Below are 56113 nucleotides of genomic sequence, written 5' to 3' on the forward strand. Positions count from 1 at the left end.
TCTTGCCGCGGTAGTAGGTGGCGACCTGGGTGACGTGGTTGAGCATGGCGTTGCGCAGGGCGCTGCCGCTCATGTTCTGCATCCAGCCCGGCTGCTGGGAGTGCCAGGCCAGGGTGTGGCCGCGGATCTTCTTGCCCTGGTTGCGGGCGTGGTTGACGATGCGGTCGGCGTTGCCGTAGCTGAACTGGCCCTGCTGGGGCTCCAGGGCGTCGATCTTCATCTCGTTCTCGGCGGTGACCATGTCGAACTCGCGGTTCAGGATCCCGACGTAGGTCGAATCGCCCAGCTTGTTCGCGGCCACCGCCGTGCCGAAGTAACGACCGCTCTCCGCGGCGGACGCGCCCAGCGTGGTGCCGGCGCTGGCCACGTTCGGCAGCACCACGGCCATCGCGCCCAGCAGCGCGGCCGCGCCCGTCACCACCGCGACGCGTCGCGGCCCTCCTCGTGCCACCGGCCTGCCGGCAGCGGTGACAGCAGTTCTGGACATCACTTCCTCCAAGGGGTTCGGCGCGGGGGCGGCGGTGCCGGTGCCTGCTCCCGCGGGGGAGGCCGCCCGCGTCGAGGGGCGGTCGGAGTTGCCGAGGCGCTGTGGTCTCCCGCACCGCCGGGCACGCACATCAGGGTCGAAACTTTCGGTAAATCAGGTAGGACTTTCGTAAAGTAAAGTGTGGATTGTGGTGAGTCAAGAACCATGTGTGACCTATAGAGACGCAAGAGGGCAGGCAGAGGTGCACTACCTTCGGGATCGCTACCTTCCGCGGCTTACGAAAGTATCGGCCAGGGTGCTCGGGTATCGGAAAGCGAGTTCACGAGCGCAGTAGGGTGTCCGGGATGCCGGGACCCTCGCACTTCGACGACCACGCCGAGGCCTACGAGCGCGGCAGGCCGCCTTACCCGGACGGGTTGTGGGCGCGGTTGGGGGAGCTGGGGTTGCTCCGGAGCGGCACGCGGGTGGTGGAGCTGGGGGCCGGCGCCGGGTTGGCGACCGGGCCGGTGCTGCGGGCCGGGGCCTCCGTGACGGCGGTCGAGCCGGGGCGCGCCCTGGCGGCGCGCTTGCGGCGGCGTTGCCCCGAGGCGACCGTGCACGAAGGGACCGCGGAGTCCACGCCGTTGCCGGAGGCGGCTTTCGACCTCGCCGTGGCGGCCACGGCGGTGCACTGGTTCGACCTCGAAGTGGTGTTGCCGAAGCTCCACCGCGCGGTGGCGCCCGGCGGGCACTTCGCGGTGTGGCGGAACGCCTTCGGCGACCCCTCGGCGGCGGTCACGCCGTTCCGGGAGCGGGTCGCGGGGATCGTGGCGCGCCGCGACGGGGAGGCGAGGCGGGGTGGGGCCGGTGAACTCGACACGGACGAGTGGGTGAACCGGCTGGGCGGCGGCGGGTACTTCGCCGCCACCCACGTCGAGGAGTTCCGGTGGTCGGTCGAGCTGCGGACCGACCAGGTCCGGGACCTGTTCACCACGTTCAGCGACTGGAGCGCCGCCGAGGCCGAAGAGGCGGCTCGGGCCGCGCACGACCTCGGCGGCCGGGTGTTGGAGCACTACGTCACGCCGTTGGTGGTGCTGGAGCGTCAGCCGTCGAGGCCGTAGAAGTGCACCGGCGAGTTCGGCGTGAAGCCGATCCTCGGGTACACGGGCGCGCCGGCCGCGGTCGCGTGCAGGGTGGCGCGGGTCAGGCCGGTCGCCCGGTGGCCCTCGTGCAGCGCCTTCCGCGTCACCGCCTCGCCGTAGCCCTTGCGCTGGTGCTCCGGGTCGGTGGCGACGAGCGCGACGAAGAGGCGCCCCTCCGCCTCGACGGTCGCCGCGCACGTCACCGGGACGCCCTCGCGCAGGCCCAGGTAGGCGTGCACCTCGTCCTTCCACAGCGCGGACCCGGCGAGCCCGTCGCGGCCGTCCTCCAGGGGGAACCCGTAGGCGCGCGAGTTGAGGTCCGCGTAAGCCAGCAGCTGCTCGTCGGTCGTCACCCGCGCGAACGTCAGGTCCGGGTGGGTCGGCTCGGGGAGGGGCAGCAGGTCGCCCGCCATGCCCACGCCGGAGAAGGCGCGCCGGAGACCCGCCCGCTCGGCCAGTTCGCCGAGCGCGGCCCGCGCGTCCTCCGCCAGCAGGTCCTCGAAGAGCCACAGGAAGCCGGGGCGCCGCTTCGCGCGCATGACGCCCGCGACCTCGACGAGGAGCCGCCCGGTCGTCCCCGCGTCCGCGCCGACCTCGGTGAGGGTGGCGCAGTTCCAGAACGCGAACCGGCAGTCCGCCCAGCGGACGGCGATGCCCGGCAGGTCGCGCACGTCGGCGTCCGGGTTCCGGTCGAGGGCCATGCCGCGCCAGACCAGGGCCAGCTGCTCCACCGACTCGACCGACTCCGCGAGCTCCGCCATCAGCACTCCTCAACGATGATCAAGTTCGCGAAGCCTACCGAGCGACCCCGTCCCGCGATGCGCCGTCGCCGCGGTCGGATCCGAAATTCCGGCTCCCGCCCCGGCGACCCGGTCGTGCCGTCCGGCCAGGTCTGGTGGAGGGCCGGTCGACAGGGCTCCCGGGCCACGGCGGGCGGTGGCCGCGGACACCTCCAGTTCGGCGGCGAGGTCCGCCGCCGTCACACGTTGGCGTGATTGCAGGAGCAGGAGGGCCACCACGAGGCGATCGGCGCGCATGGTTGTCCATGGCCCCCGACGAAGTGCCCGGTTGATGAGCACTCCAGGTCGGACGACGGTCCCGGGCGCCCACCGGAGGAAGGAACCACCCGTGTTGCGAGGTCTCACCACCATCAACCGCTACGCCGACGACGTGGCCGCCGCGCGGACCTGGTACGCGGAGATGCTCGGGGTCGGTGCGCACTTCGCGCGCCAGGACGACGACCGCCCCTCCTGCGTCGAGTTCCGCACCGGCGGCTTCGAGCACGAGTTCGGCATCGTCGACAGCCGGTTCGCGCCGCACGACACGGCCGCCGAGCGGGGCGACCCCACCACCTACCGGGCGGTGGACGACCTGGACGGCAACCTCCGGCGCCTGGCGTCCCCCGGCGCCGAGGTGCACCGCGAACCGGCCGAGCACGGGCCGGGCTTCGTCACCGCCTCCGTGACCGACCGGTTCGGCAACGTCCTCGGCCTGAGGTACAACGAGCGCTACCTGCGGGTCGCGAACGAGAGGGCCTGACCGCCCGCCTTCCCTCCCACGGTCGCCTGCGCCGCACCACCGGCGATGAAGGTCGAACCCCCTGATCGAACCCCGAGAGCCCAGGCGCTCGCGCCGCGGTCGAGCCGGCAGGCGATGACGTGGCGAGCGTGCCACATGCCGTTTCCCGGCTTCGACATCGAGGAAACGGGAAACGACACCGACGGCAGTCCTGTGAGTAGATGGGTGCCGGTGCGGGCTCGCACCACGTGATCGGGTTGCTGTCCCAGGGGGAGACGATGATCCACGAGCCGATACGGGCGTCGGCCTTCGGCCCGGAGTTGCGGCGGCTGCGCACGGCGGCCGGTCTGTCGACGCACGGGCTCGGCCGGCTGATCCACTTCAGCAAGGGGCACATCAGCAAGGTGGAGAACGGTCTGAAGTCGCCCAGCGCGCAGTTCGTCCGGGCGGCCGATGCCGTCCTCGCGGCAGAGGGCCGGCTGAGCGCGTTGGCGGACACGGGGGAGAGGACGCGTCCGGGCACCGTCCACCGCCGCGCCGGTTCAGCGTCCCCCGACCCCGAGTTCGCGGTCCGGGAAGACCTCACTCCGGCGGGCCCGGTCGAGGAAGCCGAGGTCGAGTACTCGCTCGAGGCCTTCGGGGGGCTCCTGAGGCACTTGCGGGACCTGGGGCAGACCTTGGACCCGTCCACCGCGGTCGCCATGGTCAAGCCGCCCTTCTTCGCGCTGCGCGCCCTGACCGCCCCGCTGAGCGGCCCGTTGGCCGACGAAGCGTTGACGCTGGCCGCGCGTTTCGCGGACTTCGCCGGCTGGATGACCCAGGAGACCGGTGACGACGTCAGCGCGCTGCGCTGGGTGGACATCAGCGCGGCCCTGGCCCGGGAGGCGAACGACGACGACATCATCGCCCACACCCACGTGCGCCGGGCGAACATCGCTCTGTACCAGCAGGACGCTCACGGGACGATCGCCTTCGCCGGGCTGGCGCAAGAAGTAGGGCGCGCTCCGAGGGTGAAGGGCCTGGCCGCCTTGCGCGAGGCCCAGGGGCACGCCCTGGCGGGATCCCACGAGGAGTTCAAGGCCTGCCTGGACCGCGCTGTCGCCCTGTTCGCGGGCGGCGAGCCGGAACGGCCGCACCGCAGCCCGCCGCTGGGGCCGACGAAGATCGCCGACCCGATCGCCTTGGCCGAGGGGTGGTCGCTGCACGACCTGGGCAGGAGCGCCGAAGCCGTCGAGGTCCTCGAACCGTTGTTGGCGGCAACGCCGAGGACGCGCGCCAGGGCTTGGGCCAGGACCGCGTCTCGCCTGGCGCTGGCGCTGGCCGGCCTCCGCGAGGTCGACCGGGCGTGCGATCTCACGGGCGACATCCTCACGCTCCCCCTGGTCGCCCGGTCGGCGACCATCCGGAGCGACTTGCGCCAGTTGTCCAGGACCCTCAACAGGTGGAGTTCCGATCCGGTGGTGAGGAGAACGGTGCCGCGCCTGTCCGCCGCGCTGCTGCCGATGTCGGACCGCCGCCCGACCCCGTCGGCCCCCCTCCCGGGAGAAGAGCGGTGACGAAGATCTTCCTCTCCTACCGCTCCGAGGAAGACGCGTACGCGGCGGTGCTGCTCGACGAGAAGCTGTCCGAGGTGGTGGGGCGGGAGAACGTCTTCCGAGCCAGCCGGTCCGTCGCACCGGGTGAGAGCTACGCGGAAGCGATCATGGAGGCGCTCCGGCTCTGCGACACCGTGCTGGTGATCATCGGCAGGACCTGGCAGGGGCGCATCGAGGAGAACGGCGACCGCGCGTCCCCCGATGAGGACGACTGGGTGCGCGTCGAGGTCGCCACGGCACTGCGCCACGGCAAGCGGGTCATCCCCCTGCTGCTGAGCCGCACGTCGCGGCTCAGCGCGCACGACCTGCCCGACGACATCTCGGAGTTGGCGTTCAAGCAGTACCTCAAGTTCGAGCACCGCACCACCGACGTGGACCTGGCCCTCCTGCTGAAGGCGCTGGGACTGCCGACTCCGCTGGTCGGCGAACCGCAACCGCCCCCTCCCGCGTCGAACCCCGTCCCAGGCTTCTCGATCCGGCGGGAGGTCGGGTGGGACGGGAACGTGGAGGTGGACGTGGTGCGGCGAGGTCGTGACGGTGCCGTCCTGGGCCGGCTGTCCGGCCACGCCGGTACCGCGGACCTGGCCCGGATGGCGGCGATGATCGCCCAACCCCTGCCGGGGGAGGTCGAGACCGGGCACGATCCGTGATCGCCCGGGCGTCGTTCCCGCGCCGGCGACCCCGCCGGCGTCACCCGCGTTCGGCGTCGATCTCGCGCTGGTCGGCGACCCGTTCGCGGGCGGTGACCTCGTCCTCCCGCTCGTCGATCCGCCGTGACCGGTCGGTGGCGACGCCCTCCTGGCGCCGGAGCCGGTCGATCCGCGCGTCCTGGACGGCCTCCCGCCGGTCGAGTTCCCACTCCCGCCGGTCCTGCCGGTGCTCGCGCCGGTCCTGCTCGTGCTCTCGCCGGTCCTGCGCCGACCGCCGCATCTCCTCGGCCGAGACCGCCACCTCGGTGTCGATCTCTTCCTGCTGGTGCTCGCGGTCGTGGTCCACCCGGACACTGTCCCACCCGCGCGCCGCCGGGGACACCCGTCCGACCAGTCGGCGGGACGGGGGCCGCTCGGCCTCCGCCAGGGCGAGCACGTCGCCGGGTCCCTCCCGCCGGGACTACGGGTCGTGCCGTTCGACCGCGGCCAGCCGGCGGCGCAGGAGGGCGCGCTCCGGTTCGGTGCCCGCCAGGTCCAGCGCCTCGCGGTAGGCCGCGGCGGCCTCGGTGCGCCTGCCCAGCACGCGCAGCAGGTCGGCGCGGGCGGCCGGGTAGGGGTGGTGGCCGCGCAGCAGCGGTTCGCCCGCCAGACCGTCGAGCAGCTCCAGGCCCGCGCGCGGGCCGTCGCGCATCGCCACGGCCACGGCCCGGTTCAGCGCCACCACCGGCGACGGGGCGAGCGCCATCAGCACGTCGTAGAGCGCCACGACCTGCGGCCAGTCGGTGGCGGCCAGGTCGTCGGCCTCGTCGTGCAGGGCGGCGATCGCGGCCTGCACCCCGTACGGGCCGGCCGGGCCGCCGGTCAGCGCCGCGGTCGCCAGGTCGCGGCCCTCCTCGATCATCGGGCGGTCCCAGCGGCCGCGGTCCTGCTCCTCCAGCAGCACCGGCTCGCCGCCCGGACCGGTGCGGGCGTCACGCCGGGCGTGCACCAGCAGCACCAGCCCGAGCAGCCCGGCGACCTCCCGCTCGTCGGGCAGCAGCCGGCGCAGGATCCGGGCCAGCCGGATGGCCTCCTCGGCCAGGTCGAGCCGCTGGAGGTGCGGGCCGGAGCTGGCCGCGTACCCCTCGGTGAAGACCGAGTACACGACCTGGAGCACGCCGGGCAGCCGCTCGGGCAGCTCGTCCGCGCCGGGCACGCGGAACGGGATGCGGGCCTCGCGGATCTTCTTCTTGGCGCGCGTGATCCGCTTGGCCATCGTCGCCGGCGGCACCAGGAAGGCCCGCGCCACCTCGGGCGTGGTCAACCCGGCCAGGCAGTGCAGGGTGAGCGCGGCGCGGTCCTCGGCCGCGAGCGCCGGGTGGGCGCAGGTGAAGAACAGCTGCAACCGCTCGTCCGGCAGGTCGCCGCCGGGCTCCGCGGCGGGCACGGGACCCGCCCGGTCCGCCTCCACCTGGAGGACGGCCAGCCGCGCCGCGAACGCCTGGTCGCGGCGCAGCCGGTCGACGGCCCGGCGGCGCGCCGTGGTCATCAGCCACGCGCCGGGCTTGGGCGGGACGCCGTCGACCGGCCACCGCGCCAACGCCGCCTCGATCGCCTCGGAGGTGACCTCCTCGGCCAGGTCGAGGTCGCCGAACCGGCGGACGAGGGCCGCCAGCAGCCGACCGCGCTCCTCGCGGAACACCGCCTCCACGGACGCCACCGGCGAGCCCACCGCCCTCAGCCCCCGAAGTCGGCGACCGGCCGGACCACGACCGCGCCGTCCCGCGAGCCGGGGCAGCGGGCGGCCCAGTCGAGCGCGGCGTCCAGGTCGGGCACGTCGATCACGTAGAAGCCGCCCAGCAGCTCCCGGCTCTCGGCGAAGGGCCCGTCGGTCACGGTCCGCCTGCCGTCCCGGTCCACCCGCACCGTGGTGGCGGTGACCAGGTCGGCCAGCGACTCGCCGGAGACGAAGATCCCCGCCCCCTTCACCTCCTCGTCGTAGGCCACCCAGTCCTCGACGGTGCACCCGGCCGCCCCGCCGTTCTCGTCGGCGGCGCCGGCCATGATCAACATCAGGTACTTCACGGTCCCGACTCCTCTGGATCCCGTGCGGCAGGGCCGCCGCACGACACCACTACGAACGGAACCCGGTCAAATGGACAGCACCTCGAAAAAACCTTCCGCGCCGACATCCGCCCTGCTCCCGCACGTGCCGACCGCCCGCCACGGTGTGACGCCGACGTCCCGTCAGCGGTTGGACGAGGGGAACCGGCCGTCGCTGCTGCCGAGCGCGATCAGGTCGGTGTACTGGTCCTGCCAGGACCGCTCGGTGGCCAGCAGGTCGGCCAGCCGCTGCACCCACTCCACGCCGACCGGCGGTGTCGCACCGTTCGCCAGGTGCTGCTCGGTCTCCTCGCGGGCCTTGCGCCACTCGGCCAGGGTGGGACTGAGCACGGGACCACCGGCGTGTTCCGACATGCGCCGAACAGTACTGCGCCACGACCGCCCGTGCTGCGGTACAGTCGTCCGGGTTGGGGCACCAGGTTGCCGGCACCCCGCCGTCGCAATCCCCCCGACCCAGTCCGGTCCGGTGGTAATCCGGCCGGGGACGGGAGCACCGGCTTGCCGCCGGATCACCAGTTCGCAGGAGCACTTCTCCCGATCTCGCCCCCCGAGCGCCCCGCGCGCCGGGATGAGCCCTCAGCGGAACGGGGGCCGGCATGACGTGGACCGGCCGACCCGCCCGGAACCGGGGCGCGGAGATCAACTTCAACGAGGCGCGGGCCGAGGGCGACAAGGCCGCGGCCAGGCAGCAGATCCAGGCCGCCCGCACGGTGGCGCAGCACTCGCTCGACGTGGGCGACTGCCGCGAGTTGCTGTCCATGCTGGGCCTGTCCGGCCGGCGGTCGGGCACGGCGACGCAGCACGACGTGCCCACCTGCGCGGTGCAGGACCAGCACGCGGACCGCCTTTACCGGGATGCTCCCGATTCCCGGGCGACCGAAGGAGCACGTCGATGACCCAGGGCACCGTCAAGTGGTTCAACGGCAGCAAGGGATTCGGCTTCATCACGCCCTCGGGTGGCGGCGCCGACCTGTTCGTGCACCACTCCGAGATCCAGGGCTACGACTTCCACGGCATCCCGGACGACCAGCCGGTGGAGTTCGAGGTCGGCGAGGGCCGCAAGGGACCGCAAGCCCTCGCGGTCCGCGTCCTCTGACGCGAGGCTGACGGTGGGGGGCCGACCAGGCCCCCCACGTCACCCGGCCGATCAGGCGCCGGTGAAGACCGGCAGCCCCTCGAAGCGCGGCAACTGCACGCCGTCGCGCAGCCGCCGGGGAACGACCTGCCCCTCGACGGAGGGATGGCTGAACACGACCGGGTGGACCGTGCTCGGGATGTCGGTGTTCGCCTGGTTCTTCTTCAAAGTCATGGGATTCCCTGTGGTTCGGGTGGTTGTTCAGGACGCCGAGGCGCGCAGTTCCATGCGCTCGGCCAAGTCGGACCAGTCCGCGTAAGGCGGGAGGATCACCGGGCGCAGCCCCGATCCGCGCCGCGTGACGGATTCCGCGACGAACCGCGCCACCGCCTCCGGCGCCGGGACGAGGTCGCCGGTGGACCGCGAGAGCACGATCGGCGGCTCGCCGGGAGAGGTCTCGATGGAGACCACCCACCCCTGTGACGCGCTCCAGACCAGCATCACGTCGCGGTCCGGGTGCTCGGTGGAGCGGCAGCCCAGGGCGAGGTAGGCGGTGGCCGTGTCCGTGACCTCGCACGTGGTGCCCTCACGGGGCACCCCGACCGCCTCGGCCACCGTCCGCACGTAGGCGCCGAGCGCCCGGGCCAAGCCGTGCGCGACGTCGGCGGGCGCAGCCCTTCGACGAGGCGCCACGACACCGCGGTGCGAAGAGGTCGGCAGTCGCCGACCGAACTCGTCACCGCCCCGGGTGAGGAGGGCGACACCGTTGGTGCGGCAGGGATCGAGTGGTTCGGTCCGTGTCATGTGGACTCCGTCTGCCCGGCGTTCGTGCACCGGGCGTGTCGGTGGCGTCACGCGGGAAGCGGACGTGGCGAGCCCTCGTCCACCGGGTCCCGTGGTCACCGGGGTGACGGCTGTCGCGGGCGAGCGGCCCGAAGGCCGTGGAGGTGGCGAAGTCGAACGGGTGGCCCCCGGTGTCGCCGACCTGCTCCGCCGTGCGGAGGGCTGGATCGGGTGAAGCGGGAGCGCTCCTGCGGGACGCAGGCAGCGTTATCGTCCTGTTGCTGTCCAGAGTACCCCATTGGCCTGGAATGTGCTGGTGATCGGCCGCGCGAACGGCGACGGGAGGGACCGAGGACCGGGCAGCGCCGGTTCGGGGCTCGGACCAGGGTTCCGGCTCGGCGCGTCGGCGCGTCGGTGATCGAGAAAGTCGAAAGGGGAAGCAGGAGAAGACCGCCTGCTTCCCGGTTGCGGAATGGCGAGCATCAAGCGGCGCAAGGAGAAGAGGCCACGACCGCCACCGCCTGCCGCTCACACCACGAGATCGCCTGGACCGACCTGGCCGGGCGGCTGACCGGTGACGAGCTCCGCAGGTCGTGCACCCGCCCCGAATCCCAGTTGGACACCCGGCGGGTTGCTCCTCAGGAGAGACGTCTACCGCCTGTTCGACCGAGGCAGCCCGGCCGTGTGCGGGCGCAAGGCCGTCATGGACCCGATCGGCGACGACCCGCGCGGCACGTCCGGCGGCGGTGCTCAGGCATCGGTCACGTCGTCCCGGCTGGACGAACCCGACGCCTGGTCCACGATCCACGCCGTCCGGCCGTCGCGGACGCGGGCGCAGGTCACCACCTCGCCGATCCGGCGCAGGAAGAGATCCGGCGATGTCCGGATTCGTTCGGAACAAGGTTCCCGATCAGCCATGGTCATCGACGACCTTCCCGCTCGCTGCACCACCACCGGCGTGAGTTCCGGGAGGAAGCATGTCAGCGTTCCTTTCGAAGGGCATTGCCCCGATGTGGTGGTCCGGCGGGAAACTTGGCCGCTGGTCCGAGGCGGGCGCCGCCGAGCTGAACGGCCGGATCGCGGTGACGCCACTAGTGAGTGCCGGATGGCGAGGCTGCGGCCCTGTTCGACGACCCGGCCGCCCGCCACCACCGCGCCGAGGTCGACCGCACTCCGCCGAAGAGGCGAAGGAGGCCCCCACGCCTTGAACAACGTGCCCCACTCGCTGGTCAGGTCGCGCGACGTGCCGGGATCACGTGGCCGAGCTTGAGCAGGGCCTTGCGGAACTTCAGCTCCTGGTCCGGCCGCACGGCGAGGTGGCGGTCGCCGATGGGTCGGCACAGCGCGCGCAGGGCGCGGTCACGGGTGATCAGCGCGGCGAGCGCGGGATCGGCGCACTCGATCACGCGGACGTGGCCGAGGTCGGTCAGCTGCGAGCTCCGCCGCTCGACGTCCTCGACCAGCACGCGCACCGCGTCGGGCAGGTCCGGCGCGCTCCGCTCGGTGAGGAAGTCGACGAACTCGCCGAGGTCGCGGCCGGTGTCGAGCGCGGCGAGCAGGGTGGCGGCCGACACCGCCCAGACGCGGTCGGCGGTCTGCCCCGCGTAGGCGGACAGGACGAGCCGGTCCGCGGCGCCGACCTCGCCGGTGGCGACGACGTCGAGGTTGGGCAGCACCTTCAGCGGCCGGGCTCCGGTGGCGACCGGCCCCGGCGGTTGGTAGGCGTCGGTCAGGCCGAGGGCGTGGGCGCCCAGCGCGGTGAGCCTGATCGCCACCAGCCCGTCATAGCGGCTCAACGCGTCCAGGTCGTCGCCGCCCCAGTTGTCGACGTAGTCGTCGCGCGCGCCGCGCGGGTCGACGTAGTCGAGGTCGACCAGCCCCAGCGTGCCCGCGTACTCGAACAGCACGGCCAGGGTGTAGCGGCCTTCGAGGAGTTCCCAGTCGTGGTGCCCGGCGTAGCCGAGGCTGCCGTACTCGGGGTCGACGAGGTAGAGCTTCCACAGCGCCACGTCGTTGCGGGCGATGGTGGGGTTCATCCCGCGCCGCCGCATGGTGGCGAACAGGGAGTCCACGTCGACCCACCTGTCCACCGGGCAGGTGGACAGGGCCTCGGCGACCACCCGCCGACGCGGCTTGGCCGCGGTGAGGACGTTGCGGATCCGCTGGCCCTTGACCTCCTCGACCCGGCTGAACTCGTCGATCACCGCGTGGGTGAGCCAGCGCTGCCACAACCCCCGGATCGTGTCGGCGGGCGGCTTCCCGAGCGCCGCGCGCCCCTTGGGCGTCAACCGGAGGCGGGCGCCGTCGAGCGCCGCCAGGCCGCCGGCCTGGAGCAGCAGCGGCCACGCGAACGCGGCGATGGGCTCGTCGGCGTAGAAGTCACCGTTCGCGAGGTGCTCGCCGATGGCGCGGGTGGTCGCGGCGGACGGCCGGCTGGTCTTGTCGCTGCACCTCAGCTCACCGGCCGCGCACAGTTCCAGCACGGTGCGCAGGTTGGCGAGGGCTTCCCGCTCGGTGAGCCGCACCTGCTCCGGCGAGGAGTCCACCTGGTTCACGTTCCCCCACTCGGCGGCGCGGCTCGTCGTAGGTCGGGTCCACTCCTGTTCCGCCACCTCCACGCCCGGCGCCGGGCACGACCCGCTTCGAACGACTTCCGCGGTCAGGCTCCCACACCCGGGAACGGCGGCCTGACGGGCGCGTCGTCCTGCCCCGTGCTCCCCGGCCGGGGATCCGTCAGTCGACTGGGGTCGGCCCGCGAGGGGCGGGTGCGGCGAATCGGCGTGTACGGGACGACCGTGACCGGCACCCGCGTCTACCGCGTGCGCCTGGAAGTGACCCGACGCGGTCCGGCCGGGCAGTGCTCCTGCCCGTGGGGCTCCGAGGGGTTCTTCCGCAAGCACTGCGTGGCGACGTCGCCGGCGTGGCCGGCCCGTGGCGACCCGGCCGCTCGACCCCGGTCGAGATCCTCCTCGACGGGGTCGACACCCAAGCCGCCTGGCAGGCCGCCGAGGACGGGGGCCGCGCGGCGGAACCGCACCTCCGCCGAGCCCGAGCCCGAGCCGCCACCCACCCGGCCGACGCGATCCCCGGCCCGCCTCCTGTCCGAGGCCAAGCGCCTGTTCACCCGCTGCGACCGCGACGACGACTTCCACCACCACATCACGACCCTGCGCCACACCCGCCGCACCCAGTGGGCCCTGCGCCGGGAACTCGGACCAGTCCGGCCTGCGCTGACGGCGAGAGAACCCGCGTCGCAGGTGGGTGAGCACTGCCCAGGTCGTCCGGCTGCGTTCGGGGGCCTCCGCGTCGTTCTGACCAGCAAGACCGGCCTCAACAGCACGAAAGGCCGCCAGCGAAGCGCTGACGACCTCAAGTGGGCGAACCTGCGATGTGCCCCCGGCAGGATTCGAACCTGCGCTCCCGCCTCCGGAGGGCGGTGCGACTCCCCGTTGCGCCGAGCGCTCTACCAGCATAAACAGTGAAGTGATCTTGTTCTTAAGAGCTGCTTTGGCCCGTATTTGGCACAGGTCGGCGTCGTGCCGACCGTTGGGTGCCGGTCAGCCAAGCGCAAGCGGCTGTAACAGCCGGGGGACACGGTGACGTGGTGACCAACGCTTGCTGTGCTCCGAGGAGTATCAACCCGTCAACCGCAGCACGTGCACCGCTCTGCGGCCGTCTCCAGTACTACGCGTAGAGCCCCGTGCGGAGATCGGTCCGCCCGCTGCTGTGAACGCCAGGGTCGAGCGCAGGCAAGCGTGGTAGAGCCAAGAGCAGCTTCACCCCGACTGTTGCAGCGTTCCGAGGTCAGCACGGTGGAGCGGGACAGGTGGGACAGTAGTTCTGCGGGCTGTCCCACCTCAGAACTGCTGGTCAGGGGGTATAGCGAGACAGGTGGGACAGGCGGGACAGCATCCCTTGCCGGGGGAGGCTCTCCGGTCGCGGTGCCCTTTGGTGATGCTGGCTGTTGAGGCCATTCGGGGGACATTGACAAGGGTGTGTGTCGTCTACGCGGGCTGGCTCGATACTTCCGGTGTCGTAGTCGGATGACAGTGGGGGATGCCAGGTGATCGAGTCGGTGGACTTTGTGATGGCGGCTGTGGCAGCCGGTGCCGCCGCTGGGTTGACGGACACCGCGTCTGCGGCGGTGAGAGATTCCTACTCTGCGCTCAAGAGGTTGGTGGTGAAGGGGGCGCGGCGCGAGGGTGTCGAGCCGGTGACCGAGGAACAGGTTGAGGATCCGGGAGAGCATGTTCGGGTGCGTGAGGCGCTGGAAGCCGCCGGGGTGGCGGCCGACTCCGAGTTGGTCGCCGCGGCACGCCGGGTACTAGAGGCGGCCGACCCGCAGGGTGCGCATCAGGGGAAATACACCGTCGATCTGCGGGACAGCAAGGCCGTGCAAGTAGGCGACCACAACACGATGAACGTTACTTTTTAGTACGGGATAGGTGTAGTGGTGACCGGTCACAAGGGCGTGCAAGAACCAAGGTTCGACGTCGATCTGCGCGGTGCCAGGGCGGTACAGGTGGGAGACCACAACCGGATGTCGCTGTATCCGGATCGGGAGGTGGCGTGGCCGGTTCGGGTCGGATCAGTGCCGTTGACGGCGGACTGCTATCAGAACCGGGCCGCCGAGCAGCGCATGCGGGATGCGTTAACGTCGGATGGGGTCGCGGTGCTGACTCCGGCCGTTACAACGGTGCTGCGCGGATTGGGCGGAGTCGGCAAGACGCAGATCGCCGCACGGCACGCCCGTCGCCTGTGGTCAGACTCTTCGGTCGATGTGGCAGTGTGGATCACTGCCACATCGCGTGACGCGGTGCTGACCGGTTACGCCGACACCGCCCGACGCCTGCTGCTGGTCGAAAGCGATGTCGAACCCGAGCGCGCGGCACTCGCGTTGCTGGAGTGGTTGACGGCGACCGATCGCTGCTGGCTGATCGTTCTTGACGACCTCATCAGACCGGCGGACCTGAGTGACCTGTTGCCACCGCACGACCGCACCGGTCAACTTCTGGTCACCACCCGCCGCCAGGACGCGGCCTTGACCAGACACGACTGGGAAGTGGTCGAGGTCGGCGTGTTCAGTCCTGCCGAATCACTCGCCTACTTGCAAGACCGTCTCCCCGACGTCGTCACCGACGAGGAGACAGAACAACTGCGGAGGCTAGCCGAGGAGCTGGGACACCTGCCATTGGCGCTGGCTCAGGCCGCTGCGTTCATCGCAGACAGACCACTGCTGACCCCGGCTACCTATCGGGCGCGCTTGGCCGACCGCCGCCGCACACTGGCTGAGGTGATGCCCGACAACCAGAGCCTGCCCACCGGCCACCGCGCGGCCGTGGCCGCGACATGGTCGTTGTCGGTTGATCTCGCCAACGAGCTGCACCCGCCCGGTCTTGCACGCCCGTTGCTGGAAATCGCCGCCCTGCTCGACCCCGCTGGCATCCCAATCGATGCGCTTATCGGTGAGACAGTGTGCAAGTACCTGGCCGACCAGGCCGGCTGGCCGGTGGACTCCGAGGCGGTGAGCGACGCCCTGGGGTGCCTCAAACGGTTGAGCCTGATCACTCTGGATCTCACCCAACCGGCACGGGTGGTTCGGGTCCATGCCCTCGTTCAGTGGGCCACCCGCGACGCGGTCTCTGCTGACCGCATGTCCAAGTTGGCATGGGTGGCCGGTGACGCACTGTTGGAAGTCTGGCCTCAGATCGAGCACGATCAAACGACGGCTGCGGGTTTGCGATCGAATGCCACGTCGTTGTGGAGCACGGCAGAAGAGTGCCTAATTGGTCCTCGTGGGTCAGGTAACGTCCATTACCTGTTGTTCCTTGCTGGCCACAGTCTGGGAAGTGTAGGACTACCCGTTCAGGCGGTCGAATACTTCGATCGACTTTACGCCGCTATCCATCGTCTCTTGCAAACCGGCCATCCCGATGCCCTGACAGCGCGCGTCCACCTTGCTCTTTGGCGTGGGGAGGCTGGTGATGCGGCTGGGGCGGGCGAGGCGCTCGCCGAGATTCTTACTGACGAACTGCGAGTTCTCGACCACGGTCATCCTCTTATTCTGGCGACTCGGCATAACGTTGCTAGATGGCGTGGGGTAGCCGGTGATGCGGCTGGGGCGGCTGAGGCGTTCGCTGAGCTGCTTATCGATCAGCTACGGGTTTCAGGACCTGACCATCCCAGTACTCTGAAGGCCCGTAGTAACCTCGCTTATTGGCGTGGAGAGGCCGGTGATGCGGCTGGGGCGGCTGAGGCGTTCGCCGAGCTGCTTGTTGATCGACTTCGCGTGCTAGGGCCCGACCATCCCGATACTTTGACGGCCCGTGGCCATCTTGCTTATTGGCGCGGGGAGGCTGGTGATCTGGCTGGCGCGGTTGAAGCCTTCGCCGAGCTGCTTGCCGATGATCTACGAGTCTTGGGCCCTGACCACCCGAAAACCTTAGGCACTCGTAGCTATCTTGCTCATTTTCGTGGGGTATCCGGTGATGCGGCTGGGGCGGCTGAGGCGTTCGCCGAGCTGCTTGTTGATCGACTTCGAGTGCTAGGGCCCGACCACCCAGGCACCCTGGTCACTCGCGGCGATTACGCATACTGGAAAAGTAAAGCTGGCGGTGACCTGGTCGAGGTGGCTAAAGCGTATTTTGAGTTGATCAACGATCAAATCCGTGTGCTAGGTCCAGATCACCCGGACACCTTGAAAACTCGTAGCATTCTCGGCTTTTGACACGAATTTCAGTGGAGGTCATACCTCAAGGGTTCAGTGCGGCAATTACATCGTTGAAATTTCCTTGAGGCAGTACATCTCGAGAAAGCGGGTGTTGCGGCAGCGTAGGACAGTGAGACAGCGGTTTGCGGGTATTCCACCTTGAAACCGCGGGTCAGGTGATGCGGTGGGGCAGGCGGGACATGGCAGCACTCGCCTCGGGAGGGCGGTTGCTGCGGCCTGGCGGTGCAGCTGGACGGTTGAAGCGGCGGGCATCGCGAAGGGGTGAGACAGGTGGGACAGCCGTTCCCTGGGCTGTCCCACCTCGGAATAGCAGGCCAACCATGGTGGCGAGACAGGTAAGACAGGTGGGACAGCACCACCTCGGGAGGTGTGCGGTCGGCTGCTGATGACCGGGGATGCTTACTGCTCACGGGGGATGAACGTTCGCCAGTCCGCCTGGCCTCTGATCCTGGCGACCGTGTCCAGTACAAGGTCATGACAGCCTTCGCCCGCGTCGTGCATGACTTGGTCCATGAAGGCGTTCGCGCCGGCTGTGTCGCCGCCGCGCAGGTGGCTCTCGACCTCGTTGACGCAGTGCGCGAGGTAGGTCCATAGCTGGGCCACCTGGTCCTCGGTCAGCGTGATCTGGAAGCTCACGACCCCTCCAAATGATGCAAACGATGCACACGAGTCCAATGAGGATACTCGATGCATCTAGTGACAAGCGCGTCACCTGAGGTGTTTCGAGGCGATTGGTCCGTCAGAGTGAACCTGTGCCACCCCGCCCGAAGCTCGTCTCGACCGGCGTCGCAGCTGCCGAACTCGGCATCGACCGTGTGACGTTGGCGCGCTGGTGGCGCGCCGGCCTCGTTGAGCCCGAGTTCGTGACGGCGGGCGGACATGCCCGCTGGGACATGGACAAGTTGCGCCAGAGCTTGCGCGAACGTGCGCGTCGCGAGGAGGGCTGAAGCTCTTAACGCCACACTACGATCGTTTTGTCGTCATGCAGCTTTGCGCGTGGAAGTAGCGACGCCGTCTGGTCCTCTGTCTCTTCCCAGTGGTGCAGTCTTCCAAGTAGGTCCTCCAACTCGGGGGTGGACATGTATGCGACCCTGCTCCACTCAATGCCCAGATGGTCTATTGGTCGTTGAGCGCCATCCGTAGTGAGGACAAACCACTCGACTTCCGTAAGAGGAAAACTGCATTGCACGGCTTCGGCCGCAGCTTCTGGGGCGTACTCTGCAATCCAGTATCCGTCAGGGCGGTTACGCCTCTTTAGTTCTTCTTCTTGAAGGGCGCGAAGAATTCTTTTGTGCGTTTCGTCGTACCCGCTCCCGGAGATGAGACGACTGCGATACTCCTTTCGATGTTCGGTGCCTACGGTCGACAGTCGATCATCTGTAATCCGGTGAATCTGACCGTCTTTCATGCAGACAATGGCCGTACTGTCACCTAGGGTTAGAACTTTGAGTGAGTTAGCGTCGACCTGCGCTATCAGGACTGTAGAAGATGGTCTGCCTCGGGCAGGTAGTTCCAAATCTTCAGCGGATCGCCGGATGCTACTGGAAAGAACATTAACCAGGCTGGTATAGTCTTTTCTAAGGCTTTGGGTAATGTGTATCAGTAGATTGTCCACATAGTTCTGTGCATCAACCAGCGCAGGTGTGAAGCTCGAAGCGCCATCCAGCACCACGGCAGCGTTCCCGACCTCTCTCCAGCGGTCCTGGCCTGGTCCGTTGCCACCGGGAAGCATCGCACCTTGAAACATAACTAGGACCACACCCTTGGGGGAACTAGAACGCTGGTCGATTTTGGTGTCAGTCCATCAAAAGCTGTTGTGACGGCCATGCTGAACTCCTGATTGCCGTACTGTGCATATAGTTCGGGGAGTGACTGCATAAGATAATGTGCGGCACCCGCCGAGCCCAAGGCGTGGAGTCCTGCGATATGTACAACGATATGAGATCCCAGTTTGCGGCGCGCGATGTATGCGTGATCGGCTCTTGTGGGATGTGCTTCATCCATTGGCGAGAGGAAGCGATCTCCTGTTTTCTGATCCACTATGTACCACTGGACGTTATCGCCCAAGGTCATCGTCAAAAAGGGGTCGCTCGACATCAGTTTGTTTCCGATATGGGCAGATGCGGGGCCGCACACGACCACGGCGTCACCTTTAGGTTCCCACTCGTCACGAGGATCGATGACCACGCGATGAGGTACGACGAAAGCCAGTTTTTCTAGCTCACTTGCAAGGTGTGATCCTGCTGCGTCGTCCTCCGAGGCGATGACTACATCACTGCGTTCCCTTAGCAGTCGACCGGGTAGTGCCACTTCTACGGGACCAATGCCGAAGAACGCGCGTTCAGGTGCAGGTGCGGTGTTACGGATCTGAGTTACGCGACCTTTGGTGATACCAAGCGCGGTAGCGATTTCAGTGAAACTCATGTCGGTTGATCGACGCGCGTCCTCAATAGCTTCCCTGCGAAGGCGCGCCAGCTCTGTGGCCCGCTGCTGGTAGACGGTGATCAGCTCCCCTGCGCGCTTGCCGCGTCGGATGGGGTCGGGGTCCGCCCGAACGGACTCGAACTCGTCTGGCGCTGAGGTCGTCATGCTCATGGAGTTTAGACCCCCTTGACAGGTGTCGCACCGCAGTCTTACGGTGTGTTTACTCCCCCTCGACAAGGGGTGGCGCTGGCCAGGAGAGTTTAGACCCCCTACACGATGGAGGACCTGATGAGCACCACGAAGACCTACCCGGACGGGCTGACCCCGGTGACGTTGGCGCTGTTGGACGCGCAGGTGTCGGTGGAGATCGCGTTGGGTGAGCCGACGTCGGGGTTGTTGGACGGGTCGGCGCGGGAGCGTCGTAACCGGCGGATCGTGGCCCGCGCGTTGGCGGGGATCACGCCGAAGTACGGCAGTGTCGGCGTCGCCCAGGCCGCGGCCGAGCTGGAGGACGCGGAGCGGTCGGCGGGGTCGGTGGCGATCGCCACGGCGTTGCCGATGCCGGTGTTCGGCAAGGGCAAGGGCAAGGGTCGCAAGGCGCGTCGCAACGCCGCCCGCAACGCCGCGCTGCGTGCCGCCAAGCAGGCCGCGTCGACCTCGGGCCGGGTGGCGTGATGGCGTCGCGGGTGGAGTTGGCGCACGCGGACGCGGCGGCGCAGATCGGTCGGGCGGACAGCAAGGCGGGGATGTTGTTGCCGCTGTTCGGTGGGGTGTTGGCGGGTGTGGTGGCGTTGTCCACGCGTCCGTTGCCGCCGGTGGCGGGGGTGTTGTTGTGGTTGGCGGCGGTGCCGGCGTTGGCCGCGGTGCTGTTGCTGTTGTCGGTGGTGCGTCCGCGGTTCAGCCGTGACGACGACTACGGGATCGGGTTCCTGGCGGGGTTCGCGGACCGGCCTTCGCAGGTGTTGGCCGCGTTGGCCGAGCCGCCGGGGGAGGTCGCGCAGGCGGTGGACACGGTCCGGCTGTCGGTGAACGCCCGGGGGAAGTACCGGCGGGTGCAGGTCGCGGTGGACGCGTTGATGGTGGCGCTGCTGCTGGTCGCCTCCGCGCTGGTCGTGGTGGCGGTGTCGTGATGATCCAGGGCTACCTGACCGAGGGCTACTTCACCGACAGGGAGCGCGAGGTGCGGCGGGAGTGGACGCCGGAGGAGCACCGCGCGATGGCGCGGCGACTGCTGGCTCCCCGCTACGGCTCGCCGTCCACCGACGAGCTGAGGGCGGCGCAGGTGCACGCGACGTTGGCGCTGTCGCTGGAGACGGCCAGGACGGTGGGGGTGGTCCCGGCGCACACGCACGGGCCGTTCCCCAAGGCCGTTCGCGGTCCGAGGGCCGGTGGTCGGCGGGAAGCCGGCTGACATGGTGCGCCGTTTCTCGTGGGTGTGGGTGGAGTCGGTGCCCTGGGCCACCGGCCGCCAGCTGGTCCGCGGCACGCATGACGGGTTGCCGCTGCTGACCTGGGGCCGCGCCCCGCGAGAGAAGCTCGCGACCCGTCGACAGCTTCGGGCGCGGGGGTTGCGGCCCGGCGGGGCGGACCCGGTGGCGGTGCTCTACGTGAAGCACCGGGCCAGCGGTCGCCGCAACTTCGCCAACCTCTACCTGGTCAGCGCCGCGAAGCCGGTGCGACCGATGACCCCTGCCAAGCAGGCCGCGCTGGACAAAGCCAACCGGGCGCGTGCACGCCGTGTCGCACAGCGCCGGTGGAGTGCCGCGTACGCGGCCTGACGGTCCACACGCGGTGGACCGGCGGGGCAAAGCCCTTGCAGGAATGCACTTTCAGGGACTCGCGGGCTCCACATGCCCGGTCCCGAGATCGCCGATCATCCACAGAAAGCGAGATCCGCTGTGAATACCAACAACGCCTCCATCACCACCGATGTGCTGCTGTTCGCCCCCGACGACACCGGGGCGTGGCGGGTGTTGCTGATCGAGCGTGGCCATGAGCCGTTCGCGGGTCGGTGGGCGCTGCCCGGCGGCTACGTCGACCCGCACGAGACCTTCGTCGCCGCCGCCGTGCGCGAGCTGGCCGAGGAGACCGGCGTGGCGTTCGAGGAATGGAACCTGGACCAGGTCGGCGTCTACGACACCCCTGACCGCGACCCGCGTGGCCGCGTCGTGAGCGTGGCGTTCGCCGCGGTGCTGGACCACATGCCCGCCGCCGTAGGCGGCGACGACGCCCGCCAGGCCCGCTGGTGGCCGGTGGCCGAGGTCATGTCCCTGGTGTTCGGGCCGCTGGCCTTCGACCACGACCAGGTCCTGTCCGACGCCATGGACCTGTTCCTGGTCCAGGGCATCACCCTCGCGCACTGACCCGCCGACGGCAAACGGTCGGCACACATCCCGCAAGGAGACAGTCATGGGCTTCATCAACAGCAAGGTCAAGCAGGCCATGGACGCCAGCGCCCGGGGCGACGCCAAGGGAGTCGAGCAGGCGTTCAACGAGCTGCTGGCCGAGAACGACAAGACGCCGCGCGAGACGTTGCGGCAGGTCCACGACCTGGTCATGCGCGACGACAAGAAGTGACTTCGCCCGGACCGGCGGCCCATCCCGGCCAAGAACCGCGCCGCCGGTCCGGCCCATCACCCCCACCCCCGCGCCACCCCGCGAGAGGAGCGCCGATGCTGCGCGACCTGCTCACCAGGACCTCGGACACCCACTGCACCGCCCCGACCGGCCGCAACGGCGGTCACTGCGGCAAGCGGCGGCTCACCGGCCGCCTGGCCGACGGCACCACCTGCGGCAGCCCGGCGTGCGCGCTCTGGCACGCCGACCGCCGGACCTGACCACCTACCACCGCACCCCCGGGAAGGACCCGACATGGGCGGCAAGATCAACGACGACGACAAGTGCATCCCCGCCTGGGAAGAGCACCAGGGCTACACCGACACCGGCAGGCGCGGCACCAACGAGCTGACCGGCAGCACCTACCACGTCTACCGGTGCCAGTGCGGCGCGAAGACCCTCGACGTCTTCCCCCACCTCAAGAACAACTAGCCCGCCCGGACCGGCGGCCCATCCCGGCCAAGGAACCGCCGCCGGTCCGGCCCATCACCCCATCCCGCACGACTTCGCGAGACAGGAATCCCCAGCATGTCGAACAACGCCCACCAGCGCGACCTGATCGACGACCGCACCGGCGACACCTTCCACCAGCCCGCCCCGTTCGGCCTGGTCACCCCTGTGGCGTGCGCCGACGGCACCGCGCCGTCCTCGCAGCGCGGTCGCACCTGGCAGGACCTGACCGCCTCCGGCCGCGTGCTGCGCCCCGCCGGCGGTGCCCGGTGACCGCCGTCCCCACCCCCGTCCTGCTGCTGACCGCCGCGCTCGCCGTGGTCGCGGTGATCGCCCTGTGGAAACTGCTCATGGTCGCCGGGTTGATCGGCCTGGCCCAGTGGGCGGTGATCACCCAAGCCGAGGACCCCACCGCCGTCCTGGTCGTGATCGGCGTGCCCGCCCTGGCCCTGGTGGCGCTGGCCCGCCGCGCACGCCGCCCCTCGTTGTCCCGTCCCCCGCTGTACCTGCGCCGACAGGAGGTGTCCCGATGAGCACGACCGTCCTTCCGCTGCCCGGTCCCGACGAGTCCGACCCGTTCGCCGCGACCGTGGTGGAGTTGGAGCGCTACGTGGCCGCCGCCGCCCCGGCCATCCCCCGGCAGGCCACCGCCCCGGCCGTGTCCGTCGACCACGACCGGGACCGGGCCGACGACGAGGACCAGGGCGCGGGGGAGACCCGGCGGGTGCGGCGGCTGTCCGACGAGGTGGCCGAGGCGCATCGGCTGCTGGCGTTGCAGGGCGACACCGCGCCGCTGCTGGTGGACACCACGCGGGTGCGCCGCGCGCTCAAGCGCTCGCACGAGGCCGCCCGCCTGCACACCCTCGGGCAGAACCCGATGGCACGCGCGTGGCAGGCCGCCAGGGTGCGCCTGGTCCTCACCGTGGTGGCCCTGTTTTCCCTGGTCGGGGCGTTGGGCTGGTCGACCACTGGGGTGCACCACACCCTGACCCTCGGCGTGCCGGAGTTCACCGCGGCGTGGTGGGCCGCGTGGGCGGTGGAACCGGTCATCTCCGCGGTGCTGCTGGTCGTGGTCGGGGCGAAGGCGTTCCTGACCACCCGCGGCACCGCCCTGCACCACCCGCACCTGACCGCGGTGGAGTTCGGCGCGCTCGGGGTGACCCTGACGCTCAACGTCTGGCCCTACCTGCCGGGCGTGGCCGGCGACTTCCGCCCCATGACCCTGCTCGCCCACGCCATCGGCCCCCTGGTCGCCGTCGGCGCGGTCACCGTCATGCCGATCATCTGGGACGGCTTCGCCCGCCTGGACCACACCGCCGACACCCGCCCCGACACCCCGGCTACAGCCGACCGGACCCCCGACCGGGCGGTGTCCGCCGCGCCCGCCGACACCCCGCCCACCCCTGTGCCGGTGATCGCCGACACCACCCCCGACACCCCGATCGTTCAGGCACAACTGTCCGCACGAGCCGTCGAACTGCTGCCCCGACTGCGCGCCGCCGTCGCCGCCGGTGACCTGCCGCCCACCGCATCGGCCAGCGCCATCCGCGCCCACCTGCGCTGCGGCAGCGAGTACGCCCGCGAACTGCGCAACGCCCTCACCAACCCCCACCCGACCGACCCGACCGGAAGCGAGGTGACCCGATGAGCACCACCGCCCACGACCACCACCACGACGACGAGAACCACGAGCGGACCAACGTGGTGCGCCTGCCCGTGCGCCGCGCCGACACCACCCCGGACACGGACGGGCTGGAGCCGGGCGGGGCGGTGGTGGGGGAGCTGCTGACCGAGCGGGAGTCGGCGGAGCTGGACCGGCGCATGGCCGCGCAGCGGGCGCGGGACGCGGTGGGCGCGGTGGTGCGGGTGGTGCGTCACGAGCGCACCCGCACCGTCGGCCGCGCCGTGCTGCGCAACGCCGGGTACGCGGTGGCCGGCGCGCGGATCCGCCGCCAGGAGCGTCGCGCCCGCCGTCTGCACCTGGACCTTGAGCAGGCCATCACCACCCTGCGCGTCAATGCCAAGAGTGCCGAGGACTTCCGGGTGCTGCGGGAGTTGGAGGAGGCGTTGGAGCGCCGCCGCACCGGCGCGGCACAGCGCGGCCGTGAACGGCGCATCGAAATCCTGCGCTGGTCGGGTGGCGTGGTGGTGCTGCTGGCCGGCGGTCACGTGCTGTTCCTCGGGTTCGCCGCCGCGCAGGCCGTGGTGGGCGCCGGGTCGCTGACCGACCGGTGGAACGACGTCGTCGGGTTCTGGACCACCGTGGCGGAGCTGTCCCCGGCAGGCGGCTACTGGTGGGCGTGGGCGATCGTCGGGGCCGGCACGTGGGCGGCGCGGACCATTCCGGTGGGCCGGTCGCGGGGCACGCTGCCGTTGTGGGCCGGTGACGACCAGGCCGTCCCGGCGGACGGGCGCAACGTCGTGGTGGACGAGGCCGCGGTGCTCTCCGCGCTGCGCCACCTCGGTGGGCTGCCGCTGCTCAAGCAGGCGTTCAAGCAGGGCTGGGGCAGCAGCATCACCCCGACCTGGGTGCAGGTGCCGCACCGCGACGGCAACGGCGTGCGGATGCAGCTCGTGCTGCCGCAGGGCGTGCCGGTGGAGGAGATCGTCAAGCGCAAGACCGTGCTGGCCCACAACCTCGTGCGCCTGCCGGTGGAGGTGTGGCCCTCGGAGCCCAAGGACCGGGCCGGGGTGCTGGACCTGTGGGTGGCCGACCCCGGCGCGCTCTCCGGCCCGGTGGACCCGTGGCCGCTGCTGGACACCGACGGGCCGACGGACTACTTCACCGCCGTCCCCGTGGGGGTCAACATCCGCGGCGAGGTCGTGCGGGCACAGCTGTTCGAGAAGAACTACGCCGCCTCCGGGGTCATGGGCTCGGGCAAGTCCAGCCTGTTCATCACCCTGGTCGCCGGGGCGGTGCTGGACCCGCTGGTGGAGGTGGACGTGTTCGTGCTGGCGGAAAACTTCGACTACGAACCGCTCAAGCCGCGGCTGCGCACCCTGCGCACCGGGGCCGACGCCGACACCGTCAAGGCCTGCCTGGCCACCCTGCGCGAGCTGTACGCGGAGTTGGACGTGCGCGGCAAGGCGCTGCGCGAACACCAGGAACGCAAGGTCAACCGCACGGTCGCAGCGAAGGACGCCCGACTGCGCCCGCGGGTGGTGGTCATCGACGAGTGCCAGGCGCTGTTCATGCACGAGGAGCACGGAGAGGAGGCCGCCGACGTGGTCACCAAGCTCATCAGCGCCGCCCGCAAGTACGCCGTCACCCTGCTCTTCGCCACCCCGGAAGCCTCCACCGCCTCGCTGCCGCGCAAGGTCACGGCCGTGACCTCGTGCAAGGCCTGCTTCGCCATCGGCGACCAGCAGTCCAACGACGCCATCCTCGGCACCGGCAGCTACAAGGCTGGCATCTCCGCGGTGTCGTTGGAGCCGGCCACCGACGACGGCCCCGGCGACATCGGCACCGCCATGGTCCGCGGCATCATGGCCAAACCCGGCCTGCTGCGCAGCTTCTACCTCACCCCCGCCGAACTGACCGAGATCACCCACCGCGCCATGGACCTGCGCAACGGTCACGTCCCCACCCCCACCGGCGACGACGTGGACGAGGTGGACTTCCTGACCGACCTCGCCCACGTCCTGACCGGACACAAGCACCTACGCACCGCCGAGGTGCTCAACGCCCTGGCCGCTCTGCGGCCCGACCACTACGGCAAATACACCAGCAGGACCCTCGCCGACCAGTTGCGCGAGGTGCGGGTGCCCATCGTCAAGCGCGACAGCGGACAAAGCGCCGTGGACGTCAACGACGTCGCCGAGGCCGTCACGATGCGTGACATGGAGAACGACGCGGGCGACGACGACGAGAGCTAGAACCCCGCCCGGCGACCACCGGAAAGCACCAGGGAAGCAGCCAGGGGAGCAGCCGGAGCCAGGGGAATTCCCCTGACTGCTCCCCTAGCCAACTTCCCGGGCCCCACCAGCCAAGACCATCATTAGGGAAGATCAACACAGCAGGGCGGGGCCCAGCCGAAACCCCGGAAAACGCCCCCCGCGCTCCCCTGACGGCTTCCTCCCCCGAACCGCTCGACACCGCCGCGTCGGCACCCCGCCACACCGCCCGCGCGCCACCCCTGCACACCCACACACCGTTACACACGGTCACAAAGGAGGTTTGTCATGGCCAAGCCCGTCGCGCACATCGGCACCCGCTCCGCGTGGGACGGCACCGTCCGCACCCTGTGCGGCGAACTGTTCGACAGCAGCAGCGCCCGCGTGTGGCTCCCGAGGCTGTCCGGCTACGCCCGCTGCACCGCCTGCCTCGCCCGGCGCGCCCGGTGACCGGCCACATGCGACCCGCCACCCGCCGCAACTCCCAGCGTGGCAAGGGGACGTGACATGTGCAGAGCAGGCGGACGCCGCTGCCCCAACGCCGGTGGCCGCTCCACCCAGACCACCCGCCAAGCCGTCTCCCGCGCCCGCCGCGCCCTGCGCCACGCCCGTGAGACCGGCAACCCCGACCGGATCACGGCAGCTCAGGACCGGCTCGACGCTGCCCGCACCGCCCACCGACAGGCCAAGGACAACGCCGTGAGCCACCACCACGACCAGGGCCAGGACCACGCCGCCGACCACCATCCCACCGCAGGTCACGACAGGGACGTGACCCCGTCGACCACCGACGACGACACCACGACCACCTCATCCACACAGGACACCGGCACCCACCACTACGGGGGATTTGTCCTGCACAACACCAACTACGCCGCCGGGCCCATCGGGGGCACGCTCATCCAGACCGGTGTGGTCACCGGGCCGGTCACCTTCACCGCAGACGGCGTCACCGCAGGTGGTATCGGGGACGTGACCCCGCCGCCGACCGACGACGACACCAACAACGTCCACGGCAACGCCCACGTCGGCAGCCAACACGACGTCCACCACGGCACCACCCGCCCCACCTCGCGCACCCGCCCCACCGCAGGTCAGGACAGGGACGTGACCGACCGCGACCGGGACGACGACACCACCGACGACCAGGGCGGACGGCGCGGCACCCGCAACACCGCCTCCGGCAACGACCACGTCACCCAACAGGTCGGCTTCACCCTCGCCGCCCTGCGCCGACTGCGCCGCCGCTGAGCCGCGACACCACCCCCACCGACAGGAGAACCCGCATGGCCCGCAAGCAGCCCGACCCGAAGATCGCCGCCCGACTCGCCGAAGGCTTCGCCACCTACGTCACCAACTACGCCAACCGCCGCCCCCACGACGCCGCGGCCCAGGACGCGGCCAACTACGTCGGCGATCGCGCCCGCGAGATCCGCAAGGCCGCCGAAGAGGACTGACCACCCCCACCCGAGGAGAGCCCGTCTTGTCCCACAACCCCAGCACCCGACCGAACGTCACCGTGGCCACCGCCTCCGACATCGGCGGCCGGTCCCACCAGTGCGACGCCACCGCCACCCACACCGCCGGTGACGGCACCACCGCCGTGGCCCTGATCGACGGCATCGGCAGCGACACCGACACCGCCCACACCGCCGGCCTGCTGGCCGAGGTCGCCGCCCGCGTCGGCGCACGCCGCGGCGCGCTGCCCGGCCTGCTCGCCGCCGCCGAACTCGTCTCCTCCGGCACCGCCGACCAGTCCCGCCCCAACGCCGTCGGCGCGCTCGCCGTCACCTACCCCGACGGGAACACCGTGGTCGCGCACTGCGGCGACGTCCGCGCCCACTCCTGGAACGGCCACACCATCGGCCTGCACACCACCGACCACACCCTGTTCGAACTCCTGGCCTCCCACACCCACGACCGCCGCCTGTTCGAACTGCTCGTCAACCTCGACACCGCCGGAACGGTGCGCGAGCTGGACGACGCCGTCCGCACCACCCTCGCCCGCGCCACCGTCGCATCCATCACCACCAGCACCACCCACGACCCGCTGGTCGTCCTCACCAGCGACGGCATCCACAAGCGCCTGAGCACCGACGACATCGCCCTGTTCATCGACCAGAACCCCGACCCCGACACCCTCGCCCGGCTCCTGGTCTCCGCCGCCCTGCAAGGCCCCGAACCCGCCCACGAGTTCGACAACGCCACCGCCGCCGTCATCCACATCGGCTAACCACCCACCGAATGGGCTGGTCGCGCCGGGGACGTGACCAACCCACCGTCCCCGGCGCGACCCCCACCGGCACCCGTCACTACCCAATGTCCGGAAGGGATCACCGCCATGCCCGCTGACTTCTCTCCCGAACTGCTCGCCGCGGCACAGCACATGGCCGCCTGCGGCTACCCCGTCTTTCCCCTCGTGCCCGGTGGCAAGCGGCCGGCCATCAAGAACTGGGAACAGCGCGCCACCACCGACCCCGGCCGCATCCGCCGGTGCTGGACCCACGGCCCCGCCTACAACATCGGACTTGCCACCGGCCCGGCCGGGCTGGTCGTGGTGGACCTCGACGTGGCCAAGCCGGACAAGCCCGACCCGGACGGCTTCCGGCACGGCTTGGAAGTGCTCGCCCTGCTGGCAGACCAGCACGTGGAGCCCTTGCCCGTCGACACCCGCACGGTCACCACGCCCTCGGGTGGGCTGCACCTGTACTTCCGGGCACCGGCGGGCGTCGAGTACCGCAACACTGCGGGCAAGCTCGGTCGGCTGATCGACACCCGCGCTCATGGCGGCTACGTCGTCGCACCCGGCTCCGCCATCGGCGGGCACCACTATGAGATCACCGAAGACGCTCCTGTGTCGGTGCTGCCTGCGTGGATAGCTGGGCTGCTGCGTCCCGCTCCGCTGCCCCCGGCCCCGGCCGCGCCGGTCGCGCTACGGGCGTCGACAGGGGACCGGCACGGCCGGTACCTGCGCGCCGCCATCGCTGCCGAGGTAGCCCGCGTGGAAGGTGCGGCCGGTGGGCAGCGCAACTTCGCGCTCTACTGCGCCGCCCAAGCCCTCGGACAACTCGTGGCAGGGGGAGCGCTCACCGAAGACGAAGTGCGTGACGTACTCACCCACGCCGCCGCCGGGCACGTCGCCGTCAACGCCTACACCCACCACACCGCCCAACAGACCATCACCAGCGGTCTTCGCGACGGTGCTCGCCGACCACGACAAGTGGCCGCATGAATTACCTCCTGCCCGACCACGAGGAAGCGACCACCGTCATGACCACTGCACCTTCGGCTGAACCCGACCCGTTCGCCGATGCCTGGACCGCCGACAAACTCATGGCCGCCGACTTCCCGGACCCGAAGTGGGCTGTGCCCGGTGTGCTCTGCGAGGGCGTGACGCTGCTGGCCGGACCACCCAAGGTCGGCAAGTCGTGGATGTCGCTCGGATTGGGCCTGTCCATCGCATCCGGCAAGCCCGCATTCGGCAGCATCGACACCGGCCCCGCCGCCCCGGTGCTGTACCTGGCGTTGGAGGACACCGCGCGGCGGCTCAAGACCCGCATGGGCAAGATGCTCGGTGACCAGGCCGCGCCGCACCTGCTGACGCTGGCCACCCAGTGCCCGCCGCTGCCTCAGGGTGGGGACAGGGCCATTGCCGGGTGGCTGCGCGGCAACCCGGCGGCGCGCCTGGTGGTCATCGACGTGTTCGCCAAGGTCCGAGGTGCAGAACCGGGCAACGTCCAGCAGTACGACGCCGACTACGCCGCTGTCGGTCGTGCCAAGCGCGTCGCCGACCACTTCGGGGTGGCGGTCGTGCTGGTTCACCACGTCCGCAAGGCCGTGCACGAGGACTTCCTGGCGACCGTGTCGGGAACCAACGGCATTGCGGGCGCGGCCGATGCGGTGCTCGTGCTCGAACGCGGGCGCAACAACGCCGACGGTGTCCTGCACATCACCGGCCGCGACGTGGAGGAAGCCGACCACGCCCTGAGCTTCAACCCCGACAACGGCGCGTGGACCATGCTCGACGGCCCCGCCATCGACCACACCGTGAGCGACACCCGCGCCGCCATCCTGCGCCACCTGCGCGAGAACAGCGGCAGCACCCCGGCCGAAATCGCCGCCGCCATCGGCGTGGACGCCGGGAACGTCCGGCGCACCTGCGCCCGGATGCACGAGGCCGGACAGCTCACCAAGGACGCCACCAGCCGCTACTACGCGCCGCTGATCTGACCGGGTGGGACAGCGCCCGAGTCGGAAGCTGTCCCACCTGTCCCACCTGTCTCGCCACCCCACCTGAACAGCACAAACCAGGTGGGACAGGTGTCGCACGGACCTGTCCCACCTGTCCCGCACCACGCACGAAAGGACCAGCCGATGGGGGCACCACGCGAACGGCTCAAGGTCGCCGAGTTCTGCCAGGAGATGCGCATCTCCCGTTCCACCTTCTACGAATGGCGGGCCAAGGGCACCGCGCCGCGCTGCCGCAAACTGCCCAACGGCGAACTCCGCATCGACCGCACCGACATCGAACGCTGGTACGAATCCCTGGGGGAAGCGGCCTGATGGACACCACCTATGACGTCCGGATCTACAAAATCGAGGCCTACCAGGGCAAGAAGACCACCACGCACTACGTGCGGTGGAAGGTCGCGGGCAAGCTCCGCCGGGAAGGGTTTCGCACGGCGGCTCTGGCTGACAGTTTCCGCTCGGAGCTGGTGGCGGCGTCGCGGCGTGGGGAGGCGTTCCACATCGACACCGGCCGACCGGTGTCGATGCGCCGCGAGGAACGGACGATGTCGTGGTTCCAACTGGCGTGCGCGTTCGCGGACATGAAGTGGCCCCGGGCCGCCGCCACGACCAGGCGCACGCACGCCGAAGCGCTCACAGCGGTGACGACGGCGTTGTTCACCACCACCAAAGGCAAGCCGGACGACAAGCTCATCCGGTCCGCGTTGGGCCGGTGGGCGTTCAACACCAACCGCCGTGACGAGAGCAAGCCGGACGACGTAGCCGGGGCGCTGCGGTGGATCGAACGCAACACCAGGCCGGTGTCCGCGCTGGCCGATCCCGAGGTGCTGCGCCCGGTGCTCGACGCGCTCACCGTCCGACTCGACGGCAAGCCCTATGCACCGAGCGTGGTCAGCCGACGCCGCAAGATCCTGTCCACTGCCATGGAGTACGCCGTTGAACTGAAGTTGTTGACCAGGAATCCGATTCCCGTGCTGAAGTGGACCGCACCCAAGACCGTCCACGCAGTGGACCGGCGCTCGGTGGCCAACCCAGTGCAGGCCCGCACGCTGCTGGCCGCTATGGGCACCCAGCAGCGCAGCGGCCCGCGCCTGGTGGCGTTCTTCGGGTGCCTCTACTTCGCCGCCATGCGGCCCGAGGAAGCCGTAGCGCTCGCCAAGCACAACCTGTCCCTGCCAGATGAGGGGTGGGGAGAACTGACGATCGACACCGCCGAACCGCACGCCGGAAAGGACTGGACCGATAGCGGGGCCAACCGCGACCGCCGACAGCTCAAGCAGCGGGCACGAGGGGAAAGCCGTACGGTGCCATGCGCCCCTGAGTTGACCGCACTGCTGCACTCCCACATCAAGCAGTTCGGCACAGCTGCGGACGGCCGGCTGTTCACCGGCGAGCGCAACGACCAGGAGTTGCCCAAGCTCACCATCGTCCGGGCCTGGCAACGCGCCCGCGCCGAGGTGTTCACCCCGGAGGTGGCCGCCACGCCGCTGGCGGGCACGCCCTACGACCTGCGGCACGCAGCAGTGTCGACGTGGCTCAACGGGGGAGTGCCCGCGGTGACCGTGGCCGAGTGGGCGGGGCACTCGGTGGAGGTGCTGCTCAAGATCTACGCCAAGTGCCTCGACGGGGAGGCGGCGGCGGTCCGGCAACGCGTTGAGGCAGCTCTGGGCCACCAACCGAAGGGCTGAAACTTTGGCACGTATTTGGCACAACCAGCCGTAGACGGCCGGACTCCACCAGACACGGCCGGACAGACGACTAAGGCCCTTGACCGGCTTCGCGCTGGTCAAGGGCCTTTTCGTGCTGCTTGAGCGATGTGCCCCCGGCAGGATTCGAACCTGCGCTCCCGCCTCCGGAGGGCGGTGCTCTATCCCCTGAGCTACGGGGGCCGTAGCTACAGGGAGAAGCTTAGCGCACCGCACGAGGTGGTTTTCACCCCACCCCCCACGAGCCGGTGACCTGCGGTTTCACCATCGCGACCGGTCAAGTCCCGGTCTGTGCCGTCTCACTCTTCGGTGAGCCCCGGGTCACCCGGTTGTACTCATGCGCATGTGACTATATGTTCCAACGCATGGGTCACGGACACGGCCACGGGGTGGCGGGCACCGGTGCGAAGCACCTCAACCGCCTGTGGGTCGCCTTCGCCATCGGCGCGGTTTTCGCGGTCGTCGAGTTCACCGTCGGGTTCGCGACCGGGTCGTTGGCCCTCATCTCCGACGCCGCGCACATGCTCACCGACGTCCTCGGCGTCGGCATGGCCCTTGCCGCCATCCTGCTCGCGCGCCGCGCCGGGACGTCGGGGAGTCGCACGTTCGGGTTGTACCGGGCCGAGGTGCTGGCTGCCCTGGCCAACGCCGTCCTGCTGTTCGGGGTCGCCGGGTACGTCCTGTACGAGGCCGTCCAGCGGTTCGGCGACCCGCCCGCGGTGCCGGGGTGGCCCGTGGTGCTCGCGGCGGTTGCCGGGTTGGTGGCGAACCTCGTCTCGTTCTTCGTGCTCAGGGGCGGCGCGGAGGAGAGCATCAACGTCCGGGGCGCCTACCTCGAGGTGCTCGCCGACCTCGTCGGGTCGGTGGGCGTGCTGGTCAGCGGGGTGCTGACGTTGGCCTTCGGGTGGCGGTACGCGGACCCGGCGATGGGGGTGGCGATCGGGCTGTTCGTGCTCCCGAGGACCTACCGGTTGGCCGTCAGCGCCCTGCGCATCCTCTTCCAGCACGCCCCCGAACGGCTGGACGTCGCCGAGGTGCAGGTCGAGCTGGGCCGCCTGCCCGGGGTGGCGGAGGCGCACGACCTGCACGTCTGGACGCTCACCTCCGGCATGGAGGTCGCCTCCGCCCACCTCGCCACGCACCCCGACGCGGACCCGGCGCAGGTCCTGAGGGCCGCTCAGGACCTGCTCGCCGGGCGCTACCACATCGAGCACGCCACGCTCCAGGTCGAGCCCGGGGACTCGGCGCAGAGGTGCCGCGAGATCTCCTGGTGACCTAGAGCCCGGAGCACTGCCCGGTCCTGGGCCCCCTCACCTCGTTGACCCAGCCGTTGTCCACCGGGGGCGGGTCGCTGATGACGCACGACACCGGGCCGGTGACGTGGTTGCCCGCGAGGACCGTGCCGCCCCGGTTGCCGACCAGGTTCACCGGGCCCGTGATGGTCGTTTGTTCGAGCGACACCCGGCCGGTGGTGCGGGTGATGCTGACCGCGCCTTCGACGCTGCTGCCGACCAGGACCACGGACGCGGCCGCGGTCGCGGAGAGGGCGCCGCGCAGCCGGCTGTTGAAGACGCGCAGCGACGCCCCCGCCGCCACGGTGATCGGGCCGGTGACCGCGGCGTTGTCGACGCAGGTCGTGCCGGAGCGCACGGCCAGGGGGCCGCGGTGCTCGCCCGTGATGGTGTTGGTGCAGGTCAACGGCTTGGACAGGAGTTCGAACTCGGCGAGGGTGGCGGAGGCGCCGAGTTCCAGGCGGTAGTGCCGGTAGTGGCCCGGCGCCGCGATCTTGAACGCGCGGGTCTGCTGCCGCCACTGGAACGCCTGGTCGGCGCGCGCGTCCACGGTCACCCAGTTCGTCCCGTCGTAGGAGGCCTTCAGCTCCCACGCGGTCGGGTCGCCGGCCGCCTTGCCGGAGGTCAGCGTGTAGTACGTCGCCGCCTCCTTGCCGTCCGGGAGCGCCACCTGGAGCGAGGTCAGCTGGGCGGACGTCTGCGAGGTGTCGTCCACCACGGCGGCCGGGCCGGTGACGGTGGCGCCGCGGGTCACGTCGCGCAGCGGCGCGGGCGGCTCCGAACCGGTGGTCGGCGACGGCGGCGCGGCGTCCGGGCCCGTGGCCCAGCGGGACGGCGACGGGCCCATCTCGAAGTCGAGCGTCCCGCCGCGGGCGATCTCGGCGTGCGGCAGGTGCGCCTTGTCCCACTTCTTCCCGTTGACCTTCAGGGACTGGACGTAGATGTTGCCCGCGCTGTTCTTCGGCGCGTTGACGACCAGCGTGCCGCCGTTGTCCAGGCGCACGGTCATCTTGGTGAACAGCGGCGAACCGATCGCGTAGGACGCGCTGCCCATCTGCAACGGGTAGAAGCCCAGCGCGCTGAACAGCCACCACGCCGACTGCTCGCCGTTGTCCTCGTCGCCGGGGTAGCCCTGGCCGATCTCGCTGCCCACGTACAGCCTGGACAGGATCTCGCGCACCTTCTCCTGCGTCTTCCACGGTTGGCCCGCGTAGTCGTACATGTAGGCGATGTGGTGCGACACCTGGTTGGAGTGGCCGAGCTGCCCCATCCGCACGTCGCGGGCCTCGGTCATCTCGTGGATCACGCCGCCGTACGAGCCCGGGAACTTCGCGGTCTCCGGGGTGGCGAAGAACTCGTCGAGCTTGGCCGCCAGGCCGTCGCGCCCGCCGTACAGGTTGGCCAGGCCCTGGCCGTCGTGGGGCACCGAGAACGCCATGTTCCAGCCGTCGGTCTCGGTGTAGTCGTAGCCCCACACGCGCGGGTCGTACTCGTCGGACGGCACGCGGCGGGTCCCGTCGGGCTTGCGGCCCTGGAAGAACCCGCTCTCCGGGTCGAACATGTGCACGTAGTTCTGCGCCCGGTTGGCGAAGTACTCGTGGGACTCCAGGTACTTCGCGTCACCGGTCCGCTCGTGCAGCGCGCGGGCCATGTTGGCGATGCCGTAGTCGTTGACGTAGCCCTCGATCGCCCACGACATGCCCTCGTGGGTGGCCGTGGAGGTCCAGCCGGTGAAGATCGAGGTGTCCAGGCCCTTGCGGCCGACGCCGGGGCTGGGCGGCGCCACGGTCGCGTTCTTCACCGCGGCCTCGAAGGCGGCCTCGGCGTCGGGCAGGTCGACGCCCTTGACGAGCGCGTCGGCGAACGCCACGTCCGAGCTGGTGCCGGTCATCAGGTCGGCGTAGCCGGGCGAGGACCAGCGGGAGATCCAGCCGCCGTCGCGGTACTGCTGCACGAAGCCGTCGACGAGCCCGGCCGCGCGCTCGGGCGTGAACAGCGAGTACGCGGGCCACGTGGTGCGGTAGGTGTCCCAGAAGCCGTTGTTGACGTAGACCTCGCCGTCCACGACCTTCGCGCCGGTCCGCGTGGGGGTGGACGGGCCGGCGGGCTGCACGGGGGAGGCGTACTGCGACCGGGGCGCCTCGGCGGTGCCGGTGTTCTCGAAACCGGAGTTCGGGTACAGGTAGAGCCGGTACATGTTCGAGTACAGCGTGGTCAGCTGGTCCTCGGAGGCGCCCTCGACCTCGACCGCGCCGAGCACGTCGTCCCAGGCGGCCTGGGCGCGCTCGCGCACCGACTCCAGGGTGTCCGAGGGCGCGATCTCCAGCTCCAGGTTGCGGCGCGCCTGGTCCACGCTGATCAGCGAGGTGGCCAGCCGCAGCGTCACGGTCTTGTCGGCCGAGGTGTCGAACGAGAAGTAGCCGGCCACGTCGTCGCGGCCCGCGCCGGTGAGCCGGCCGCTGCCCGCCACCGGCTCGTCGACCACGCCGTAGACGAACAGGCGCGTCGCGCCGACCGACAGGCCGCTGCGGACGTCGGAGAAGCCGGTCACCACGCCGGCCGCGGGGTCGAGGGTGAGCCCGCCGTTGTTGTTGACGTTGTCGAACACCAGGTTCGAGGCCCCGTCGGCGAAGGTGAAGCGGAACAGCGCCGCGTGGTCGGTCGGCGCGATCTCGGTCTTCATGCCGTTCTCGAACGCCACGCCGTAGTAGTGCGCCCGCGCGACCTCGTTCTCGTGCTTGAACGGCAGCGCGCGCACGGCCCGGTCGGCGGTGGGCGCGCCGGTGGACGGCATCACCTGGAACGTCTGCCGGTCGCCCATCCACGGGCTCGGCTCGTGGCTGGCGGTGAACGCCTGGAGCGTGGGCAGGTTGTCCCGGTTGTTGTTCTTGGCGTACTCGTAGAGCCAGCTGGTCGAGCCCGCGTTGGTCATGGGCGACCAGAAGTTGAAGCCGTGCGGCACCGCGGTGGCCGGGAAGTTGTTGCCGCGCGAGAACGCGCCGCTGGAGTTGGTGCCGCGGGTGGTCAGCACCCAGTCGGACGGGCGGGCGCGCTCCACGACGGCGGGCGCGGACTTGACCGCGATGTCGTCGACCCAGCCGTTGAACGCGGCCGGGCCCTTAGGGTTGTCGTAGGCGAGCAGGATCCGCTTGATCGTCTTGCCCGCGGCGACCCGGCCGACGACGGAGGCGACGCGGTTCCACTGGTTGGTGTAGAGCACCTTGGCCGCGCCCTGCCCGCGCGGTGACAGTTCGAAGCCGTGCTGGTCGCGCGCGCCGAGGTCGCTGAGGTAGGTGCCGTCGGAGAACGCGAGGTCCACCGCGGCGAACGTGGCCGGGTAGTTCAGGTCGTCGGTGGTGAACGACGGGAAGATCAGGTACGACAGCTCGGTCGTGGCCGTGACGGGGATGTCGACCTCGACGACCTTGTTGTAGGAGTGGCCGCGGCCCTCGGCCGTGTGCGTCCCCTGGTAGCGCAGGGCCCGGACGCCGGTGAAGCCCGCGCCGGCCTTGGCGTTGTACCCGCCGTTGGCGCCCTTGCCGACCGTGGTGCGCATGTGCCGCGCGGGCGGGGTGGTGGAGCCGTCGGAGAACTGGACCTCGGCGAGCTGGAGGGCGTCCGCGCCGCCGTTGGCGGTGATGTCGAGCTGGTAGAAGCGGAACGCCTCGGTGTTGGCCAGCTCGTGGACCTTCGTCTGGTGGCGCCCGTCGAACACCTGGCCCGCGCGGGTGTCGATCGTGGTCCACGTGGCGCCGTCGGCGGAGCCGCGCAGCGCCCAGTCCCTCGGGTCGCGGCCGGGCTCGTCGTTGGCCGAGGTCAGCGCGTACCGCTTGACCGCGACCGGTTCGGCGAAGGTGAACCGGGCCCAGCCGGTCCGGGAGAACGCCAGCCACTTCGACGACGCGTTGCCGTCGACCAGGTTCTCCTTGACCTCGCCCGCGTCCGCGAACTCGGAGTTGGCCGCGACGTCGACCACGCGGTCGGTGACGTTGCCGGGCAGCCCGGTGGAGTCGGAGCCGTTGACGCCCGAGGTCTTCGGCGCGCCGTCGGGACCGGTCTCGACCTCGCTGAGCCACGTGGGCTGCGGCTGCCCGTCCTCGAACGAGGTGGCGAACGACGTCTCGCTCACGGCTGGCCTCCCGGGCTCCGGTGCGGCGGTGGCTGCCGACCAGCCTCCCACGCCGCCCAGCGCCAGCGCAGCGGTCGTGACGACCGCCAGCGATCTCCTTGCCCGCATGAGCCCCATCGCGCACGCCTCTCGCCTCGAACCGATCTTTGCCCGAACCGATCTTCAGCGAAGCGAATAGCTGTGTGACATCGTTGTCAAGTCCGGTTCGCCATCTTGTCCGCAAGCCTGTCCGACCGCTGCTCCAACCGATCTAGACTCACTCGCTGTGACGGTCGACAAACCACCGGTGGGCACCCCGGCCGGTATGCGCGTGCTCAACCAGCGCGCGGTGCTCGACCGGCTGCGGGCGGACGGCCCGGCGACCAGGCCGCAGATCGCCAGGCAGACGGGGCTGTCCAAGCCGACCGTCGGCCAGGCGCTGCTGGACCTGGAGCAGCACGGGCTGGTGCGCGCCATCGGCCGCACCACGGCGGGTCCCGGCCGGTCGGCCGTGGTCTACGAGCCGAACCCGGCGGCCGGGCACGTGCTCGGCGTCGACGTCGGGCGGCAGCGGATCCGGGCCGCGGTGGCGGACCTGGCCGGCCGGGTGATCGCGCGGGTCGACGAGCGCAACCGCTGCCGGTCGGCGCCCGCGCTGGTCAAGGCGGTCGCGGAGGTGTCGTCGCGGGCCGCGGCGGAGGCCGGGCTGGCGCCGGCCGACCTGGTGGTGAAGGTGGTCGGCCTGCCCGGCGTGCCCGACCGGCGGGACGGCACGCTGCGGCACGCGCCGAACGTGCCCGGCCTGGAGCGGCCCGGTCTGCTGGCGGACCTGGAGGACGCGCTGGGCGCCGAGCTGCTGGTCGAGAACGACGCGAACCTGGCCGCGGTGGGCGAGCAGGCGCAGGGCGCGGCGCGGGGCGCGGAGGTGTTCGTGTGCGTCTCCGTCGGCACCGGGATCGGCATGGGCATCGTGGTGGACGGCCGGCTGTTCCGGGGCGCGCACGGCGCGGCGGGCGAGATCGGCTACCTGCCCTGGTCGCCGGGTGGCGGGCACGTGGAGGCGGTCGCGGCGGCGGGCTCGGTGGTGGCGCTGGCCCAGGAGCACGGGCTGGTCGCGCGGTCGGCGCGGGACGTGTTCGCCGCGGCGCGGTCGGGTGACGAGCGGGCGCTGGCGGCGGTGCGCGACGAGGCCGGGCGGCTGGCGTTCGCGGTGGCCTCGGTGGTGGCGGTGATCGACCCGGAGCTGGTGGTGCTCGGCGGCGGCATCGGCCGCAGCGCCGACCTGCTCCAGGAGCCGCTGGAGGCCGCCCTGCGCCGGCTGACGCCGTTCGCGCCGAAGGTCGTGGCGGGGGAGCTGGGTGACGGGGCGGTGCTCAGCGGCGCGGTGGCGATGGGGTTGCGGTCGGCGCGCGACCTGGTGTTCGACCGCCGCGGGTGATCACGCTCCGGCAATAGGTGAATCCCGCTCACCTGCTAATTCACTCAATTGGCGTAGGTGTGAACTGGCCGGTAATGACATAGCGTTACCGCACCTCCTCCTGGAGGGTTAGGTGTCCTTCCGATGTGGCACCAGGGAGTCGGGACGGGAGTACGGGGGACGTGGTCCCTTCCCGACCGTGCCGCACGGGGCAGGCGCCGCGCTGGACACAACGCCTGCCCCGTGCGCGGAAGGTCTTCGGGACGCCTCGCGCCGCACGTCCGGGACGTGCCGCGCGGTCAGGACTCCAGCGCGGTCAGGCTTCCGGTGCGGTCAGGCCTCCGGCAGGGGCCGGCACTCCGGCGCGGTCCGGTCTCCGGCGAGGGCTCAGCCCTCCAGCGGTGCGGCCCCGCGCTCGGTCAGCATCTCCTCCATCAGCTCGCCCTCGCCCCGCTGCGACCGCAGCATGTTGTCGGCGAGCGTGCGCACGACCGGCTGGGTCGCGTTCGCGGCCCCGTACTCGGCCATCGGGGCGCCGCCCCGGTGGTGGCGCAGCATCAGCTGGAGGAAGTACACGTCGAACTCGGTCCCGGTGAGGCGGCGGAGGCGGTTCAGCTCCTCCGAGGTCGCCATGCCGGGCATGAGGCCGGTGGCGCCCGTGGTCGCGGCGTCGCCGCCGTGCGCGTGGTCCGACCCCTTCATCCACTTCATGTACGTGCCGTCGACGGACTGCTCCGGCCGGCCCCAGAAGGTCAGCCAGCCCTTCATCCGGCCCACCTGCTCCAGCTGCGTGGACTGGATGTCGAAGGCGAGCTGCTCGACGGCCGGGTCCTCCGTCTTGTCCCGCGCCAGGTTGGCCATGGTGACGCCCTGGAGGTGGTGCACGGCCATGTCCTGCGCGAAGCCGACGTCGACGGAGTCGGCGGCCGGCACCGACGTGCCGCCCCGGTTGGGGAGCTGGATCAGCAGGCCGACCGCCGCGCCGAGCAGCAGCACGGCGACCACCGCGATCGAGAGGACGACCACGCGGGTCGCGGTGGAGCCGTGCCGCTGCTCGGGTTCGGTCATCAGTTCGACGGGGCGGTGCCCGGGGTCTCCGAGGCTGCCGGGGCGTCGGTGGCGGGGGCGCCGGTCGCGGGGGCGTCGGTCGCGCCCTCGGTGCCGCCGGTCTCGCTCGGGTCGGTCGTGCCGCCGTCCATCGGCACCGCGTCCGGGCCCGGGGCCTCGGCCACGAACGCCGGCGGGTTGGTCACGTCGAACGTGGACGAGTCGCAGGTCGCGCCGACCTCGGGGTAGGTGTACTGGTTGCGGCGCAGCGACTGGATGAACTGGTCGATGCGCTCGTCGTCGGCGGTGTCCACCTTGAGCTGGTGGCCCCACGCCTGGAGCGAGATCGGCTTGTCCAGGCCCGGGTACGGCGACATCATCGTGAACTGCTGGCCGTCGACCTTGGCCTTCAGCTTGTCCAGCGCCTCGCCGGTCACCTGGTCCGGGTTGTAGGCGATCCACACGGCGCCGTGCTCCAGGCCGTGGACCATGTTCTCGGTGCGCACCGCGGTCTCGTAGACCACGCCCGAGCAGACCGCCCAGACGCCGTCGTGCGGCCCGCCGATGGGCGGGGTGATGTCGTAGGCGACCCGCTGGTCGGCGGTGACGTGCTTGCCGGCCTCGTACTCCTTCTTGAGCACGCCCTGGATGCCGTCCGAGGGGTCCTTGTTCTCCTCGGAGGGGTTCCACCTGGCCAGGGCCGCTTCGCGGTCGTTCTTCGCGTCGATCTGGACGTACGCGTAGCCGAACACGCCCGCCGCCAGGCCCAGCACGACGACCACCGCCAGGATGGTCCCCCAGGGCTTCGGCTTCTTCGCCACCACCGAGGAGCGCGCCGCCGCAACGCTGGAGCGCGCGGCCTTAGTCTTCTTGCCGCTGGTCATGTCCGCCTCAGTCTCGTCATACGCCCATGCCGCGGGCCAGTGTAGGGACCCGGTGTCGGATCACCGTCAACTCCCTGTCACCGGGGGTGGTCGTTCACAGTTGCCCTTCTCACGGATCGGGACGAGCATCCCAGTCGAGACCAGCGGGAACGCTTCCCTAGACTTGCCGGGTGACTCCCGCTGCGCTAGCTGAACTGGTCCGTGCGACGGCCGTGGACGTGATGTCCACCCGCGGCCTCGACCCCGCCGCCCTGCCGACAGCGGTCACGATCGAACGCCCCCGCAACCCCGAGCACGGCGACTACGCGACGAACGTGGCCCTCCAGACCGCCAAGAAGGTCGGCGTGACCCCGCGCGACTTCGCCACGTGGCTCGCCGACGCGCTGACCTCGACCGATGCCATCTCCTCGGTCGAGGTGGCCGGTCCCGGCTTCCTCAACCTGCGCCTGGCCGCCGACGCGCAGGGCGCGATCGTGCGCGACGTGGTCGCGGCGGGGGCCGACTACGGCCGCGGCGAGGCGCTGGCCGGGCGCAGGATCAACCTGGAGTTCGTCTCGGCGAACCCGACCGGCCCCATCCACCTGGGCGGCACCCGCTGGGCCGCGGTCGGCGACGCGCTGGGCCGCGTGCTGGAGTTCACCGGCGGCGAGGTCACCCGGGAGTACTACTTCAACGACGCGGGCGCGCAGATCGACCGGTTCGTCCGGTCCCTGATCGCCGCCGCGAAGGGCGAGCCCGCCCCCGAGGACGGCTACGCGGGCGGCTACATCGGCGACATCGCGGCCGAGGTGCTCCGCCAGGAGCCCAGCGCGCTGACCTCGGAGGACGCGCCCGAGGTGTTCCGCCGCATCGGCGTGAACCTGATGTTCGAGGAGATCAAGCGGGACCTCCACGACTTCGGCACCGACTTCGACGTCTTCTTCCACGAGGACTCGCTGCACCGCTCGGGCGCGGTGACCAAGGCCGTCGAGCAGCTCAAGGCCTCCGGCGCGCTGTACTTCGAGAACGGCGCGTGGTGGCTGCGGTCCACCGAGTTCGGCGACGACAAGGACCGCGTGGTCATCAAGAGCGACGGCGACCCGGCCTACATCGCGGGCGACATCGCCTACCTGGTGGACAAGCGGTCGCGCGGCTTCGACCTGTGCCTCTACATGCTGGGCGCGGACCACCACGGCTACGTCGGCAGGCTCAAGGCCGCCGCCGCGGCGCTGGGCGACGACCCGGACTCGGTCGAGGTGCTGATCGGCCAGCTGGTGAACCTGGTCAGCGACGGCAAGCCGGTGCGGATGAGCAAGCGCGCGGGCACCGTGATCACCATGCAGGACCTGGTGGACGCGGTGGGCGTGGACGCCGCCCGGTACGCCATGACCAGGTCGTCGGTCGACTCGTCCCTGGACATCGACCTGGACCTGCTGCGCAAGCGCAGCAACGACAACCCGGTGTTCTACGTCCAGTACGCGCACGCGCGGCTGTCGTCGGTGCTGCGCAACGCCGACCAGCTGGGCGTGGCGCCCGGTGACGCGCTCGACCTGCTCACCCACGAGCGCGAGGGCGACCTCGTGCGGACCGTCGGCGAGTTCCCGCGCGTCGTGGCCACGGCCGGCGAGCTGCGCGAACCGCACCGCGTGGCGCGCTACCTGGAGGAGCTGGCGGGCACCTACCACCGGTTCCACGAGGTGTGCCGGGTGCTGCCGCGCGGCGACGAGGAGACCACCGAGCTGCACCGCGCCCGGCTGCGGCTGGTCGCGGCCACGCGCCAGGTGTTCGCCAACGGCCTGGCCCTGCTGGGCGTGACCGCGCCGGAGCGGATGTGATGCGCGCGCACCCGGCCGGTCCCCGGCACGCCGACGTCCTGGTCCCGGCGAACACGGCGGGCCGACGCCCGGCCACGTCCGAGGAACTCGACCAACTTCACCCGAACGTGTGGCCCCGGAACGCCGGGCGCGGCGACGACGGCGCGGTCCGCCTCGGCGGCGTCGACGTGCGGCGGCTCGCCCAGGAGCACGGCACCCCGCTGTTCGTGATGGACGAGGCCGACTTCCGCTCGCGCTGCCGCGACCACGCGGAGGCCTTCGGCGACCCGACCCAGGTGCACTACGCGTCCAAGGCGTTCCTGTCCGTGGCCATCGCCCGGTGGGTCGCCGAGGAGGGCCTGAGCATCGACGTGTGCAGCGGCGGCGAGCTGGCCGTGGCGCTGCGCGCGGACTTCCCGCCCGAGCGGATCGCGCTCCACGGCAACAACAAGTCCGTCGCCGAGCTGACCGCCGCGGTCGAGGCGGGCGTGGGCGCGGTCGTGCTCGACTCGTTCCACGAGATCGCCCGGCTCGACCACGTCGCCCGCGAGCGCGGCCGCGTGCAGCCGGTGATGATCCGCGTCACCGTCGGCGTCGAGGCGCACACCCACGAGTTCATCGCCACCGCGCACGAGGACCAGAAGTTCGGCTTCTCGCTGACCTCCGGCGACGCCGCCGAGGCCGCCCGCCGGGTGCTCAAGGCCCAGGGCCTGCGGCTGGTCGGCCTGCACAGCCACATTGGCTCGCAGATCTTCGACGCCAGCGGCTTCGAGGTGGCCGCCCGGCGCGTCGTCGGGCTGCTCGCCGAGCTGCGCGACGAGCACGGCGACGGCGTCCTGGACCACGTGACCACCGTCGACCTCGGCGGCGGCCTCGGCATCGCCTACACCTCGGACGACGACCCGCCGCCGCCCGCCGAGCTGGCGCGGCAGCTGCGCGACATCGTGTCCAAGGAGTGCGAGCACGCCGGCCTGCCCGCGCCGAAGATCGCGGTCGAGCCCGGCCGCGCGATCGTGGGCCCCGGCACGGTGACGCTGTACGAGGTGGGCACCATCAAGGACGTCGAGCTGGACGCGGGCGCGACCCGCCGCTACGTGAGCGTCGACGGCGGCATGAGCGACAACATCCGCACCGCCCTCTACGACGCGGTCTACGACTGCCGGCTGGTGTCCCGCGCCGCCGGCGAGGACGCCGGGCCGGTGCTGTGCCGCGTGGTCGGCAAGCACTGCGAGTCCGGCGACGTGGTGGTGCGCGACTGCTGGCTGCCCGGCGACCTGGCGCCCGGCGACCTGATCGCGGTCGCCGCGACCGGCGCCTACTGCTACTCGATGGCCAGCGGCTACAACCGGCTGCCCCGACCCGCGCTCGCCGCCGTGCTGGACGGGGAACCCCGGCTGCTGCTGCGCCGGGAGACCGAGGAAGACCTGTTCCGCCTGGAGGTATGACGTGCCTAGCCATAAGCCGATCCGGGTCGCGTTGCTGGGCTGCGGCACCGTCGGCACCGAGGTGGTGCGACTGCTCACCGACCAGGCGGCCGACCTGGCCGCCCGCGTCGGCGCGCCGGTCGAGCTGGCCGGCATCGCGGTGCGCAAGCCGAACAAGCACCGCGAGGTGCCCGCCGACCTGCTGACCACCGACGCGGCGGCGCTGGTCGCCTCGGACGTCGACGTGGTGGTCGAGGTCATCGGGGGCATCGAGCCCGCCCGGACGCTGCTGCTCGACGCGCTGCGCGCGGGCAAGTCCGCGGTGACGGCGAACAAGGCGCTGCTGGCCGAGCACACGGCCGAGCTGTCCGCCGCCGCCGACGCCTCGGGCGCGGACCTGTACTTCGAGGCGTCCGTGGCGGGCGCGATCCCGCTGCTGAGGCCGCTGCGCGAGTCGCTGGCCGGTGACCGCATCACCCGGGTGATGGGCATCGTCAACGGCACCACCAACTTCATCCTCTCGGGGATGGACTCCACCGGCGCGAGCTACGGCGAGACGCTGGAGGAGGCCACCCGGCTGGGTTACGCCGAGGCCGACCCGACCGCCGACGTGGACGGGTTCGACGCCGCGTCCAAGGCCGCGATCCTGGCGTCGCTGGCCTTCCACACCCGCGTCACGGCCGCCGACGTGCACCGCGAGGGCATCGCCTCGGTCAGCGCGGCCGACATCGCCGCGGCCAAGGCGCTGGGCCGGATCGTGAAGCTGCTGGCGATCTGCGAGCGGGTGCCCGTCGGCGGGGACGGCGAGGGGGCGGACGCGGGGGCGACCGAGGGCATCTCGGTGCGGGTGCACCCGGCGATGATCCCCCGGTCGCACCCGCTGGCCGGCGTGAACGGCGCGTTCAACGCGGTGTTCGTGGAGGCCGACGCGGCCGGCGAGATGATGTTCTACGGCCAGGGCGCCGGTGGCGCGCCCACGGCGAGCGCGGTGCTCGGCGACCTCGTCGCCGTGGCCCGCAACCTGGTGCAGGGCGGGCGCGGCCCGCGCGAGTCGGCCTACGCGGGCCTGCCCTCGCGGCCGATGGGGCAAACCCCCACGCGCTATCACATCAGCCTCGACGTCGCCGACCGGGCGGGCGTGTTGTCGCAGGTCGCGGCGGTGTTCGCGGAGCACGACGTGAGCATCGCGGCGGTGCGGCAGGAGGGGCGGGTCGACGACGCCAGCCTGGTGGTCGTCACCCACGCCGCGACCGACGCGGCACTGCGGTCGACCGTGGACAAAATCGGCGGGCTGCCCGTGGTCAGGGAAGTGGTCAGCGTGATGCGCGTGGAAGGCGAAGAGACATGACGATCCAGGCTGCCCCCGGCGGAGCCGGGAACCGGACTGCGGCGCGGCCCGGGTGGCCGGGCATCATCCGCGCCTACGCGGACCGGATCCGGCTCCCCGAGGGCGCTCGGGTGATCACCCTCCACGAGGGCGGGACCCCCTTGGTGCACGCCGAGCACCTGTCCGAGGTCACCGGCTGCGAGGTGCACGTCAAGGTCGAGGGCGCGAACCCGACCGGCTCGTTCAAGGACCGCGGCATGACCGTGGCCATGACGCACGCGCTGGCCGGCGGTGTGCAGGCGGTCATCTGCGCGTCGACCGGCAACACCTCGGCGTCCGCGGCGGCCTACGCGTCCAAGGCGGGCCTGCGGGCGGCCGTGCTCGTGCCGCGCGGCAAGATCGCGCTGGGCAAGCTGGCGCAGGCCGTGGCGCACGGCGCGCGGATCCTCCAGATCGACGGCAACTTCGACGACTGCCTCGAACTGGCGGCCAAGACCGCCTCCGAGTACCCGATCACCCTGGTCAACTCGGTCAACCCGGTCCGGCTCGTCGGCCAGAAGACCGCCGCGTGGGAGATCTGCGACGTGCTCGGCCGCGCGCCGGACGTGCACTGCCTGCCCGTCGGCAACGCGGGCAACATCACCGCGTACTGGCGCGGCTACTCCGACTACCGCGAGGACGGCGTGGTCGCTTCGGTTCCCCGCATGTTCGGGTTCCAGGCGGCCGGCGCCGCGCCGCTGGTCCTGGGCGCGCCGGTGGCGAACCCCGAGACCATCGCGACCGCCATCCGGGTGGGCAGCCCCGCGTCGTGGACCGGCGCGGTCACGGCCAAGGAGGAGTCCGGCGGGCTGTTCGAGGCGGTGACCGACGAGAAGATCCTGGAGGCCTACCGGCTGCTCGCGGCCACCGAGGGCATCTTCGTCGAGCCCGCGTCCGCGACCAGCGTGGCCGGCCTGCTGGCCACCGCCGCCGACGGCAGGCTGCCCAAGGGGTCGACGGTCGTGTGCACGGTCACCGGCCACGGCCTCAAGGACCCCGACTCGGCCCTGCTCGGCATGGCCGAGGTCGAGCCGGTGCCGGTGGACCCGGGCGCCGTGGCCACCGCCCTGGAGCTGGCGTGACGGGCGTCCGCCCCGCCGTGACGGAGGTCGAGGTGGGCGTCCGCGTGCGGGTGCCCGCCTCCACGGCGAACCTCGGCTCCGGGTTCGACGCCCTCGGCATGGCCCTGGGCCTGCACGACGAGCTGGATTTCGAGGTCGTCCCGGGCGGGCTGGAGGTCGTCGTCGGCGGCGAGGGCGCGGCGGACGTGCCCACCGACGAGCGGCACCTGGTCGTGCGGGCCTTCCGCGCGGCGGCCGACCACCTCGGGCTCGACGTGCCCGGCCTGCGGCTGACGTGCCGCAACGCGATCCCGCACGCCCGCGGCCTCGGCTCGTCGGCGGCGGCGATCGTGGCCGGCGTGGCGGCGGCGCACGGGCTCGCCGGTCGCGAGTTGGACACGACCGCGTTGCAACTCGCAGCGGAGTTCGAGGGACACGCCGACAACGTGGCGGCCAGCATGTTCGGCGGCGTCGTGATCGCCTGGACGGAGGGTGACCGGTACCGCGCGGTGCGTGTGGACCCGCACCCGGGCGTGTCGCCGGTGGTGCTGGTGCCCGCCGAGGAGTCGTCCACGCGCACGACGCGCGGGCTGCTGCCGCCGGAGGTGCCGCACGGCGACGCCGCGTTCGCCGCGTCCCGGTCGGCGCTGGCCGTGCACGCGCTCTCCGTCGACCCGTCGTTGCTGGTCAGCGCGCTGGACGACCGGCTGCACGAGCCGTACCGGGAGCCCGCCTGGCCCGCGACGTCCCGGCTGGTCCGGGCGCTGCGGGAGGCCGGGGTGGCGGCGGCGGTGTCCGGGGCGGGGCCCACGGTGCTGGCCCTGCCGGTGGGCGGCGACCTGCCGCCGGGGGTCGACCGGGAGGGGTTCGAGGTGCGCCGGGTCCCGGTTGACCTGGGCGGGGTGTGCGTTGCGCCACTCGGCTGAGATCGGCTGAGGGGCGCGACGCGCCGCGCGTCGGTTGTTGCACCCGACCGGACCGGCGTCTACCCTCGGGGCCATCAGTCACCGCGCGCACGGGCGCCGGTGTGGTGCCCGGACGTTCGTTCCGGATCGCATTCCTCCAGTGACTTGGCCCGGTGCCGGATGGACGGGGTCGGCGCTGGAAGGCACCCGCTCGCCGTGTGACCGAAAGTCCCGTACGGAGGGCTCCCCCGTTCGCGCGCGTTCCGCGCCGACGAAGTCCGCCTGCGCCGGGGCGAAACTGCCGGTCCGCGTTCCGTCGGACGGCAGGTCCGCTGGGCCGCGTAGGAGGCGCGGTCCGGTCAGGAAGGACATGTGTGAGCAACACCGATGTGCTGAGCAGCGAAGCTCCTGCTGCCACCAACACCGCCAGTTCCGGAGCCGAGGAGAACGCCCTGACCACCCCTACGAACGGCAGCGCCCCGACGCGCAAGCGCGCCGGACTCTCCGGCATGGTGCTGGCCGAGCTCCGTGAGCTCGCGGGTCAGCTCGGCATCACCGGGACCGCCGGGCTCCGCAAGGGCGACCTGATCGCGGCCATCAAGGAACGGCAGGGCGGCACCTCCGGTCGGGGCAGCGCCGCGACGCCGCCGAAGGCCGAGAAGAAGGCCGCCGCGCCCGTCGCCAAGGCGTCCGCCGCGGAGAAGGTCGTCGAGGCGCCCGCGCCCGTCGAGAAGCCCGCCGAGAAGCCCGTGGAGAAGCCCACCCAGCAGCAGCTCGACGTGGTCGAGCGGCAGGGCGAGGAGGACGGCGGTCGCCGCGGCAACCGCCGCCGCCGTTCCGCCAACCGGCCCGCCGGCAGCCCGGAGGCGCCCGCCGCGCAGGCCGCACCGGCCGAGGTCCAGCCGCAGCAGGCCGCACCCGTGGTCGAGCGCACCCAGCAGGACCGGCCCGAGCGCGGTGAGCAGCGGGAACAGCGCCAGGAGCGTGGCGACCGCGGTGACCGCGGTGACCGCGGCGACCGGCCCGAGCGTGGCGACCGCGGTGGTCGCCAGGAGCGGGGCGACCGCGGTGAGCGCGGTGACCGGGGCGAGCGCGGTGGTCGTGGCGACCGTGATCGTGACCGCGGTCGCGACCGCGACGACCGCAACCGCGACCGCGACCGTGACCGCGACGACCGCAACCGGTCGAACGTCCCCGACGACGGCGACGACGACGAGGGCGGCCGCAGGGGCCGTCGCTTCCGCGACCGCCGCCGGCGCGGTGGCCGCAACGAGACCGGTGGCGGCAGCACCGACACCGAGGTGCGCGACGACGACGTCCTGCTGCCGGTCGCGGGCATCCTGGACGTGCTGGAGAACTACGCGTTCGTCCGCACGTCGGGCTACCTGGCCGGTCCGAACGACGTCTACGTGTCGCTGTCGCTGGTCCGCAAGTACGGCCTGCGCCGCGGTGACGCGCTCATCGGCGCGGTGCGCCAGCCCCGCGACGGCGAGCAGCAGCGGCAGAAGTTCAACCCCCTGGTGCGGGTCGACAAGATCAACGGCCTGGACCCGGAGGAGTCGCGCAACCGGCCGGACTTCACCAAGCTGACCCCGCTCTACCCGAACGAGCGGCTGCGCCTGGAGACCGAGCCCCACATCCTCACCACGCGCGTCATCGACCTGGTGATGCCGATCGGCAAGGGCCAGCGCGCCCTGGTCGTGTCGCCGCCGAAGGCGGGCAAGACCTCGGTGCTCCAGTCGATCGCCAACGCGATCACGACGAACAACCCCGAGTGCCACCTGATGGTGGTGCTGGTGGACGAGCGCCCGGAAGAGGTCACCGACATGCAGCGGTCGGTGAAGGGCGAGGTCATCGCCTCCACCTTCGACCGGCCGCCGTCGGACCACACCACGATCTCGGAGCTGGCCATCGAGCGGGCCAAGCGCCTGGTCGAGATGGGTCACGACGTGGTCGTACTGCTGGACTCCATCACCCGCCTGGGTCGTGCCTACAACCTGGCGGCGCCGGCGTCCGGCCGCATCCTGTCCGGTGGTGTCGACTCGACGGCGCTGTACCCGCCGAAGCGGTTCCTCGGCGCGGCCCGCAACATCGAGGGCGGCGGCTCGTTGACGGTCATCGCGACCGCCCTGGTCGAGACGGGCTCGGCCGGCGACAGCGTGATCTTCGAGGAGTTCAAGGGCACCGGCAACGCGGAGCTGAAGCTCGACCGCAAGATCGCGGACAAGCGCACCTTCCCGGCGGTGGACGTCGACTCGTCCGGCACCCGCAAGGAAGACCTGCTGCTCTCGCCCGACGAGCTGGCGGTCATGCACAAGCTCCGCCGGGTGCTCCACGCCCTCGACGGCCAGCAGGCCATCGACCTGCTGCTGGACCGCCTGCGCAAGACCCGCACCAACATCGAGTTCCTGATGCAGGTGGCCAAGACCACCCCGGGCGCGGACAACGACTGACCGAACCCCTCTCCACCAAGGCCCGCCCGGTACCCCCGGGCGGGCCTTGCCTTTCCGCGTGTCCTCCACTCGGACATCGCGAGTCGTACGTTCAGACATCGCGAGTCGTACGTTCGGGCACCCCGAGTTGCACGTTCAGGACCGGCAGGGCGGCGTGCCGGGGTGACGCGAGTGGTGAACTCGGGGGTCGCGAACGTACGACACGGTGGTCCTGAACGTACGACTCGCGATGCTTGAGTGGAGGACACGCGGTGTCCGACTGGAGGACACGCGGGGTCAGCAGGGGGTGGTGGGGGGTGGGGAGGTGGGGGCGCGGTGGCGCTCGCGGAAGTAGTGGGTGATCAGGAGGGCCAGGGAGGGGAGGCCGATCAGGAGGGTGGGGAGCAGCGGCAGGGATAAGTCGTCGGTGGCCACGCCCAGGCACATCACGGCGGTCAGGTAGGGCCAGCGCAGCCAGGTGCGCTGCCAGCGGGCGGTCCAGGTGACCGCGGTGGAGGCCACGACGGCCACGGCCACGCCCGCGCCGAACAGGGGGCTGGACAGGGATAAGGGGCCCGCCGTCCCGACCAGCAGGCCGATCAGGCCGGTGAGGCCCAGGACGGCGCCGCCGAACAGGAACGGCACGGCCAGCCACGTGGTCAAGCGCAGGGGGCGTCCGGCAGCGCACAGCACGGGCCCAAGTGTGGCGTTCGGGCAACGGGGCACCCACGCCCAGTAGGCCAGCGGTCACCCGCTGCGCCGAAAGGTCGGCCGCCATCGCCCAACGGTAGTGGCACCGGTCACGGGAACAACCGCGCGCGGGCACGCGTTGCAGTGCCTGTCAGCCGATCTGGCACACTGTCGGGTCGAGTCCGGCTCCGGTTCACCTCGTAGAACGACCATCGACCACGAGGACCCGGCGGCCACCGAGGAAAGGGACGAGACGTTGAAGACCGGCATTCACCCCGAGTACGTGACGACCGAGGTCACCTGCGGTTGCGGCAACACCTTCACCACCCGCAGCACCAAGTCGTCCGGCGCCATCCACGTCGAGGTCTGCTCCAGCTGCCACCCGTTCTACACGGGCAAGCAGAAGATCCTCGACACCGGTGGTCGGGTCGCGCGCTTCGAGGCCCGCTACGGCAAGCGCGCCAAGTAGCTGCCAGAACGGCGTCCACCCCGGCACGTGGGTGGGCGCCGTTGTCGTCTCCAGACACCGCTGAGAGACACCGCCGAGAGACCCGGAGCACGACCGTGACGCTGGACGCCCTGCTGGCCGAGCACGCCGAGCTGGAGACCAGGCTCGCCGACCCCTCGGTGCACGCCGACCAGGCGGGGGCGCGCAAGCTCGGCAAGCGCTACGCCGAGCTGACCCCGATCGTGAGGACCGCCCGCGAGCTGGAGCAGGCGCGGGCCGACCTGGAGACGGCGCGGGAGCTGGCCGCCGAGGACCCGGCGTTCGCGGAGGAGGCCGAGGAGCTGGCCGCCGGCATCCCCGCCCTGGAGTCGCGCCTGACGGAGCTGCTGCTCCCGCGCGACCCGCACGACGCCGCCGACGTGGTCATGGAGATCAAGTCCGGCGAGGGCGGCGAGGAGTCGGCCCTGTTCGCGGGCGACCTGCTGCGCATGTACGTCCGGTACGCCGAGCGCCACGGCTGGAAGACCGAGGTCCTCGACGGCACCGACTCCGACCTGGGCGGCTTCAAGGACGTCACGCTCGCCGTCAAGAGCCGCGGCGACGGCCCGGACGGCGTCTGGTCCCGCCTGAAGTGGGAGGGCGGCGTGCACCGCGTGCAGCGCGTGCCCGTCACCGAGTCGCAGGGCCGCATCCACACCTCCGCCGCGGGCGTCCTGGTGTTCCCCGAGACCGAGGACGTCGAGGTCGAGGTCGACGAGAACGACCTGCGCGTCGACGTGTTCCGCTCGTCGGGCAAGGGCGGCCAGAGCGTCAACACCACCGACTCGGCCGTGCGCATCACGCACCTGCCGACGGGCATCGTGGTGTCCTGCCAGAACGAGCGCAGCCAGCTCCAGAACAAGGCCCGCGCCATGCAGGTGCTCCAGGCCCGGCTGACCGCGCTGGCCGAGGAGAAGCAGCAGCAGGAGGCGTCGGACGCCCGGCGCTCGCAGATCCGCACCGTGGACCGCTCCGAGCGGGTCCGCACCTACAACTTCCCGGAATCCCGCATCTCCGACCACCGCGTCGGGTACAAAGCCCATAACCTGGACCAAGTGCTCGACGGCGACCTGGACGCGGTGCTGGACGCCCTGGCGGCGGCCGACCGGGCGGAGCGGCTCGCCGGCGGGTGACCGACGAGAGGGCGCGCGATGGCCGACATCCTGGTGGACCCGATCAGCGCCCCGTTGGACACCGCGCTGGACATCCGGGTGGTGGGCCTCGACCCGGACCGGGTCGTGACCGTGCGCGCGTCGGCGGGCGACCGCGCCGCGGAGGCGGAGTTCCGGGCCGACGAGCGCGGCGTGGTGGACCTGACCAGGCACGCGCCGATCTCGGGCGACTACTCCGGCGTTGACCCGATGGGGTTGTTCTGGTCGATGGCCCCGACCGGCGCGGAACCCCGTGACGCCGCGGTCGTCGAGGTCGACGGCGTGGGGCGCGCGGAGGTCGGGCGCCTGACCGTGCCGGAGGGCGTCAAGCGCACCGAGGTCCGGGAGGACGGCCTGGTCGGCGTGCTGTTCGAGCCGGTCGACGGCGGGCCGCACCCCGGCGTGGTGGTGCTCGGCGGCAGCGAGGGCGGCCTGCACGAGCTGGACGCCGCGCTCCTCGCGGGGCACGGGTTCGCGGCGCTGGCCCTGGCCTACTTCGGCGTCGAGGGCGTGCCGGCCGACCTGGTCGAGATCCCCCTGGAGTACTTCGCGCCGGCCCTGGACCTGCTGGGCGACCGCGTCGGCCTGGTCGGCGGGTCGCGCGGCGGTGAGCTGGCGCTCCTGCTCGGCGCGACGTTCCCGCAGGTCAAGGCCGTGGTGAGCGTGGTGGGCAGCGGTGTGGTGACGCAGGGCATCGGTCCCGGCCACCGGTTGCTCCAGAAGCTGGAGCACGAGGCCGCGCCCTGGACGTCCGGGGGCCGCCCGCTGCCGTACCTGCCGTACTCGCTGCCCGCGGAGCTGCGGTCGGGGGTGGTCGACGGCGAGCCGGTGCCCCTGCGGCTCGCGTTCGACCTCACCGACGGCGTCCCCGAGGACACCGAGATCCCCGTCGAGCGCGTCAACGGCGGTGTGCTGCTCCTCTCAGCCGGTGACGACCGGTCGTGGCCGTGCGCGGAGCTGAGCGAGGTCGCACACCAACGGCTGAAGTCCCACGATCACCCGTTCCGGTACGAGCACGTGGTGTACCCGGGCGCCGGGCACCTGATCGCGGGCCCACCGCACCGGCCGACCACGGACGTGGTGGTCCCCGGTCCGGGCGTGAGGTTCGCCACGGGCGGCACGCCGGCCGCCACCGCCGCGGCCCGCGCCGACGCGTGGCGGCGCACCATCGAGTTCTTCTCGGATCAGCTCCGCGCCTAGTGTTGTGGCCATGAGCGCACACTTTGACGTCGTGGTCCTCGGTGCGGGGCCAGGCGGGTACGTCGCCGCGATCCGCGCGGCCCAGCTGGGCCTGAAGACCGCTGTCATCGAGGAGCGTTACTGGGGCGGGGTGTGCCTGAACGTGGGCTGCATCCCGTCGAAGGCCCTCCTGCGCAACGCGGAGCTGGCCCACGTCTTCACCCACGAGCGGAAGACCTACGGCATCCAGGTCGAGGGGTCGGTGAAGTTCGACTTCGGCGCGGCGTTCGACCGCAGCCGCAAGGTCGCGGACGGGCGCGTCAAGGGCGTGCACTTCCTGATGAAGAAGAACAACATCACCGAGATCAACGGGTGGGGGACGTTCGTCGACGCGAACACCATCCGGGTGGGTGACGACACCATCACGTTCGAGCACGCGATCATCGCGGCCGGCGCGACCACCCGCCTGCTGCCCGGCACGGCGCTGTCCGACCGGGTGGTGACCTACGAGGAGCAGATCCTCACCAAGGAGCTGCCGGAGAGCATCGTCATCGCCGGCGCGGGCGCGATCGGCGTCGAGTTCGCCTACGTGCTGCACAACTACGGCGTCAAGGTCACGATCGTGGAGTTCCTCGACCGCGTGGTGCCGCTGGAGGACGTCGAGGTCTCCACCGAGCTGGCCAAGCGCTACAAGCGGCTGGGCATCGACGTGCGCACCTCCACGCGGGTCGAGTCGATCGACGACACCGGGTCGAAGGTGCGCGTCACCGTGTCGAAGGACGGCGAGCAGGAGGTCCTGGAGGCCGACAAGGTCATGCAGGCCATCGGCTTCCAGCCGCGCGTCGAGGGCTACGGCCTGGAGAACACCGGTGTCGAGCTGACCGAGCGCGGCGCCGTCGCGGTGGACGGCCGGGGTCGCACGAACGTGTCGAACATCTACGCGATCGGGGACGTGACGGCGAAGCTGATGCTCGCCCACACCGCCGAGTCCATGGGCATCATCGCCGCGGAGACCATCGCCGGCGCGGAGACCATGGAGCTGGACTTCGTGATGATCCCGCGGGCGACCTACTGCCAGCCGCAGATCGCCTCGTTCGGCTACACCGAGGCGCAGGCCCGCGAGAAGGGCTTCGACGTCCGGGTGGCGAAGTTCCCCTTCACCGCCAACGGCAAGGCGCACGGCCTGGGCGACTCCACCGGCTTCGTCAAGCTGATCAGCGACGCCGAGCACGGCGAGCTGCTGGGCGGGCACCTGATCGGCCCGGACGTGACCGAGCTGCTGCCCGAGCTGACCCTGGCCCAGCAGTGGGACCTGACCGTGCACGAGGTGGCCCGCAACGTGCACGCGCACCCCACCCTGAGCGAGGCCGTCAAGGAAGCGGTGCACGGCCTGGCCGGGCACATGATCAACTTCTGACGGCCTACCCTTGCGCGCATGACCCGACACCCGCTGCGGCTGGCCATCCTCGAAGCCGAGCGCATGCTGGCCGCCGCGGGTGTCGACAGCCCGCGGGTGGACGCCGAGCTGCTCGCGGCGCACGTGCTCGGCGTCGAGCGCTCCCGGCTGCCGCTGATCCCGCTGGTGGACCCGCCGGTGGTGGACGCCCTGCACAAGGTCGTGCTGCGGCGGGTGGAGCGCATCCCGCTCCAGCACATCACCGGCTGGGCCCACCTCGGCGGCGTCGACCTCGACGTCGGACCCGGCGTGTTCGTCCCGCGCCCGGAGACCGAGCTGCTGCTCGACTGGGCCCTGTCCACAGTGGAGCCCGAGGACCCGCTCGTGGTCGACCTGTGCACCGGTTCGGGCGCGCTGGCGCTGGCCGCGGCGCACCACCTGCCGGCCGCGCGCGTGCACGCCGTCGAGCGCGACACCACCGCCCTGTCCTGGGCGCGCCGCAACGCCGACGCCCGCGCGAACGCCGGCGACACCCCCGTCACGCTGCACGCGGGCGACGTCGCCGACCCCGGGCTGCTGTCCGACCTGGACGGCCGGGTGGACCTGGTGCTGTGCAACCCGCCCTACGTGCCGGAGAGCACCGAGGTGCCGCCGGAGGTGGCCGACCACGACCCGCGCCAGGCCGTGTTCGGCGGCCCGGACGGGCTGGCGGTGATCCGGCACGTGGTCACGGTCGCCGCGCGCCTGCTGCGCCCCGGCGGGCACGTGGCGATCGAGCACGACGACACGCAGGGCGAGTCCGTGCCCGCGCTGCTCTCCGCCCGGCGCGTGCTCACCGACGTGGCCGACCACCGCGACCTGGCCGGCCGCCCCCGCTTCGCCACCGCCCGCCGGGTGTGAGGATCAGCCGGCCACGGCGACCGCCGAGACGCCGGTGGCCACCGCGGTCCGCCGGCCGCCCGACTCCAGGTAGAGCGTCCCGACCCGCAGGTACTCGTCGGGCTCGGCGACCACCACGCGCGCGTCGTCCCCGAGCGGGCGCGAGGCCAGCAGGGGACCGGCGTCCACCAGGGCCCACCGGCCGCCGTCCAGCCGCCAGTGGCTCGCCGGCCGCACCGGCGTGGAGTCGCCGCCGGACGCCGAGCACGCCCAGCTCGCGTAGACCGCGTTCAGCCTGCCCCCGTCGTCGTACCAGAGGTCGCGGGTGATCGAGCCGCCGTCCTCGGGCAGCTCGCCGATCGGTGCGGTCCGGGGAGCGCCGGTCGCGGCGTCCACCTCGATCACCGACGTGGCCTCCTGGCAGGCGCCGTTGTGCCAGGTGCCCGCGTACGCGACCGTCCGGCCGTCCGGTGAGAGGGCGGCGCTGCCGAGGCCCACGTTGGCGTCGGTGGCCCCCAGGTCGCGCACCGACCCGTCGAGGCCGACCAGGTAGAGGAAGTCCGGGCCGCCGTAGACCGCCGGCTCGTCCGGCGAGGCGACGAGCGCGACGCCCTCGCCACCGGTCACGACCTTCGGCGGCAGGTCCAGGACGGAGGGGAAGGCGGGGTCCGTCACGCGGCGCGCGGGCAGCGCGAGCGCCGGGGCGGGCCGGGCGCCGGGCTCGCCCAGGTCGAGCACCACCAGGTCCCGGCCCGGCCCGGTCCAGGCGACGCGACCGCCGCCGACCGCCGCCGCGGACCCGCAGTCGCCGCACGGCACGACCCGGCTGCCGCCCCCCTCGACGTCGACCACGGCGAGGCCCGCGTCCGAGGCGGCGAAGGCGAACCTGCCGTCCGCCGTGAACGCCGGACCGGACAGGCTGAAGTCCCCGGCCGCTTCGGCGATCACCCGTTCGCCCCGGGCGACGCCCAGCCGGGTCGCCGACGTGAACGCGTAGGCGGGCGGCTCCGGTGGTGTGGTGACGCTGATGCGGGCGGCGTCGGGTGAGTCGGGCACGACGAGCTCGTCCAGCTGTTCGGTCAGTTCGGCGGCGTCCTCGGTGAAGGCCACGGCCTGGTCGCCCACGAGTTGCTGGAGCGACTCGCGCTGGTCTTCGGGCACTTGGTGGCCGACGATGCGGATGTCCAGGTCCAGCCCGGCGG

Annotated in this window: 59 protein-coding genes and 2 tRNA genes (1 of these 61 cut by a window edge); 42 read left to right on the forward strand and 19 right to left on the reverse strand. The window is 71.3% G+C overall.

Translation table 11 applies throughout. From position 1 onward, the window contains the following. Positions 1–487: endo-1,4-beta-xylanase (locus tag ABD223_RS35605; protein ID WP_425564071.1), on the reverse strand; the 487-nt coding region annotated here is incomplete at its 3' end. A gap of 344 nt (positions 488–831) precedes the next feature. Here ABD223_RS35605 and ABD223_RS35610 point away from each other — a divergent pair. Beyond that, positions 832–1587 (forward strand): class I SAM-dependent methyltransferase, encoded by a 756-nt coding sequence (locus ABD223_RS35610; RefSeq protein WP_344041200.1) that lies wholly within the window; start codon positions 832–834, stop codon positions 1585–1587. Here ABD223_RS35610 and ABD223_RS35615 read toward each other — a convergent pair. Then, complete coding sequence (locus ABD223_RS35615) at positions 1569–2369, reverse strand: GNAT family N-acetyltransferase (protein ID WP_344041202.1); 801 nt, start codon at positions 2367–2369, stop codon at positions 1569–1571. The genes ABD223_RS35610 and ABD223_RS35615 overlap by 19 nt on opposite strands. Positions 2370–2736: 367 nt before the next feature. On the opposite strand from ABD223_RS35615, the gene ABD223_RS35625 reads away from it, so the two are divergent. From ABD223_RS35625 to ABD223_RS35635, 3 genes are all read left to right on the forward strand, one after another. After that, positions 2737–3147, forward strand: a complete 411-nt coding sequence (locus tag ABD223_RS35625) for a VOC family protein (RefSeq protein ID WP_344041204.1) — start codon at positions 2737–2739, stop codon at positions 3145–3147. A gap of 200 nt (positions 3148–3347) precedes the next feature. Continuing rightward, positions 3348–4682 (forward strand): helix-turn-helix domain-containing protein, encoded by a 1335-nt coding sequence (locus ABD223_RS35630; protein ID WP_344041206.1) that lies wholly within the window; start codon positions 3348–3350, stop codon positions 4680–4682. After that, a complete protein-coding gene (locus ABD223_RS35635; protein WP_344041208.1) occupies positions 4679–5371 on the forward strand; it encodes a toll/interleukin-1 receptor domain-containing protein in 693 nt (230 codons plus the stop codon). The genes ABD223_RS35630 and ABD223_RS35635 overlap by 4 nt, the downstream gene beginning before the upstream one ends. Positions 5372–5411: 40 nt before the next feature. On the opposite strand, the gene ABD223_RS35640 is transcribed toward ABD223_RS35635, so the two are convergent. The 4 genes from ABD223_RS35640 to ABD223_RS35655 form a co-directional block, all read right to left on the reverse strand. Next, positions 5412–5717, reverse strand: a complete 306-nt coding sequence (locus ABD223_RS35640) for a hypothetical protein (RefSeq protein ID WP_344041210.1) — start codon at positions 5715–5717, stop codon at positions 5412–5414. Positions 5718–5831: 114 nt separating this feature from the next. Then, the gene (locus ABD223_RS35645; RefSeq protein ID WP_344041212.1) at positions 5832–7070 is read right to left on the reverse strand and encodes an RNA polymerase sigma factor; all 1239 of its coding nucleotides are present in this window, start codon (positions 7068–7070) and stop codon (positions 5832–5834) included. A gap of 17 nt (positions 7071–7087) precedes the next feature. Continuing rightward, the gene (locus ABD223_RS35650; protein WP_344041214.1) at positions 7088–7435 is read right to left on the reverse strand and encodes a YciI family protein; all 348 of its coding nucleotides are present in this window, start codon (positions 7433–7435) and stop codon (positions 7088–7090) included. A gap of 162 nt (positions 7436–7597) precedes the next feature. After that, positions 7598–7828, reverse strand: a complete 231-nt coding sequence (locus tag ABD223_RS35655; protein WP_344041216.1) for a hypothetical protein — start codon at positions 7826–7828, stop codon at positions 7598–7600. A gap of 242 nt (positions 7829–8070) precedes the next feature. Between ABD223_RS35655 and ABD223_RS35660 the strand changes: the two genes are divergently transcribed. Both ABD223_RS35660 and ABD223_RS35665 read left to right on the forward strand, forming a co-directional pair. Further along, on the forward strand, positions 8071–8370 hold the full coding sequence (locus ABD223_RS35660) for a hypothetical protein (protein ID WP_344041218.1): 300 nt from the start codon (positions 8071–8073) through the stop codon (positions 8368–8370). After that, positions 8367–8570, forward strand: a complete 204-nt coding sequence (locus tag ABD223_RS35665) for a cold-shock protein (protein ID WP_344041220.1) — start codon at positions 8367–8369, stop codon at positions 8568–8570. The genes ABD223_RS35660 and ABD223_RS35665 overlap by 4 nt, the downstream gene beginning before the upstream one ends. A gap of 51 nt (positions 8571–8621) precedes the next feature. Here ABD223_RS35665 and ABD223_RS35670 read toward each other — a convergent pair whose 3' ends face one another. The 4 genes from ABD223_RS35670 to ABD223_RS35685 form a co-directional block, all read right to left on the reverse strand. After that, positions 8622–8783, reverse strand: a complete 162-nt coding sequence (locus ABD223_RS35670) for a hypothetical protein (RefSeq protein ID WP_344041222.1) — start codon at positions 8781–8783, stop codon at positions 8622–8624. 27 nt (positions 8784–8810) lie between these two features. Next, positions 8811–9242, reverse strand: a complete 432-nt coding sequence (locus tag ABD223_RS35675) for a DUF6292 family protein (RefSeq protein WP_344041224.1) — start codon at positions 9240–9242, stop codon at positions 8811–8813. Positions 9243–10561: 1319 nt separating this feature from the next. Beyond that, complete coding sequence (locus ABD223_RS35680; RefSeq protein ID WP_344041226.1) at positions 10562–11944, reverse strand: helicase-associated domain-containing protein; 1383 nt, start codon at positions 11942–11944, stop codon at positions 10562–10564. A 782-nt stretch (positions 11945–12726) separates the two neighbouring features. Next, positions 12727–12788, reverse strand: a tRNA-Arg gene (locus ABD223_RS35685). A 607-nt stretch (positions 12789–13395) separates the two neighbouring features. Here ABD223_RS35685 and ABD223_RS35690 point away from each other — a divergent pair. Together ABD223_RS35690 and ABD223_RS35695 are read left to right on the forward strand one after the other, a co-directional pair. Continuing rightward, the gene (locus tag ABD223_RS35690; RefSeq protein WP_344041228.1) at positions 13396–13767 is read left to right on the forward strand and encodes an RIP homotypic interaction motif-containing protein; all 372 of its coding nucleotides are present in this window, start codon (positions 13396–13398) and stop codon (positions 13765–13767) included. Between the two features lie 18 nt (positions 13768–13785). Further along, the gene (locus tag ABD223_RS35695; RefSeq protein ID WP_344041230.1) at positions 13786–16059 is read left to right on the forward strand and encodes a tetratricopeptide repeat protein; all 2274 of its coding nucleotides are present in this window, start codon (positions 13786–13788) and stop codon (positions 16057–16059) included. Between the two features lie 402 nt (positions 16060–16461). Here the strand turns inward: ABD223_RS35695 and ABD223_RS35700 are convergent, their stop codons facing one another. Continuing rightward, complete coding sequence (locus ABD223_RS35700; protein WP_344041232.1) at positions 16462–16698, reverse strand: hypothetical protein; 237 nt, start codon at positions 16696–16698, stop codon at positions 16462–16464. A 116-nt stretch (positions 16699–16814) separates the two neighbouring features. Here ABD223_RS35700 and ABD223_RS35705 point away from each other — a divergent pair, with 116 nt between their 5' ends. Next, on the forward strand, positions 16815–17009 hold the full coding sequence (locus ABD223_RS35705; protein ID WP_344041234.1) for a MerR family transcriptional regulator: 195 nt from the start codon (positions 16815–16817) through the stop codon (positions 17007–17009). Positions 17010–17014: 5 nt separating this feature from the next. Here the strand turns inward: ABD223_RS35705 and ABD223_RS43715 are convergent, their stop codons facing one another. Beyond that, positions 17015–17809 (reverse strand): PP2C family serine/threonine-protein phosphatase, encoded by a 795-nt coding sequence (locus tag ABD223_RS43715; protein WP_425564072.1) that lies wholly within the window; start codon positions 17807–17809, stop codon positions 17015–17017. 2 nt (positions 17810–17811) lie between these two features. Continuing rightward, complete coding sequence (locus ABD223_RS35710) at positions 17812–18651, reverse strand: hypothetical protein (protein ID WP_344041236.1); 840 nt, start codon at positions 18649–18651, stop codon at positions 17812–17814. Between the two features lie 123 nt (positions 18652–18774). Between ABD223_RS35710 and ABD223_RS35715 the strand changes: the two genes are divergently transcribed. The 20 genes from ABD223_RS35715 to ABD223_RS35810 all read left to right on the forward strand — a co-directional run bounded on the left by ABD223_RS35715 (position 18775) and on the right by ABD223_RS35810 (position 31382). Then, positions 18775–19161, forward strand: coding sequence for a hypothetical protein (locus ABD223_RS35715; RefSeq protein WP_344041238.1), 387 nt, complete (start codon positions 18775–18777; stop codon positions 19159–19161). Then, the gene (locus tag ABD223_RS35720) at positions 19161–19616 is read left to right on the forward strand and encodes a Pycsar system effector family protein (protein WP_344041240.1); all 456 of its coding nucleotides are present in this window, start codon (positions 19161–19163) and stop codon (positions 19614–19616) included. Before ABD223_RS35715 ends, ABD223_RS35720 begins: the two co-directional genes overlap by 1 nt. After that, on the forward strand, positions 19613–19897 hold the full coding sequence (locus tag ABD223_RS35725; protein ID WP_344041242.1) for a hypothetical protein: 285 nt from the start codon (positions 19613–19615) through the stop codon (positions 19895–19897). The genes ABD223_RS35720 and ABD223_RS35725 overlap by 4 nt, the downstream gene beginning before the upstream one ends. A 1-nt stretch (position 19898) precedes the next feature. Next, entirely contained in the window at positions 19899–20264 is a 366-nt protein-coding gene (locus tag ABD223_RS35730) for an RRQRL motif-containing zinc-binding protein (RefSeq protein ID WP_344041244.1), read from the forward strand. 120 nt (positions 20265–20384) lie between these two features. After that, a complete protein-coding gene (locus ABD223_RS35735) occupies positions 20385–20849 on the forward strand; it encodes an NUDIX domain-containing protein (RefSeq protein WP_344041246.1) in 465 nt (154 codons plus the stop codon). 46 nt (positions 20850–20895) lie between these two features. Then, the gene (locus tag ABD223_RS35740) at positions 20896–21063 is read left to right on the forward strand and encodes a hypothetical protein (RefSeq protein ID WP_344041248.1); all 168 of its coding nucleotides are present in this window, start codon (positions 20896–20898) and stop codon (positions 21061–21063) included. Positions 21064–21158: 95 nt separating this feature from the next. Further along, the gene (locus ABD223_RS35745; RefSeq protein ID WP_344041250.1) at positions 21159–21323 is read left to right on the forward strand and encodes a hypothetical protein; all 165 of its coding nucleotides are present in this window, start codon (positions 21159–21161) and stop codon (positions 21321–21323) included. 34 nt (positions 21324–21357) lie between these two features. Further along, a complete protein-coding gene (locus tag ABD223_RS35750; RefSeq protein WP_344041252.1) occupies positions 21358–21534 on the forward strand; it encodes a hypothetical protein in 177 nt (58 codons plus the stop codon). A 96-nt stretch (positions 21535–21630) separates the two neighbouring features. Further along, a complete protein-coding gene (locus tag ABD223_RS35755; protein WP_344041254.1) occupies positions 21631–21825 on the forward strand; it encodes a hypothetical protein in 195 nt (64 codons plus the stop codon). Further along, a complete protein-coding gene (locus tag ABD223_RS35760) occupies positions 21822–22085 on the forward strand; it encodes a hypothetical protein (RefSeq protein ID WP_344041256.1) in 264 nt (87 codons plus the stop codon). Before ABD223_RS35755 ends, ABD223_RS35760 begins: the two co-directional genes overlap by 4 nt. After that, positions 22082–23200: a hypothetical protein gene (locus ABD223_RS35765; RefSeq protein WP_344041258.1), complete on the forward strand. Its 1119-nt coding sequence runs from the start codon at positions 22082–22084 to the stop codon at positions 23198–23200. Before ABD223_RS35760 ends, ABD223_RS35765 begins: the two co-directional genes overlap by 4 nt. Next, the gene (locus ABD223_RS35770; RefSeq protein ID WP_344041260.1) at positions 23197–25428 is read left to right on the forward strand and encodes a hypothetical protein; all 2232 of its coding nucleotides are present in this window, start codon (positions 23197–23199) and stop codon (positions 25426–25428) included. The genes ABD223_RS35765 and ABD223_RS35770 overlap by 4 nt, the downstream gene beginning before the upstream one ends. Before the next feature lie 306 nt (positions 25429–25734). Beyond that, complete coding sequence (locus ABD223_RS35775; protein ID WP_344041262.1) at positions 25735–25896, forward strand: hypothetical protein; 162 nt, start codon at positions 25735–25737, stop codon at positions 25894–25896. A gap of 57 nt (positions 25897–25953) precedes the next feature. Next, positions 25954–26697, forward strand: coding sequence for a hypothetical protein (locus ABD223_RS35780; RefSeq protein WP_344041264.1), 744 nt, complete (start codon positions 25954–25956; stop codon positions 26695–26697). A gap of 35 nt (positions 26698–26732) precedes the next feature. Continuing rightward, positions 26733–26903: a hypothetical protein gene (locus ABD223_RS35785; protein WP_344041266.1), complete on the forward strand. Its 171-nt coding sequence runs from the start codon at positions 26733–26735 to the stop codon at positions 26901–26903. A gap of 26 nt (positions 26904–26929) precedes the next feature. Then, positions 26930–27679: a PP2C family serine/threonine-protein phosphatase gene (locus ABD223_RS35790; RefSeq protein ID WP_344041268.1), complete on the forward strand. Its 750-nt coding sequence runs from the start codon at positions 26930–26932 to the stop codon at positions 27677–27679. 108 nt (positions 27680–27787) lie between these two features. Further along, on the forward strand, positions 27788–28678 hold the full coding sequence (locus ABD223_RS35795) for a bifunctional DNA primase/polymerase (protein WP_344041270.1): 891 nt from the start codon (positions 27788–27790) through the stop codon (positions 28676–28678). Next, positions 28675–29676: an AAA family ATPase gene (locus ABD223_RS35800; protein ID WP_344041272.1), complete on the forward strand. Its 1002-nt coding sequence runs from the start codon at positions 28675–28677 to the stop codon at positions 29674–29676. The genes ABD223_RS35795 and ABD223_RS35800 overlap by 4 nt, the downstream gene beginning before the upstream one ends. 144 nt (positions 29677–29820) lie before the next feature. Further along, the gene (locus tag ABD223_RS35805) at positions 29821–30009 is read left to right on the forward strand and encodes a helix-turn-helix transcriptional regulator (protein ID WP_344041274.1); all 189 of its coding nucleotides are present in this window, start codon (positions 29821–29823) and stop codon (positions 30007–30009) included. Continuing rightward, a complete protein-coding gene (locus tag ABD223_RS35810) occupies positions 30009–31382 on the forward strand; it encodes a tyrosine-type recombinase/integrase (RefSeq protein WP_344041276.1) in 1374 nt (457 codons plus the stop codon). Before ABD223_RS35805 ends, ABD223_RS35810 begins: the two co-directional genes overlap by 1 nt. Positions 31383–31511: 129 nt before the next feature. Here ABD223_RS35810 and ABD223_RS35815 read toward each other — a convergent pair. Next, a tRNA-Arg gene (locus ABD223_RS35815) sits at positions 31512–31583 on the reverse strand. 182 nt (positions 31584–31765) lie between these two features. Here ABD223_RS35815 and ABD223_RS35820 point away from each other — a divergent pair. After that, positions 31766–32674: a cation diffusion facilitator family transporter gene (locus ABD223_RS35820; RefSeq protein WP_344041278.1), complete on the forward strand. Its 909-nt coding sequence runs from the start codon at positions 31766–31768 to the stop codon at positions 32672–32674. Between the two features lies 1 nt (position 32675). On the opposite strand, the gene ABD223_RS35825 is transcribed toward ABD223_RS35820, so the two are convergent. Continuing rightward, a complete protein-coding gene (locus ABD223_RS35825; RefSeq protein ID WP_380645788.1) occupies positions 32676–36938 on the reverse strand; it encodes a GH92 family glycosyl hydrolase in 4263 nt (1420 codons plus the stop codon). A 187-nt stretch (positions 36939–37125) separates the two neighbouring features. Between ABD223_RS35825 and ABD223_RS35830 the strand changes: the two genes are divergently transcribed. Further along, positions 37126–38238 (forward strand): ROK family transcriptional regulator, encoded by a 1113-nt coding sequence (locus ABD223_RS35830; protein ID WP_344041469.1) that lies wholly within the window; start codon positions 37126–37128, stop codon positions 38236–38238. Positions 38239–38604: 366 nt separating this feature from the next. Here the strand turns inward: ABD223_RS35830 and ABD223_RS35835 are convergent, their stop codons facing one another. After that, the gene (locus ABD223_RS35835; protein WP_344041282.1) at positions 38605–39285 is read right to left on the reverse strand and encodes a DUF305 domain-containing protein; all 681 of its coding nucleotides are present in this window, start codon (positions 39283–39285) and stop codon (positions 38605–38607) included. Further along, a complete protein-coding gene (locus ABD223_RS35840) occupies positions 39285–40148 on the reverse strand; it encodes a thioredoxin-like domain-containing protein (protein ID WP_344041285.1) in 864 nt (287 codons plus the stop codon). Before ABD223_RS35840 ends, ABD223_RS35835 begins: the two co-directional genes overlap by 1 nt. A 170-nt stretch (positions 40149–40318) precedes the next feature. On the opposite strand from ABD223_RS35840, the gene argS reads away from it, so the two are divergent. The 6 genes from argS to rho all read left to right on the forward strand — a co-directional run bounded on the left by argS (position 40319) and on the right by rho (position 49150). Then, the gene (gene argS, locus ABD223_RS35845) at positions 40319–41962 is read left to right on the forward strand and encodes an arginine--tRNA ligase (protein WP_344041287.1); all 1644 of its coding nucleotides are present in this window, start codon (positions 40319–40321) and stop codon (positions 41960–41962) included. After that, on the forward strand, positions 41962–43386 hold the full coding sequence (lysA, locus tag ABD223_RS35850; protein WP_344041289.1) for a diaminopimelate decarboxylase: 1425 nt from the start codon (positions 41962–41964) through the stop codon (positions 43384–43386). The genes argS and lysA overlap by 1 nt, the downstream gene beginning before the upstream one ends. 1 nt (position 43387) lies before the next feature. Beyond that, complete coding sequence (locus ABD223_RS35855; RefSeq protein WP_344041291.1) at positions 43388–44713, forward strand: homoserine dehydrogenase; 1326 nt, start codon at positions 43388–43390, stop codon at positions 44711–44713. Further along, the gene (gene thrC / locus ABD223_RS35860) at positions 44710–45813 is read left to right on the forward strand and encodes a threonine synthase (protein WP_344041293.1); all 1104 of its coding nucleotides are present in this window, start codon (positions 44710–44712) and stop codon (positions 45811–45813) included. The genes ABD223_RS35855 and thrC overlap by 4 nt, the downstream gene beginning before the upstream one ends. Then, the gene (gene thrB, locus ABD223_RS35865; RefSeq protein ID WP_344041295.1) at positions 45810–46718 is read left to right on the forward strand and encodes a homoserine kinase; all 909 of its coding nucleotides are present in this window, start codon (positions 45810–45812) and stop codon (positions 46716–46718) included. Before thrC ends, thrB begins: the two co-directional genes overlap by 4 nt. Positions 46719–47071: 353 nt before the next feature. Next, a complete protein-coding gene (gene rho / locus ABD223_RS35870; RefSeq protein ID WP_344041297.1) occupies positions 47072–49150 on the forward strand; it encodes a transcription termination factor Rho in 2079 nt (692 codons plus the stop codon). Positions 49151–49426: 276 nt separating this feature from the next. On the opposite strand, the gene ABD223_RS35875 is transcribed toward rho, so the two are convergent. Then, positions 49427–49822 carry a hypothetical protein gene (locus tag ABD223_RS35875; RefSeq protein ID WP_344041299.1) on the reverse strand — a complete coding sequence of 132 codons (396 nt, stop codon included), beginning with the start codon at positions 49820–49822 and terminating at the stop codon, positions 49427–49429. A gap of 253 nt (positions 49823–50075) precedes the next feature. Here ABD223_RS35875 and rpmE point away from each other — a divergent pair, with 253 nt between their 5' ends. The 5 genes from rpmE (at position 50076) to prmC (ending at position 54932) form a co-directional block, all read left to right on the forward strand. After that, a complete protein-coding gene (gene rpmE / locus ABD223_RS35880) occupies positions 50076–50288 on the forward strand; it encodes a 50S ribosomal protein L31 (protein ID WP_344041301.1) in 213 nt (70 codons plus the stop codon). Between the two features lie 95 nt (positions 50289–50383). Next, complete coding sequence (gene prfA, locus ABD223_RS35885; protein ID WP_344041303.1) at positions 50384–51439, forward strand: peptide chain release factor 1; 1056 nt, start codon at positions 50384–50386, stop codon at positions 51437–51439. Positions 51440–51457: 18 nt separating this feature from the next. After that, entirely contained in the window at positions 51458–52657 is a 1200-nt protein-coding gene (locus ABD223_RS35890; RefSeq protein ID WP_344041305.1) for an acyl-CoA thioesterase/bile acid-CoA:amino acid N-acyltransferase family protein, read from the forward strand. Between the two features lie 10 nt (positions 52658–52667). Next, a complete protein-coding gene (lpdA, locus tag ABD223_RS35895) occupies positions 52668–54053 on the forward strand; it encodes a dihydrolipoyl dehydrogenase (protein WP_344041307.1) in 1386 nt (461 codons plus the stop codon). 18 nt (positions 54054–54071) lie between these two features. Beyond that, the gene (gene prmC / locus ABD223_RS35900; protein ID WP_344041309.1) at positions 54072–54932 is read left to right on the forward strand and encodes a peptide chain release factor N(5)-glutamine methyltransferase; all 861 of its coding nucleotides are present in this window, start codon (positions 54072–54074) and stop codon (positions 54930–54932) included. Positions 54933–54935: 3 nt separating this feature from the next. On the opposite strand, the gene ABD223_RS35905 is transcribed toward prmC, so the two are convergent. Next, on the reverse strand, positions 54936–56113 hold the 3' portion of the coding sequence (locus ABD223_RS35905; RefSeq protein WP_344041311.1) for a hypothetical protein. The gene runs 475 nt beyond the window's last position; only the last 1178 of its 1653 coding nucleotides appear in the window; its start codon lies beyond the right edge, outside the window; its stop codon occupies positions 54936–54938.

The organism is Saccharothrix xinjiangensis, assembly GCF_039527585.1.
In the GTDB taxonomy this organism is placed as follows: domain Bacteria; phylum Actinomycetota; class Actinomycetes; order Mycobacteriales; family Pseudonocardiaceae; genus Actinosynnema; species Actinosynnema xinjiangensis.

Bases quoted from the DNA above. Each gene is read 5' to 3' on its own strand.
- ABD223_RS35610 (WP_344041200.1), top strand. From the start codon at position 832: ATGCCGGGACCCTCGCACTTCGACGACCACGCCGAGGCCTACGAGCGC.
- ABD223_RS35615 (WP_344041202.1), bottom strand. From the start codon at position 2,369: ATGGCGGAGCTCGCGGAGTCGGTCGAGTCGGTGGAGCAGCTGGCCCTG.
- ABD223_RS35630 (WP_344041206.1), top strand. From the start codon at position 3,348: ATGGGTGCCGGTGCGGGCTCGCACCACGTGATCGGGTTGCTGTCCCAG.
- ABD223_RS35655 (WP_344041216.1), bottom strand. From the start codon at position 7,828: ATGTCGGAACACGCCGGTGGTCCCGTGCTCAGTCCCACCCTGGCCGAG.
- ABD223_RS35660 (WP_344041218.1), top strand. From the start codon at position 8,071: ATGACGTGGACCGGCCGACCCGCCCGGAACCGGGGCGCGGAGATCAAC.
- ABD223_RS35665 (WP_344041220.1), top strand. From the start codon at position 8,367: ATGACCCAGGGCACCGTCAAGTGGTTCAACGGCAGCAAGGGATTCGGC.
- ABD223_RS35670 (WP_344041222.1), bottom strand. From the start codon at position 8,783: ATGACTTTGAAGAAGAACCAGGCGAACACCGACATCCCGAGCACGGTC.
- ABD223_RS43715 (WP_425564072.1), bottom strand. From the start codon at position 17,809: ATGTTTCAAGGTGCGATGCTTCCCGGTGGCAACGGACCAGGCCAGGAC.
- ABD223_RS35710 (WP_344041236.1), bottom strand. From the start codon at position 18,651: ATGACGACCTCAGCGCCAGACGAGTTCGAGTCCGTTCGGGCGGACCCC.
- ABD223_RS35715 (WP_344041238.1), top strand. From the start codon at position 18,775: ATGAGCACCACGAAGACCTACCCGGACGGGCTGACCCCGGTGACGTTG.
- ABD223_RS35720 (WP_344041240.1), top strand. From the start codon at position 19,161: ATGGCGTCGCGGGTGGAGTTGGCGCACGCGGACGCGGCGGCGCAGATC.
- ABD223_RS35730 (WP_344041244.1), top strand. From the start codon at position 19,899: ATGGTGCGCCGTTTCTCGTGGGTGTGGGTGGAGTCGGTGCCCTGGGCC.
- ABD223_RS35740 (WP_344041248.1), top strand. From the start codon at position 20,896: ATGGGCTTCATCAACAGCAAGGTCAAGCAGGCCATGGACGCCAGCGCC.
- ABD223_RS35745 (WP_344041250.1), top strand. From the start codon at position 21,159: ATGCTGCGCGACCTGCTCACCAGGACCTCGGACACCCACTGCACCGCC.
- ABD223_RS35750 (WP_344041252.1), top strand. From the start codon at position 21,358: ATGGGCGGCAAGATCAACGACGACGACAAGTGCATCCCCGCCTGGGAA.
- ABD223_RS35755 (WP_344041254.1), top strand. From the start codon at position 21,631: ATGTCGAACAACGCCCACCAGCGCGACCTGATCGACGACCGCACCGGC.
- ABD223_RS35765 (WP_344041258.1), top strand. From the start codon at position 22,082: ATGAGCACGACCGTCCTTCCGCTGCCCGGTCCCGACGAGTCCGACCCG.
- ABD223_RS35770 (WP_344041260.1), top strand. From the start codon at position 23,197: ATGAGCACCACCGCCCACGACCACCACCACGACGACGAGAACCACGAG.
- ABD223_RS35775 (WP_344041262.1), top strand. From the start codon at position 25,735: ATGGCCAAGCCCGTCGCGCACATCGGCACCCGCTCCGCGTGGGACGGC.
- ABD223_RS35780 (WP_344041264.1), top strand. From the start codon at position 25,954: ATGTGCAGAGCAGGCGGACGCCGCTGCCCCAACGCCGGTGGCCGCTCC.
- ABD223_RS35785 (WP_344041266.1), top strand. From the start codon at position 26,733: ATGGCCCGCAAGCAGCCCGACCCGAAGATCGCCGCCCGACTCGCCGAA.
- ABD223_RS35795 (WP_344041270.1), top strand. From the start codon at position 27,788: ATGCCCGCTGACTTCTCTCCCGAACTGCTCGCCGCGGCACAGCACATG.
- ABD223_RS35800 (WP_344041272.1), top strand. From the start codon at position 28,675: ATGAATTACCTCCTGCCCGACCACGAGGAAGCGACCACCGTCATGACC.
- ABD223_RS35805 (WP_344041274.1), top strand. From the start codon at position 29,821: ATGGGGGCACCACGCGAACGGCTCAAGGTCGCCGAGTTCTGCCAGGAG.
- ABD223_RS35810 (WP_344041276.1), top strand. From the start codon at position 30,009: ATGGACACCACCTATGACGTCCGGATCTACAAAATCGAGGCCTACCAG.
- ABD223_RS35820 (WP_344041278.1), top strand. From the start codon at position 31,766: ATGGGTCACGGACACGGCCACGGGGTGGCGGGCACCGGTGCGAAGCAC.
- ABD223_RS35825 (WP_380645788.1), bottom strand. From the start codon at position 36,938: ATGGGGCTCATGCGGGCAAGGAGATCGCTGGCGGTCGTCACGACCGCT.
- ABD223_RS35830 (WP_344041469.1), top strand. From the start codon at position 37,126: ATGCGCGTGCTCAACCAGCGCGCGGTGCTCGACCGGCTGCGGGCGGAC.
- ABD223_RS35835 (WP_344041282.1), bottom strand. From the start codon at position 39,285: ATGACCGAACCCGAGCAGCGGCACGGCTCCACCGCGACCCGCGTGGTC.
- ABD223_RS35840 (WP_344041285.1), bottom strand. From the start codon at position 40,148: ATGACCAGCGGCAAGAAGACTAAGGCCGCGCGCTCCAGCGTTGCGGCG.
- lysA (WP_344041289.1), top strand. From the start codon at position 41,962: ATGCGCGCGCACCCGGCCGGTCCCCGGCACGCCGACGTCCTGGTCCCG.
- thrC (WP_344041293.1), top strand. From the start codon at position 44,710: ATGACGATCCAGGCTGCCCCCGGCGGAGCCGGGAACCGGACTGCGGCG.
- ABD223_RS35890 (WP_344041305.1), top strand. From the start codon at position 51,458: ATGGCCGACATCCTGGTGGACCCGATCAGCGCCCCGTTGGACACCGCG.
- lpdA (WP_344041307.1), top strand. From the start codon at position 52,668: ATGAGCGCACACTTTGACGTCGTGGTCCTCGGTGCGGGGCCAGGCGGG.
- prmC (WP_344041309.1), top strand. From the start codon at position 54,072: ATGACCCGACACCCGCTGCGGCTGGCCATCCTCGAAGCCGAGCGCATG.